39 protein-coding genes and 1 pseudogene (1 of these 40 only partly in view) are annotated in these 41187 nt (G+C 70.0%); 27 read left to right on the forward strand and 13 right to left on the reverse strand.

The genetic code is table 11. The annotated features are described in order from the left end of the window. Positions 1–2146, forward strand: the 3' portion of a protein-coding gene (mgtA, locus tag BM085_RS20930; protein WP_093888682.1) for a magnesium-translocating P-type ATPase. The gene continues 536 nt to the left of window position 1, outside the view; 2146 of the gene's 2682 nt are visible here — the last part of the coding sequence; its start codon lies off the left edge, out of view; the stop codon is at positions 2144–2146. On the opposite strand, the gene BM085_RS20935 is transcribed toward mgtA, so the two are convergent. Together BM085_RS20935 and BM085_RS20940 are read right to left on the reverse strand one after the other, a co-directional pair. Then, positions 2147–4288, reverse strand: a complete 2142-nt coding sequence (locus BM085_RS20935; RefSeq protein ID WP_093888638.1) for a glycoside hydrolase family 65 protein — start codon at positions 4286–4288, stop codon at positions 2147–2149. Beyond that, positions 4263–5021, reverse strand: a complete 759-nt coding sequence (locus BM085_RS20940; protein ID WP_093888639.1) for an HAD family hydrolase — start codon at positions 5019–5021, stop codon at positions 4263–4265. Before BM085_RS20940 ends, BM085_RS20935 begins: the two co-directional genes overlap by 26 nt. Before the next feature lie 194 nt (positions 5022–5215). Between BM085_RS20940 and BM085_RS20945 the strand changes: the two genes are divergently transcribed. Beyond that, complete coding sequence (locus BM085_RS20945; RefSeq protein ID WP_093888640.1) at positions 5216–6064, forward strand: universal stress protein; 849 nt, start codon at positions 5216–5218, stop codon at positions 6062–6064. Between the two features lie 152 nt (positions 6065–6216). On the opposite strand, the gene BM085_RS20950 is transcribed toward BM085_RS20945, so the two are convergent. Beyond that, the gene (locus BM085_RS20950; protein ID WP_093888641.1) at positions 6217–6888 is read right to left on the reverse strand and encodes a pyridoxamine 5'-phosphate oxidase family protein; all 672 of its coding nucleotides are present in this window, start codon (positions 6886–6888) and stop codon (positions 6217–6219) included. Positions 6889–7207: 319 nt separating this feature from the next. Between BM085_RS20950 and BM085_RS20955 the strand changes: the two genes are divergently transcribed. The 9 genes from BM085_RS20955 (at position 7208) to BM085_RS20990 (ending at position 16679) form a co-directional block, all read left to right on the forward strand. After that, a complete protein-coding gene (locus tag BM085_RS20955; RefSeq protein ID WP_093888642.1) occupies positions 7208–8074 on the forward strand; it encodes a universal stress protein in 867 nt (288 codons plus the stop codon). Beyond that, positions 8074–8205, forward strand: a complete 132-nt coding sequence (locus BM085_RS46855) for a hypothetical protein (RefSeq protein WP_281249858.1) — start codon at positions 8074–8076, stop codon at positions 8203–8205. Before BM085_RS20955 ends, BM085_RS46855 begins: the two co-directional genes overlap by 1 nt. Positions 8206–8269: 64 nt before the next feature. Continuing rightward, positions 8270–9091 carry a universal stress protein gene (locus BM085_RS20960; RefSeq protein WP_093888643.1) on the forward strand — a complete coding sequence of 274 codons (822 nt, stop codon included), beginning with the start codon at positions 8270–8272 and terminating at the stop codon, positions 9089–9091. Positions 9092–9298: 207 nt separating this feature from the next. Continuing rightward, complete coding sequence (locus BM085_RS20965) at positions 9299–10198, forward strand: universal stress protein (protein ID WP_093888644.1); 900 nt, start codon at positions 9299–9301, stop codon at positions 10196–10198. 87 nt (positions 10199–10285) lie between these two features. Beyond that, on the forward strand, positions 10286–12574 hold the full coding sequence (locus BM085_RS20970; RefSeq protein ID WP_093888645.1) for a heavy metal translocating P-type ATPase: 2289 nt from the start codon (positions 10286–10288) through the stop codon (positions 12572–12574). Positions 12575–12692: 118 nt separating this feature from the next. Continuing rightward, positions 12693–13352, forward strand: coding sequence for a CBS domain-containing protein (locus BM085_RS20975; RefSeq protein ID WP_093888646.1), 660 nt, complete (start codon positions 12693–12695; stop codon positions 13350–13352). Between the two features lie 107 nt (positions 13353–13459). Then, on the forward strand, positions 13460–14326 hold the full coding sequence (locus tag BM085_RS20980; RefSeq protein ID WP_093888647.1) for a universal stress protein: 867 nt from the start codon (positions 13460–13462) through the stop codon (positions 14324–14326). A 392-nt stretch (positions 14327–14718) separates the two neighbouring features. Then, positions 14719–16254 (forward strand): endonuclease/exonuclease/phosphatase family protein, encoded by a 1536-nt coding sequence (locus BM085_RS20985; protein ID WP_093888648.1) that lies wholly within the window; start codon positions 14719–14721, stop codon positions 16252–16254. 185 nt (positions 16255–16439) lie between these two features. Continuing rightward, positions 16440–16679 carry a hypothetical protein gene (locus BM085_RS20990; RefSeq protein ID WP_093888649.1) on the forward strand — a complete coding sequence of 80 codons (240 nt, stop codon included), beginning with the start codon at positions 16440–16442 and terminating at the stop codon, positions 16677–16679. Here the strand turns inward: BM085_RS20990 and BM085_RS20995 are convergent. Together BM085_RS20995 and BM085_RS21000 are read right to left on the reverse strand one after the other, a co-directional pair. Next, positions 16673–17452 (reverse strand): serine hydrolase domain-containing protein, encoded by a 780-nt coding sequence (locus tag BM085_RS20995; protein WP_245789488.1) that lies wholly within the window; start codon positions 17450–17452, stop codon positions 16673–16675. The two genes, BM085_RS20990 and BM085_RS20995, sit on opposite strands and share 7 nt — an antisense overlap. A gap of 187 nt (positions 17453–17639) precedes the next feature. After that, a complete protein-coding gene (locus tag BM085_RS21000; protein ID WP_093888650.1) occupies positions 17640–18311 on the reverse strand; it encodes a DUF4097 family beta strand repeat-containing protein in 672 nt (223 codons plus the stop codon). A 222-nt stretch (positions 18312–18533) separates the two neighbouring features. Between BM085_RS21000 and BM085_RS21005 the strand changes: the two genes are divergently transcribed. Next, positions 18534–19268 (forward strand): GbsR/MarR family transcriptional regulator, encoded by a 735-nt coding sequence (locus BM085_RS21005; RefSeq protein WP_093888651.1) that lies wholly within the window; start codon positions 18534–18536, stop codon positions 19266–19268. Positions 19269–19415: 147 nt separating this feature from the next. Here the strand turns inward: BM085_RS21005 and BM085_RS21010 are convergent, their stop codons facing one another. After that, entirely contained in the window at positions 19416–19868 is a 453-nt protein-coding gene (locus BM085_RS21010) for a winged helix-turn-helix transcriptional regulator (protein ID WP_093888652.1), read from the reverse strand. A gap of 86 nt (positions 19869–19954) precedes the next feature. Here BM085_RS21010 and BM085_RS21015 point away from each other — a divergent pair, with 86 nt between their 5' ends. Together BM085_RS21015 and BM085_RS21020 are read left to right on the forward strand one after the other, a co-directional pair. Then, positions 19955–21214: an MFS transporter gene (locus BM085_RS21015; protein WP_093888653.1), complete on the forward strand. Its 1260-nt coding sequence runs from the start codon at positions 19955–19957 to the stop codon at positions 21212–21214. A 218-nt stretch (positions 21215–21432) separates the two neighbouring features. After that, positions 21433–21948 carry an NUDIX domain-containing protein gene (locus BM085_RS21020; RefSeq protein WP_093888654.1) on the forward strand — a complete coding sequence of 172 codons (516 nt, stop codon included), beginning with the start codon at positions 21433–21435 and terminating at the stop codon, positions 21946–21948. Between the two features lie 10 nt (positions 21949–21958). On the opposite strand, the gene BM085_RS21025 is transcribed toward BM085_RS21020, so the two are convergent. After that, the gene (locus BM085_RS21025) at positions 21959–22183 is read right to left on the reverse strand and encodes a hypothetical protein (protein ID WP_031170570.1); all 225 of its coding nucleotides are present in this window, start codon (positions 22181–22183) and stop codon (positions 21959–21961) included. A 212-nt stretch (positions 22184–22395) separates the two neighbouring features. Between BM085_RS21025 and BM085_RS44550 the strand changes: the two genes are divergently transcribed. Continuing rightward, on the forward strand, positions 22396–22587 hold the full coding sequence (locus BM085_RS44550) for a hypothetical protein (protein WP_177245191.1): 192 nt from the start codon (positions 22396–22398) through the stop codon (positions 22585–22587). A gap of 128 nt (positions 22588–22715) precedes the next feature. On the opposite strand, the gene BM085_RS21035 is transcribed toward BM085_RS44550, so the two are convergent. Continuing rightward, the gene (locus tag BM085_RS21035) at positions 22716–23672 is read right to left on the reverse strand and encodes an oxidoreductase (protein ID WP_093888655.1); all 957 of its coding nucleotides are present in this window, start codon (positions 23670–23672) and stop codon (positions 22716–22718) included. Between the two features lie 105 nt (positions 23673–23777). Between BM085_RS21035 and BM085_RS21040 the strand changes: the two genes are divergently transcribed. Further along, positions 23778–24398: a TetR/AcrR family transcriptional regulator gene (locus BM085_RS21040; RefSeq protein ID WP_093888656.1), complete on the forward strand. Its 621-nt coding sequence runs from the start codon at positions 23778–23780 to the stop codon at positions 24396–24398. A 453-nt stretch (positions 24399–24851) separates the two neighbouring features. Further along, positions 24852–25403, forward strand: coding sequence for a hypothetical protein (locus BM085_RS21045; RefSeq protein WP_143121002.1), 552 nt, complete (start codon positions 24852–24854; stop codon positions 25401–25403). Positions 25404–25579: 176 nt separating this feature from the next. Here the strand turns inward: BM085_RS21045 and BM085_RS21050 are convergent, their stop codons facing one another. Beyond that, positions 25580–26374: an MOSC domain-containing protein gene (locus BM085_RS21050; RefSeq protein WP_093888658.1), complete on the reverse strand. Its 795-nt coding sequence runs from the start codon at positions 26372–26374 to the stop codon at positions 25580–25582. 405 nt (positions 26375–26779) lie between these two features. Here BM085_RS21050 and BM085_RS21055 point away from each other — a divergent pair, with 405 nt between their 5' ends. Then, positions 26780–28033: an MFS transporter gene (locus tag BM085_RS21055; protein WP_093888659.1), complete on the forward strand. Its 1254-nt coding sequence runs from the start codon at positions 26780–26782 to the stop codon at positions 28031–28033. Continuing rightward, complete coding sequence (locus BM085_RS21060; RefSeq protein WP_093888660.1) at positions 28030–29502, forward strand: amidohydrolase family protein; 1473 nt, start codon at positions 28030–28032, stop codon at positions 29500–29502. The genes BM085_RS21055 and BM085_RS21060 overlap by 4 nt, the downstream gene beginning before the upstream one ends. Before the next feature lie 100 nt (positions 29503–29602). On the opposite strand, the gene map is transcribed toward BM085_RS21060, so the two are convergent. Further along, positions 29603–30427, reverse strand: a complete 825-nt coding sequence (gene map, locus BM085_RS21065; protein WP_093888661.1) for a type I methionyl aminopeptidase — start codon at positions 30425–30427, stop codon at positions 29603–29605. 87 nt (positions 30428–30514) lie between these two features. Between map and BM085_RS45295 the strand changes: the two genes are divergently transcribed. The 5 genes and pseudogenes from BM085_RS45295 to BM085_RS21090 all read left to right on the forward strand — a co-directional run bounded on the left by BM085_RS45295 (position 30515) and on the right by BM085_RS21090 (position 34382). After that, entirely contained in the window at positions 30515–30778 is a 264-nt protein-coding gene (locus BM085_RS45295) for a hypothetical protein (RefSeq protein ID WP_218158780.1), read from the forward strand. Further along, positions 30772–30945: pseudogene (locus tag BM085_RS21075) on the forward strand (DDE-type integrase/transposase/recombinase); the annotation flags it as partial. The gene BM085_RS45295 and the pseudogene BM085_RS21075, both read left to right, overlap by 7 nt. Positions 30946–30985: 40 nt before the next feature. Then, positions 30986–31714, forward strand: a complete 729-nt coding sequence (locus tag BM085_RS21080; protein WP_281249859.1) for a GlxA family transcriptional regulator — start codon at positions 30986–30988, stop codon at positions 31712–31714. Between the two features lie 381 nt (positions 31715–32095). Beyond that, on the forward strand, positions 32096–32701 hold the full coding sequence (locus tag BM085_RS21085) for an acyl-CoA-like ligand-binding transcription factor (protein ID WP_093888683.1): 606 nt from the start codon (positions 32096–32098) through the stop codon (positions 32699–32701). 109 nt (positions 32702–32810) lie between these two features. Then, positions 32811–34382, forward strand: coding sequence for an MDR family MFS transporter (locus tag BM085_RS21090; RefSeq protein WP_093888662.1), 1572 nt, complete (start codon positions 32811–32813; stop codon positions 34380–34382). Between the two features lie 368 nt (positions 34383–34750). Here BM085_RS21090 and BM085_RS21095 read toward each other — a convergent pair whose 3' ends face one another. Further along, on the reverse strand, positions 34751–36181 hold the full coding sequence (locus tag BM085_RS21095; RefSeq protein ID WP_093888663.1) for an alpha/beta hydrolase family protein: 1431 nt from the start codon (positions 36179–36181) through the stop codon (positions 34751–34753). A 205-nt stretch (positions 36182–36386) separates the two neighbouring features. Continuing rightward, positions 36387–36551 (reverse strand): hypothetical protein, encoded by a 165-nt coding sequence (locus BM085_RS44555; RefSeq protein ID WP_177245192.1) that lies wholly within the window; start codon positions 36549–36551, stop codon positions 36387–36389. A 76-nt stretch (positions 36552–36627) separates the two neighbouring features. On the opposite strand from BM085_RS44555, the gene BM085_RS21100 reads away from it, so the two are divergent. From BM085_RS21100 to BM085_RS21115, 3 genes are all read left to right on the forward strand, one after another. Next, the gene (locus BM085_RS21100) at positions 36628–37878 is read left to right on the forward strand and encodes a hypothetical protein (protein ID WP_093888664.1); all 1251 of its coding nucleotides are present in this window, start codon (positions 36628–36630) and stop codon (positions 37876–37878) included. 1232 nt (positions 37879–39110) lie between these two features. After that, a complete protein-coding gene (locus BM085_RS21110) occupies positions 39111–40004 on the forward strand; it encodes an alpha/beta hydrolase (RefSeq protein WP_245789493.1) in 894 nt (297 codons plus the stop codon). 687 nt (positions 40005–40691) lie between these two features. Next, entirely contained in the window at positions 40692–40847 is a 156-nt protein-coding gene (locus BM085_RS21115; RefSeq protein ID WP_177245193.1) for a hypothetical protein, read from the forward strand. A gap of 97 nt (positions 40848–40944) precedes the next feature. On the opposite strand, the gene BM085_RS21120 is transcribed toward BM085_RS21115, so the two are convergent. After that, positions 40945–41187, reverse strand: a 243-nt coding sequence (locus BM085_RS21120) for a zinc ribbon domain-containing protein (RefSeq protein ID WP_143121003.1), incomplete at its 5' end; no start/stop codon positions are given.

Consider the following 41187-nt stretch of genomic DNA (forward strand, 5'->3'; position numbering starts at 1 on the left):
CGGCGAGTCGCTGCCGGTGGACAAGAACGTCGCGCCCGTCCCGTCCGGTGTGGCGGCGGCAGAGCCGGCCTGCTGCGCCCTGATGGGCACGGTCGTGCGGGCGGGGGGCGGTACCGGCGTGGTGGTCGCGACCGGTGGACGCGCGGCCTTCGGCCGCATCGCGCTCGGGCTGGGGCAGCGGCAACCGGAGACCGGCTTCCAGGCCGGGTTGCGGCATTTCTCGGTGCTGCTGCTGCAGATCGCGATCACGCTGACCTCGCTGATCCTGGTGACGAACCTGGTGCTGCACCGCCCGCTGATCGAGTCGTTGTTGTTCTCCCTGGCGATCGCGGTGGGCATCACCCCGCAGTTGCTGCCCGCGGTGGTCAGCACCAGCCTGGCGGCCGGTTCCCGGCGGCTTGCCCGGTGCAAGGTGCTGGTCAAGCGACTGGTCTGCATCGAGGACCTCGGCGACATGGACATCCTGGTCACCGACAAGACCGGCACCCTGACCGAGGGCCGGATCGGTTTCGTCGCCGCTCTGGCTCCTGGCGGAGACGCCGACGACCGGGTGCTGCTTCTCGGCCTGCTGGCGACCGAGTCCGATCTGCCGACCGAGGCCGCCTCCGCGCCAGGGGCCGGCCTGCCGGCCGGCGGCTCGGTCGCGGTGGGCGGAAATCCGCTGGACGCGGCGCTGTGGCAGGCGCCAGGCGCTCCGGCGCACCTGGCCGGCGGCTACACGCGCCTCGGACTGCTGCCTTTCGACCATGAGCGCCGGATGACCACCGCCGTGCTCCGTGCCCCGGACGGCACCCGGGTACTGATCACCAAAGGAGCTCCCGAGGCCGTCCTGAGCCGCTGTCCGGACGTGCCGGCCGGAGCCGCCGGCACGCTGCGGGCTCAGTTCGCCGCGGGCAGCCGGGTCGTGGCCGTCGCCACCCGGCCCGCTGCCGGCCTGACCGTCCCGACGCCGGCCGACGAACGCGACCTGATCCTGGCCGGGTTCCTGGTGTTTCTCGATCGGCCCAAGGAGGCCGCCGCCGCCTCACTGCGCCGCCTTGCCGCGCTCGGCATCACCGTGAAGATCGCCACCGGAGACAATCCGCTGGTCGCGGAGAAAGTCTGCGCCGACCTCGGCCTGACCTCGGGTGGCACCCTGACCGGCACCGACATCGCCGCACTGGGCGACGACGCCCTCGCCGCCGTCGCCGAGACCGCCACGATCTTCGCCCGGGTCTCTCCGGAGCAGAAAGCGCGGCTGATCCGGCTGCTACGCCGCCATGGACGGGACGTGGGATTCCTGGGCGACGGCGTCAACGACGCGCTCGCGCTGCACGCCGCCGACGTCGGGATCTCGGTGGACACCGCGACCGACGTCGCCAAGGACGCCGCCGACGTCGTCCTGCTGGAAAAGGATCTCGGGGTCCTGGCGGACGGGGTCGCCGAGGGCCGGCGCATCTTCGCCAACACCATCAAGTACGTCCTGATGGGCACCTCGAGCAACTTCGGCAACATGTTCAGCGCCGCCTCCGCCTCGGCGGTGCTGAGCTTCCTGCCGATGCTTCCGGGGCAGATCCTGCTGAACAACCTCCTCTATGACACCAGCCAGCTCAGCATCCCCACCGACCACGTCGATCCCGAGCAGCTTCACGCCCCCTCGCATTGGGACATCGGCTTCATCCGGCGGTTCATGTTCTTCTTCGGCCCGATCAGCTCCCTGTTCGACTTCCTCACCTTCGCGATCATGCTCGGCGTTTTCCACGCCGGCCCCGAACTGTTCCGCTCCGGCTGGTTCGTGGAGTCCCTCGCGACCCAGACTCTGATCATCTTCGCGATCCGTACCCGGCGGATCCCGTTCCTGCGGAGCCGGCCCAGCGTCCCGCTGCTGGCCGCCGTCCTCGGTGTCGTCGCCATCGGGGTCGCGCTGCCGCTGTCGCCGCTGTCACACGCGCTGGGGTTCACCGCGCTGCCGCCCGTGTTCTTCCTCGCCCTGACCGCAATGGTCATCGCCTACCTGATCATGGTCGAGTTCGCCAAGAAGGTGTTCTTCGCCGGCCCTGCCGACAGGCCGCGCACCGTCCGCCGCCGCGACCGTGTCCACCACGTGCAGCGCCGCGCCTCCCGGTTCAGCCACCCGGGTCCGCTGCCCGGCCGTACCGGCCGGTGATCACGCTCGCGCCTGTGTCTCGAACAGGCAGACGACCCCGGCCATCGCGCCGAGGTGGATCCCCTCGGCGGTGGTTCCGCCCTGGAGGTCTTTCACGTCGTTGTTCAGCGCCTCCACCAGAAAGGGGTGGGAGGCGCCGGGGTGCAGGCGTGCCAGCACCCCGGCGTGGACGACCGCGCTCAGCGTGGAGCCGTGGCAGGTGCGGGCGAGGTAGTAGTCCACCGTCCGTGCCGCCATCTCGGCGTTCCACTCGTAGCCGAGGCCGGTCAGGATCTCACCGACCCCTTCCTCTCCCAGCAGGTGCAACAGCATGAGCACGTCGGCCTGTTTGGAGACCTTGTACCTGTTCGGCGTGTCCCCTTCGGCCTCCAGGATGCGGTCCAGCCGCCGGATGTCGGTGTATTTCTCCCGGTAGGCGGTCCAGTCCAGTTCCTGCAGCTCCCCATATCCCTCGAACTGGCTGATCACCCCGTCGTGGAAGTCCACCCGCATCCGCCGGGACATGCCGGTGAAGAGGTCGATCTCCTGTCGGCTGACCCCTTCGGCGCCGACCAGGTCGATCATGTCCAGGACCCGGCGCATCAGCCATGCGGTCATGGTGTTGGTGTAGGCGTTGTTGTCCAGGCCCGGCTCGGTACGGCCCGGGTAGCCGTCGTGGTATTCGTCTGGGCCCATCACGCCGCGGATCGTGTAACGCCCCTGCTCGCAGGTCGCGATCGAGGCGAAGAACCGGGCCACCTCCAGCAGCAGCTCCCCGCCGAAGCCCGCCAGGAAAGCGGTGTCCTTGGTCGCCCGGTAGTGCTGCCACACGTTGTAGGCGACGGCCAGGCCGACGTGGCGCTGCAGGTGCGAGCGGTCGGGCAGCCAGCGGCCGGAGCGGGGGTTGAGGTGCAGGCGGGGCGTCTCCTCCCGGCCGTCGCTGCCGCTCTGCCAGGGGAACATCGCTCCGGTGTGCCCGGCGGCGCGGGCGGCCCAGCGTGCCTCGGGCAGGCGACGCCACCGGTATCTGAGCAAAGCCTGGGTGATGTCCGGAAAGCGGGGTGCGAGGAAGGGGAAGGCGAACAGGTCGTCCCAGAAAACGTGGCCCCGGTAGGCCTCGCCGTGCAGGCCGCGGGCGGGTAGCCCGGCGTCGAGTTCCGCGACGTGCGGGGAGGCCGTCTGCAGCAGGTGGAAGAGGTACAGGTTGAGGATCTGCTGCACCTCGGCGTCCTCGGCGGTGACATGCGCCCGCTGCCACAGCCGGTCCCAGGCCCGGACATGCCGCTTGAGCAGGGAGGAGAAGCCGCCCGCGCGCACGACCGCGGTTCTGGCCGCGGCCGTGCTCCCGGCGACGGCCCGGTCCCGGGAGGTGTACAGGGCCACGACCTTCTCCACGGTGACCCCCTCGCCCGCTTTCACCTCGACGGCCCGCTCATCGCTCACCCACCCCTCTCGAACGGCCTGGTCATCACCGGAGGCGCTCTCCTCGACGCCGGTACGGCAGCGCCCGCCGGCCACCGTGGTGCGGGCGGCGAGCGCGATCTCCACGCGGGAGGTCGCGGTGCGTGTCAGCAGTTCGATCACACTGTGGGCGGCGTGCCCGCGGATCGGGACGAGATGCCGATCCGCCAGCCCGCGGTAACGGGCGACCCCGGCGTTGGTGACACGCCCGTCGAGCGACGAGCGGATCTCCAGCGACCCGCTCCAGTTCTCCGGGACGATCGTCATGGTCAGAGCGGCCAGGTGCGGGTCGTCCATCGAGACCAGGCGGTGCTGCTCCAGCCGGGTGATCCGGCCGCGGGAGTCGCGTGTCCGCAGGAGCCGGGTGAGCACCCCCTGGCGCATGTCGAGCGTGCGGCGGTCGGCCAGGATCTCGGCGCTGCCGGGGGCGAACCAGTCGCCGCGGTCGGCGCGGAAGGTCAGGGGCAGCCAGTTCGGCGCGTTGACGAGGTCCTCGTTCTCCACCGAGTGGCCCGCGACCCGGGAGATGAGCCGGTCGTAGCAGCCCGCGACGTAGGTGCCGGGATAGTGCACCTCATCGGCGCGTGACTCCGGCGCGGCGCCCCGGGTGGCGAAGTAGCCGTTGCCGAGCGTGGTCAGAGCCTCCCGCAGCCCCTCCTGGGCGGGGTCGAAGCCGTCATAGGTGAGGAGCCAGGGGTTCACGTCTTCTCCCGTGGAGTCGCAGTTGCGCCAGGTCGGTGACGACGAGGTCGGCTCCGGCGGCCCGCAGGGACTCCCCGTTCCCGTGCCGGTCGACGCCGACGACGACGCCGAAGCGACCCGCCCCGGCCGCTCGCACACCCGCCAGGGAGTCCTCCACCACTACCGCCTCGCCCGGCGGCACGCCAAGCTGCCTGGCCGCCTGCAGGAACAGTGCCGGGTCGGGCTTTCCCGCCAGTCCCAGCCGGGCGGCGTCCGTGCCGTCGACCCGCACGTCGAACAGATCGGTGACTCCGGCAGCGCGGAGCACCTCCGCGCAGTTGCGGCTCGCCGAGACGGCGGCCGTGCGCACCCCGCGGCGGTGCAGCTCGCGCACCAGCTCGACGGTCGACGGGAAGGGGGCCACGCCGTGCTCGTGGATCTCCGCCAGGAAGGAGGCGTCCTTACGCGCGGCGAGCTCGGCCACCGTGTCCGGGTCCGGCGCGATGCCGCGGGAGTCGAGGAAGCCGCGGACACCGTCGGCCCTGGACTTCCCGTCGACGTGACGCAGGTAGTCCTCGTCCGGGTCGAACGGCCGGAACCGCTCGCCGGACCGCTCGGCGCGCTCGCGCAGGAAGGCGTCGAAGACCCGCTTCCACGCGGCGGCGTGCCCCCTGGCCGTGTCGGTGATGACCCCATCGGTGTCGAAGACCACCGCGGCGGTCCGTTCAAGGTTCACGACTGCGGAAGGCGCCATCGCGAATCTCCCTTCCCCCTGCACGGTACGGCGCTGCTCACCACCGCCGGCAGGGCTGATCGGCCCTACCGGCCAGGGACCTTCGTCGGTAGATCAGGTCCAACATCCGGTAGAGGGCGAAGGTCCTCATGCCTCGGGACGATCGCCCCTGGGGAAACCGCCCGTGCCGCGATCCGATGGAGAGCGGGGGAGTCATGACCGAATCGATCGCCGTCGGAACGGACGGCTCAGCCGCCGCGACCGCGGCCCTGGAATGGGCGGTCGACGACGCCGCCCGCAGAGGGCTGTCCTTGCGGATCGTGCACGCCGTGGACCGATGGCCGTACGACGTCGCTGAACTTCCCGCGCCGGGTGGGCCCGACCACTTGTCGCGCCTGGGTGAACAGATGCTCGCCGAAGCGGTCGCGGCATCCGCCGAACGGGGGCCGGACGTCTGCGTGACCACCGAGTTGATCGAAGGGACGCCGGTCGAGGTCCTGGGCGAGCAGGCCGAGACGGCCGTCGAATTGGTGGTCGGCAGCCGTGGCCTGGGGGGTTTCGCCGGATCGCTGCTCGGCTCGGTCCCCATCCGCGTGGCGGGTCACGTGCGCGGCGCGGTGGTGGTCGTGAGACCGGGCGCCGGAGAGCCACACGGTGAGGTGGTCGTGGGCATCGACGGTTCCGCCGAGTGCGAGCCCGCTCTGGGCTTCGCCTTCGAACAGGCTCGACTGCGAGGGTGCCCGTTGCGGGCGGTCCACGCCTGGCAAGCACCGGTTCACGCGTTCATGTCCGAGGCCGGCCGCGACCTGGACGAGGTCCGGCAGGGACAGCGCCGGATGGCTGCGGACCGGCTCGCCGGCTGGCAGGAGAGATTCCCCGCGGTCGACGTCGTGCAAGACGTGACGTGTGCGCATCCGGTGCCGACTCTCGTGGCCGCCTCGGCACGAGCCGGCCTGCTCGTCGTGGGGTCCCGCGGCCTCGGCGCCGTCGGCTCGGTCCTTCTGGGTTCGGTCAGCCGCGGGGTGCTCCACCACGCTCACTGCCCCGTCGCGGTCGTCAGATGAACCAGAGTCGTCAGATGAACCAGATCAGCCTGCCCGGGGCCGTGTGGCGGGCTTCTCGCCGTGCCGGCGGGGGCGCTGACGACCACCGCGGATCCCGGATCCGCAAGAAGACGCCGGCCCGGTGTCTGCGCCGGCGTCCACCTCTCCGAGGATCATGAAACGTGCCGGATGCGGCGGCCGGTGATCTCTGCCGGGACGATCCTGAGGTACAGTTCCCGCTCGCCGCCCGCCCAAGGCTGGACTCCCGAGGCGGCGGCCGCGGCCTGCTCGTCGGCGGAGACGTGATGGGCCCCGCCCCGGATGAGCACGCTCCAGCCCTCGCTGGCGGCGTCGTCGATCCGGTCGACCTCGAATGCGATCTTGAACTCTGCCCCCTGGACGCCGGTGCGCAGGTTGTCGTCGAGCGGGCCGCCGACGGCGGTGCGGACGATCACTGAGTTGTCGCGTAGCACGTAGTTGACCGGCAGGACCGCCGGTCCTCCGAGCTCGTTGAAGGCCACCCTGCCGACGCCGCCAGGAGCGATCAGCCGCAGGCACTCCTCGGCCTCCAGCCTCTCCAGACGAGGGTGGGGAGCCGGACGGCCGCGCCCAGGTGGCAGGTCCATCGTTCCACCGAGCAGTTCGTCGACGTTGGTGTTCAGGGCGGTGGCCAGTTTACGCACGGTGTCGAGCGTCGGAGAGGCGGCCGTCTCCTCCAGGTAATCGAGGTATCCGGGATCGATCCCGGCCCGGCCGGCCAGCTGTTCGCGGCTCAGGCGCAGCTCCTTGCGCCGCCAGGCCACCCGACGCCCCAGATCGCCGGGGGCTGTCACACGTTCGGTCATCGGAATCTCCTAACGGGAAAACAAAAACGATCACGGGTTGGGGGCCGTCGAATGCCGCGTGTCCTCAACCGGACCGCGTGCGGACCTTTCCGCATCGCTCTCTTCCCATCCGCGGGGAAACAGCGCTCAGCAGGTCAAGAGCGCCGCCGTGTGCCGGCCCGCCTTCGCGGAGAGGCGGTTCCCATGTCCTTCATTCCACTACGGACGACGTCCGGTGACAGGGGTCGGAAGTCCCTGACGGCCGGGTCCTTCGACCGCTGTGGAAAACGCCGGGAGAAGGTCGGATGGAAATGGAAGGGGAAAGCCAGAGGAGGACGACATGACAGCGCATGTAGCGGTGGGCGTCGACGGCTCACCTTCCTCGCGGGCCGCGGTCGAGTGGGCCGCCGACGACGCCGTACGGCGCGGGTGCGCCCTGCGGATCGTCCATGTGTGCGAGCAATGGATATATGACATTCCACTGCAGACCCCACCGGGTTTTCGCGACTCGATGAGCGAGTCCTGCCAGGGCGTGCTGGCGGAGGCCGCGGCCCTGGCGCGTGAGCACGTCCCGGGAATCGAGGGCGACACCGTGCTGGAGACGGGCCACCCGGTCGAGATCCTGCGGCGTGAGGCCGAGGACGCCGAGCAGATCATACTGGGCAGCCGGGGCCGCGGCGGATTCACCGGGCTGCTGCTCGGCTCGGTCTCCCTGGCCCTGGCCGGGCACGTGACCGTTCCGGTCGTGGTCGTGCGAGGGGACCAGAAGCGGACCCACGGTGTGGTCGTGGTCGGGTTCGACGGCTCGGCCCACGCGGCGGCGGCCCTGGAGTACGCCTTCGAGGAGGCCGCCCGGCGCGGCGCCCGGCTGCACGCGATCCACACCTGGCAGATGCCCGTCGTGGGGCAGGGGGCCACTGTTTACCCGCCGCTGTTCGAGGAGCTCTCCGCCGCCGGGCGGCGCGTCGCGGCGGACGCGCTCACCCCCTGGCGGGAGAAGTACCCGCAAGTGGAGGTCGAGGAGACGGCCGTCTGCGGGCACCCCGTCGCCGTCATCTGCGAGGCCGCGGAGGCCGCGGACCTGGCCGTCGTCGGCTCGCGGGGACAGGGCCGGGTCGGCTCGGCCGTACTGGGGTCGGTCAGCCATGGAGTCCTGCACCATGCCCGCTGCCCCGTCGCGGTCGTGCGCGCCCGGGAGGAGGCGTGATGGACGTACGCGAGCTCACGGTGGCGCGGGTGACGAGCAGGACGCCGGTCGCCGTCGAACCCGACGAGTCCCCCCTGACGACAGGGAGGTTCCGCCTGGTCCCGGTCCTGCCCCAGGTCCCACAGGAGTGACGCCGAGCCGTCACTCTCTTCCCGATCGTCGAACGACGTGACGTCACCACCGGAGGGGGCGCTGATGAGGCGAGAGATCGTCGTCGGGTTCGACGGATCGCCGCAGAGCCGTACCGCTGTCGAATGGGCGGCGCGGGAGTGCAGGACACGCCGGACGGAGCTGACCGTCTGCCATGTCTGGGACGGTCCCCACGCCGAGCGTGAGGCGGCGATCACCGGGCAGGTGCGCCGGCTGGCGGGCCGGACCCTGATCGAGGGGGTGGAACTGGCGGAGAGACTGCTGCCCGGCCGGTCCGTGCGGTCGATCATGGCCCGTGGGAATCCGGGGCCGGAACTGGCCTCGCTCAGCCGGGCGGCGGAGATGCTGGTCGTCGGCTGCCGGGGGCTCGGCGGAGTCGCCGGGCTGCTGCTCGGCTCGGTGAGCGCCCACGTCGCCACCCACGCCCTCTGCCCCGTGCTGGCCGTACGGCCGGCCGATCCGGCATCGCCGCCGTCTCCGGGGAACATCGTGGTGGGGGTGGACGGATCCGCCTGCTCGGCGGCGGCTCTGAGGTTCGCACTGGGGCATGCCCGGCTTCACCGGCTGCCGGTACACGTGATCCACGCGCGAAAGGACACCTGGCCGCAGCCCGGATGGGAGGTCGAGCGCTGGCTCGCCGAGGCCGTGGCCTCGCTGTCCGGCGACCATTCCGGCGTGGCCGTCACGGCCGGCGCGGTCAGCCAGCTGCCGCTTCCCGCCCTGCTGGCCCGTAGCCGTCAGGCGCGGCTGCTGGTGGTCGGGTCCCGGGGACTGGGCCGCGTCCGGGCACGGGTTCTCGGCTCGGTGAGCCAGGAGCTGCTCCACCGAGCCTCATGCCCGGTGGCCGTCGTCAAACAGCACGATTGACAGCGAAGGCTACGTGAAATTACCGCGTCCGCAGCGCGTACCCGCAGCCTGCTCACTCCATCCATGGACCTGACGGGTAGCTCGCTCACAAGCACCTGTCAGGAAACAGGTCGAAAGTCCCTACGCAGGTAGTCCAGCGCCTCTGGGACTTCCCGATGCCCACGTCCGACGCTTGAACGGACAGGAACCCTACGTGGGGAGAAGAACATGTCCTCCAACGACACCAGTCAGCCGGTCGGTCCGGACGCGCACGAGGGCTCCTCGCCGATCGTCGTCGCGGTGGACGGCTCGGCCGATGCGGACAGAGCGGTGAGATGGGCCGCCGACGACGCCTTGCGCAGGCGGTCGCCGCTGCGGATCGTGCACATCGTGGAGCGCGGCCCCTATGACATCCACCGGTTCGCCGCCCCCGAGTGGCCCGACACGATGATCATGAACGGGCGGAAGGTATTGGCCGAGGCCGAGCAGACGGCGCGAAGGCGCCAGCCGTCCGTCGAGGTGAGCACCGAACTGGTCGAGGGAAACCTGACCAGGGCCCTGTGCGACCAGGCTGCGGGCGCCACCGCGATCGTGCTCGGCAGCAGAGGCCTGGGCGGCTTCGCCGGAGCACTGCTCGGGTCGGTGAGCACACATGTGGCCGGTCATGCCCACGGCCCGGTGGTCGTCGTCCGCCCCGGCGGCGAGGAAGTGCACCGGGAGGTCGTCGTCGGCGTCGACGACTCCCCGCAGTGCGAGCCCGCCCTGGCCTATGCCTTCGAGCAGGCCAGGCTGCGCGGCTGCGCCCTGCGTGCCGTCCATGCCTGGCAGTTGCCGGTGCACGCCTTCGCACCCGAGGTCTCCTACGACATGGACGAGATCCGCCAGGCGCAGCACCGGGTGGTCCAGGAGCGGCTCGCGGCCTGGCAGGAGAAGTTCCCCGAGGTGGAAGTGGTCGAGGATGTCCACAGCGCGCACCCCGTCGACGCTCTCACCAACGCCTCCACCAGAGCCGACCTGGTCGTCGTGGGGTCACGGGGGAGGGGCGCGGTCAGCTCGATATTGCTGGGCTCCGTCAGCCGGGGCGTGCTGCACCACGCCCACGGCCCGGTGGCGGTCGTCCGATCCTGAGCGCCGAGTCGTCCATGGGCCGGATGTCCTGATCGGAGCAGACCTCTGTTTCCGGGACGACTCAGCCCGCCGCAGGAGGCCGAGAACATGAGACGGTTCGCCACCATCGCCCTTCTCGGGGTCACCGCGACCGGATTACTGGCCGGGCTCATACTTCACCTGGCCGGTGCGGAGGCGGCCGGTGACATCGTGTGGGCCGCGGTTACCGGCGTGGCCCTGGTGCCCGCGACCGGATGGGTGATCTCGGCGCTGCGCAGCGGCCGGCTGGGCGTGGACGCCATCGCCGTACTCGCCTTGGCCGGAGCGCTCGCCGTACGGGAGTACCTCGCCGGCGCGCTGATCGGCGTGATGCTCGCGACCGGCCGGGCGCTGGAGGACTACGCCCTGCGCCGGGCCAGGCATGACCTGAACGCCCTGTACGAACGCGCGCCGCATTCGGCCCGGCGCTATGAGGACGGGATGCCTCGCCTCGTGCCGGTCGATCAGGTGTGTCCCGGCGACCTGCTGTCGATCCCCAGTGGGGAGATCGTCCCCGTCGACGGGCTGGTGGCGGGCGATCTCGCGTTGCTGGACGAGTCGGCGCTGACGGGGGAGTCGATACCGGTGGAGCACACCGCGGGCGAGGCCGTGCGCAGCGGTGTGGTGAACGCCGGTGCCGCCTTCGACCTGCGGGCCACCCGGACCGCGGCGGACAGCACCTATGCGGGAGTGGTGGCGCTGGCGCGGCAGACCGAAACCGACAGCGCCCCCGTCGTACGGCTCGCCGACCGGTTCGCCGCCTGGTTCCTGCCGGCCACGCTCCTGCTGGCGGCCGCCGCCTGGTCGCTGTCCGGCGAGCCGGTACGGGCCGTCGCCGTGCTGGTCGTCGCCACCCCCTGCCCGCTGCTGCTCGCCGCCCCCGCGGCCATCGCCTCCGGGCTGTCCCGTACGGCGCGACACGGGGTGGTGGTGAAAGGCGGCGGAGCCCTGGAGAGGCTGGGCCAGGCCCGCACGCTCATCCTGGACAAGACCGGTACGCTGACCGCCGGACGGCCCCAGGTGGTCGACGTCGTGGCCGCCCCCGGCGCCCGCGCCGATGACGTGCTGCGCCTGGCCGCCGCGGTGGACCAGATGTCCTCACATGTGCTCGCCGCCGCGATCGTCGACGCCGCCCGCACGCACCGGGCCGCGCTGCCGCAGCCGGCCGAGGTCCGGGAGAAGCCGGGCACCGGGACCACGGGGGTGGTGGAGGGGCACCGGATAGAGGTCGGCAAGGCCGTGGCCTCCTCCTGTCTGGAATGGGAGCGGGCCCAGCGGGCGCGGGCCGCACTGGACGGCGCCATGACCGTCTGGGTGACGGTGGACGGCCAGGCCACCGGAGTCATCCTGCTCCGCGACGCCATACGGGCCGACGCCGCGCGGACTCTGCGGCGGCTGCGCAGCGCCGGGATCGAGCGGATGGTCATGCTCACCGGGGACCGGGCCGAGGTCGCCGAGAGCGTGGGCATCGTCCTCGGGGTCGACCAGGTGCTGGCCGAGCAGACCCCCGCCGCCAAGGTCCGGGCGGTGCGGCAGGAGGCGGCCAGGGCGGTGACCGTGATGGTGGGCGACGGGATCAACGACGCCCCGGCCCTGGCGGCGGCCGATGTCGGAGTGGCGATGGGCGCCCGAGGTTCAGCCGCCTCCGCCCAGGCCGCCGACGTGGTGCTCACCACCGACCGCCTGGACCGGCTCGCCGACGCCATGGACGTCGCCCGCCGCTCCCGCCGCATCGCCGTGCAGAGCGCCGCCACGGGAATGGTGCTGTCGCTGCTGGCCATGGCGGCCGCCGCGGCCGGAGCGCTGGCGCCCGCGGCCGGCGCCCTCCTGCAGGAAGCCATCGACATAACGGTGATCGTCAACGCGCTACGGGCGCTGCGCCCCGTGCGGGGAACCCGGGCGGTGGTCGACCCCGCCACCGAGGCCCTGCTGCGCCGATTCGAGACGGAGCACTCCACACTGCGACCGCCGCTGGAGCTGATCCGCGAGACAGCCGACGAACTGGGCGAAACCCCCTCTGCGGCGTCCTTGGACCGGCTGCGGGAGGTCCACGGCTTCCTCACCGAACGTCTGCTGCCCCATGAGCGGGCCGAGGAGCAGCGGCTGTATCCGGCGATGGGGCAGGTGCTGGGCAGCCCCGAGGCCACCGTGACCATGAGCAGGGCACACGCCGAGATCGAACGCCTCGTGCGGCGTCTGGGAAATCACCTCGCCCTCGCCGAGGCCGACGGGGTGCGCGCGGAGCAACTCGACGACCTGCGTGCCTGCCTCTACGGTCTGCACGCCGTCCTCCTCCTCCACTTCGACCAGGAGGAGGAGGCCTACTTCTCCCTGACTGTCGGCTCGTCGGCAGAATGAAACACGGCTATGAGGGTGAAAGCAGACGTAAGTCCTCAGTGAGGGGGACTTTCGCCGCTGACGCTCTCGACATCACTGCGGGATCGTCGTGATTGAGGGATCTTTGAGGAGGTCAATCATGAAGGTCTCAGATGTCATGGGCACCAGAGCGGTCGCGGTGCGACCGGAGGCGCCCTTCCCCGAGATCGTCGAGGCCATGCGGCGTTTCAAGGTCGGCGCGCTCACCGTCATCGACGCCGATGAACACCCCATCGGCGTGGTCTCCGACGATGACCTGCTGCTCAAGGAGACCGACTCCGCGTCTGCGGGCAGTGCCTTCGACAGCCATCGCAGACGCGAGGAGCACCACAAAGCCGCAGGCATCACGGCTCGGGAGATGATGACCAGCCCCGCGATCACGGTCACGAAGGACACCGCCGTCCGGGACGCGGCGCGGCTGATGCACCGCTACCGGATCAAGCAGCTTCCCGTGATCGAGCCGGCCACCGGACGTCTCGTCGGAACCGTGCAGCAGAGCGATCTGCTGAAGGTCTTCACCCGTCCGGCCGAGGAGATCGATCGCGAGATCGCCGGGATCTGCAATCGCCTCTACATCGACCGGGAGCACTTGACGGTCGACGTGGAGGCGGGTGTGGTCACGCTGACGGGTCACGTCGGTTTCCGCTCGCAGATCTCCCGCCTGGTCGCGGCCGTCCAGGGGGTCGACGGTGTCCTCGACGTGGAGAACCGCCTGGACTACCGGTCCGACGACCTGACCCCCACCCCGCCCCTTCTGTGACGGGGGTGAGGTCCTGACATCCTCCCCACGGCTGAAGCCGGGGGATTCCCGCCCTCGGCGAGGCCATGCCGTCCGTGATGTGATGAGAGCAAGAAAGGGAGAACGTCATGATCCTGGTGGGAGTCGACGGCTCGTCGGCCGCGCTTGAGGCCGTGAGCTGGGCGGTAGGAGAAGCCCGGCTCCGCGGGGCCGGGCTGCGCCTCGTGCACGTCATGCCGGGCTGGCCGCTGGAGATGTCCGAGGACGCCCCGTACGCCGACGCGGGCCGGTGGATGCGCGACGGGGCCGCCTCCATGCTGACGGACGCGGTGGAGCGGGCCCGCGCGGAGGACGGCCGGGTCGATGTGGAGTCGCAGTTGCTCCCGGGCGACCCCCGGCTCGTCCTGATCGAGGCGACCAAGGAAGCGGACCTCCTGGTGGTCGGCAGTCATGGGCTGGGCGGCTTCTCCGGCATGCTGCTGGGATCGGTCGCGCTGGACGTGGCCGGACACACCTCCTGCCCGGTCGCCGTCGTCCGGAATCTGCCCGCGCAGGCACGCGGCGAGGTGGTCGTCGGCGTCGACGGCTCCCCGGCCGGCACGGCCGCCGTCGGGTTCGCCTTCGCCGAGGCGTCCCTGCGCGGCGCCGACCTGCGGGCGGTTCACGCCTGGAGCCGGCCTGTCGCCGGCTGCGGCCCCTTCGCCCTGGAGTCCGCGCAGGAGACGGCCGGAGGCGAGCGGCGGCTGCTGGCCGAGGCGCTGGCGGGCTGGAGCGAGCGCTATCCGGATGTCAAGGTCACCGAGCAGGTGGAGCACATGCACCCGGTGGAGGCCCTGAAGAACGCCTCAGCGCACGCCGACCTGCTGGTCGTGGGATCACGCGGACGCGGCGGCCTCGCCGGGCTGCTGCTGGGCTCGGTCAGCCACGCGCTGCTGCACCACGCCGCCTGCCCGCTGATCGTGGCACCCGCTCCGGCGACGCCCCGGCACACCTGAGCAGAAAGATCACCTTGCCGGTGATCGTACGGATGGGCGGTCGGGTTCGCTTGTGCTGATCATGTCGGAGACCATCGGGGTGTCGATGGTGCCGGGGCAGCCGGCGTCTACTTCGGCGAGGACGACATCGAGCGCCTTCAAGACGACTACGGCCGCGATTTCGGTGTTTGATGCTTTTATCGTGTCGCAGCTTGACGGACTGCCCGGCTTGGCCGCCGCCCGTGGCTGTTCCGTTGGCCCTCGCCCCGGAGAGCCACGGGTGAACCCGCGTCGTCGCGGAGCCCTGCGATCACGCGTTCCCAAAAAGATCGCTTCTGGTCAGTTCGCGGCAATCTTGCGGCCTCTTGTGCATTAGATCCTTCTTTCGACCGATTGGCGAATAAGGATCATCAATGTCCCGTTTTTTGGCCTTGACCATCGGGCTGCTGGCCGCCGTGGCCCTGCCCGCCATCCCGGCCCACGCCGGCACCCCTGACGGCACGCTCTCGCTCCGGACGGCGAGCGTGAAGGCGGGTGACCCCCTGGAGCTGTCCTACTCCACCTCGCGCCCCGACCCCAAGAACTGGATCGGCCTCTACGCCGACCCGGGCAACGGGCCCGTCGACCAGAAATACGTCGGTCCCTCGCTGAAGTGGGTGTACATCCCCTCCGGCTCGGGCACGGCCACCCTGCCCACCGACGGGCTCGAACCGGGCGACTACCTCACCTACGCCCTGGCCAAGGACGGCTACGAGTGGCTGGCGGCACCCGCGAAGGTGAAGATCGCGAGCAGCGAGCCGCTCCACTTCGTGACCCGTGCGTTCACCCTGCGCAACGCCCGCGCCAAGTCCCCGTACACGGCCACCGTCAAGGGTACAGTCCGCGGCGAGGCGAGCTTCCGGAAAACGGACGGCCCGGCCTGGGTGCGGGTCGGCCAGGACGGCACGGTGACCGGCACGCCGCCGGCGTCGGCGTCGGCGAAGACGGCCACCTTCACGGTGGAGGCGCGCAACCAGGCGGGCGAGAGCGCCACCGCCACGGTCGGCGTCCGCGTACGGCCTCCGGGCGGGCCGCTGGTGCCCGAGCTCACGACCATGTCCTGGAACCTGTGGCACGGCGGCAGCCAGGTCAAGGGCGGCAGGGAGAAGCAGCTGAAGTTCCTGCTCGACCGCGACGTCGACGTGGTCGGCATGCAGGAGACGTCGTCCACGTCCGCCAAGGAGCTGGCCGAGGCGCTCGGCTGGGACTACTACCAGGCGGGCGCTGACCTGGGCATCGTCAGCCGGTACCCGATCGTCTCGCGCGGGCCGCTGCCCTCCGAGTCGGGCCTGGCGGGGATCAACGCGAAGATCAGGCTGGACGACCGGCACGAGGTGGCCGTCTGGAACGTGCACCTCGGCTACACCCCCTACGGCCCGTACGATGCGTGCTTCGGAAAGTGGAGCGTCGAGCGGCTGATGGCCAGGGAGGCCGAGTCGAAGCGCACGCGCCAGATCCAGGAGATCATGTCGGCCATGTCCGGCGACCTCGCGGAGGCGAGCCGTACACCCGTCCTGCTGACCGGCGACTTCAACGCACCCTCGCACCTCGACTGGACCGCGGAGACCAGGAAGTGCGGGTACGGCTCCGTGTCCTGGCCCACCTCGGTCGCTCCTGAGCAGTCCGGGATGAAGGACTCCTATCGCGTGGCCCACCCCGATCCGGTCGCCGCCCCCGGCACCACCTGGTCGCCGATCTACACCACGTTCACCGGCGGGTACGATCACGACGGCCACAAGGGTGAGCCCGAGCCGCAGGATCGCATCGACTTCGTCCACTACAAGGGCGATCTCAAGGTGAAGTCGTCCGACGCGGTCGTCGAGGGCACCCCGGCGCCGATTCCGAACCACAGAGACAACGCCTGGACCTCCGACCACGCCGCCGTGCTGACCACGTTCGCCGTCCGTTGACCGGGCTCCGCGTTCACGTCCCCAGCGCCGGCGCGCTCGCGGGTTCGCGCCCGCCGGAGGCGATGATCAGATGACGCGCGCTGCCGGGCTGTTCTCGGCCACCGAGGACGGCCCGGCACCACGCGGGCACGTTGGTGGGAGACGACTCCCGAGTTCGTTGAGCGGTTGGGGGCCGGCGTCGCACCGTGCCGAGCGTCATCGGCGATCGCATCGCCCCGCTCACTGATCGGCGCCGCTCAGCCGACTCCGTCCCCGACGGGACCGCCGGCCGGTTCCGCCTGCTCGGCCCGGCGTCCGCGCCTGTGGACCGGCCGGCCGGGCTCGGCGAGCTCGGCCTGGCCCGGTTCGCGCTCCACCCGACGCCCGCCCGGAAGGAGTCCGCCCGCACGGCGTACGGGTCCACGGTGCTCAGCCCTGTCTACTGAGCCGGCTCGGCCCCGTCGGCCGACCCGGCCTGCCCGCCGCAGAAGACCTCCTTGACGAGCCTCTGCGTCGCCTTCTGGAACGCCGCACCCAGGGACAGCGCGGCGTCGTCCACGTAGTTCAGCGAGGCGGTCAGGGTCCTACCGCCGTCGGGCGTGCTGTACATCAGCGCCGCGTGGCCCGCCATGCCTCCGTTGTGGGTGATGACGGTGCCGCCGCAGCCCGTGTCCTGCACGAACACCCCCAGGCCGTAGCCGACCTTGGGATGCGGCGTGCACATCTCGGCCAGCAGCGGCGCCGGCAGCAGCTTGCCGCCCACCAGCGCGGAGATGAACGTGTGCAGGTCCTGGGTGGTCGAGATCATGTCACCGCCGCTGGAGATCCAGGAGGGGTTCTGGCGGGTGACGTCGACCGTCTTCTGCAGGCCCGCGTCCTCGTACCGGTAGTAGGCGTGGGCGTGCGGCTCGGGGATCTCGGACTGGACGGTCGGCGCCACGGTGCCCGACAGCCCGAGCGGCCCCAGGATCAGCCGCTGCATCTCCTCGGCGACCGAGCGGCCGCTGACCTTCTCGATCAGCAGCCTGGCCAGCACGTAGTTGGTGTTGGCATAGCTCCAGTCCGTCCCCGGCTCGAAGCGCGCCGGCTTGGACAACGCCAGCCGTACCAGATCCTCCGGCAGATAGGTCTTGAACCGGTTGTCCACCCACTCCTGGCCCGCGGTCGTGGCGGGGATCCCCGGCGCGAACGTCCCGTCGTCGTAGTACTCGCGACCCACTCGCCCCGCTCATCGTGCACGCGCAGCGTCACCCCGGTGAAGCCGGAGTCGACCATCTCCTCGATGGCCTTCTGCAGCTCCGGGCGGTCCTGGTCGGTAAGGGTGATGGACATGGTGGTGTGCTCCTTTGGGACTGTTACGAAGTTCAACGGAACGGACAGGGTCGCCGTGCTGAGGGGTGTCCCTCTTACAGGCTGCGGGCGGTGATGTCGCCGTAGGCGGTGGTCGCGTGGATGGTCAGGGCGGCGTCGGCGCCGTCGGTGTTCTTGAGCGCGTTGTGGATCCGGCCGTAGGAGGTGCCGGCGTCCAGGGAGGCCGAGACTCCGCGGGCGGCGCCGACGGAGATCCCGCCGGACTCGGTGCGCAGCGTGACCGTGCCGCGCACGGCCTCGGCGATGTGGAGGTCGCCCTTCTGGGTGCTGATCTCCGCGGGGCCGCCCAGGCGGCCGACCGAGAGGTCGCCGGCGAGGAGGGTGAGGCGGGCGCTCGCGGCCTCGTCGAGCTTGACCGAGCCCTGCGCGCTCTCGAAGGCGACGTCGCCGAGCCGTCCGACGCCCCGGAGCTCGGCGCTGGCCGCCTTCGCCTCGACGCGGGAGCCGGCGGGCAGCTGGACCGTGACTTCGATGGATCCGGAAGCGCCGAGGATCTGGTTCTTCGCCTCCGGGGCCTTGATCCGCAGGACTCCGTCGCCGTATGCGACCGTGGTCTGCTCCGCCGCCTTCACGTCGCGGCTCTTGGAGGCGTCCGCGGGCAGGACCTCGACCGTGGTGTCGGCCCGGTCGGCGGCGATGAACCGGATGCGGCCGGCGGGGATGTCGAGGAAGGCGGCGATCGGGGCGGGGGTGTCGAACTTCTGCATCGTGCTCTCCTGCGGCCCGTTGTTTCTGATACTGGAAACGCTACGTTGCATTTTGAGATATGGCAACTGATTCGTTGCGTGTAATCGTCATAACCGCAGGTAGAACTCGATAATTCGTTGCAATGTTTTTGAATTTAATGCAACCGTCACCGCTCTGATCGTTGCAATGGATTGAGAGTGAACGCTATACTGGAGACACCACAGACCGCGAAGGAGACCGCGATGCCGGGAGGCAGACTCACCCAGCAGGAACGCCAGCAGATCGCGCTGGGACTGGCCGACAGCCTCGCCTACGCGGAGATCGCCAGACGCCTCGACCGTCCGACGTCGACGATCACGCGTGAGGTGATGCGCAACGGCGGCCCCACCGCCTACCGCGCAGACCTGGCCCACCGCGCCACCGAACGCCGCACCCACCGCCGCAGGCGCGCCGCGCCTCGGGACCCCAACACGCCCCCGCAGGCCTACGGACGCGACGCCGAGGCCGTGCGCGAGTACGAGGAGGCGTTCGCCACCGTCTTCATGCAATCGGGCCTGCCCAAGATGACGGCCCTGGTGCTGGCCGGCCTCTACACCACCGACGCCGGCAGCCTCACCGCCTCCGAACTCGCCGGGCGCCTCCAGGTCAGCCCGGCGTCCGTCTCCAAAGCGATCACGTTCCTCGAAAGCCAGGGCCTCATCCGCCGGGAACGCGACGAACGCCGCCGCGAGCGCTACGTCGTCGACGACGACGTCCTGTACCAGTCAACGATGGCCAGCGCCCGCGCCACCGCCCACCTCGGCGAGGTCGCCCGGCAGGGCGTCGGCATCCTCGGCCCCGACACCCCGGCCGCCGCCCGCCTGGAGAACATCGCCCGCTTCGTCGACTTCGTCTCCGAGAGCATCGCCCGCGCCGCGGACCAGGCCCGCGAGATCCTCCACACGAAACCCGAAACGACCTCGGACGGCACTGCCTGAGCCACGTTCGGATCGCGGGCAGGCGGCCTCGGCGAGCACCGCCGGGACACCGGCGGGGCAGCGGCGATGCGGATGATGACGTCGGCGGTATCGGAGGTCGTCTGCCCGAGCGGATCCCCGATGGGAGGGGTTCCGGCGCGGCTGGGCTCAGGCGGTTCTCCGAACGTGCGACGCCTCGGCGGAGAGCGGCGTGCCGTCTTGGCCGAGCGGGTGGAGTTCGGGGAGCTCCCGCCCCTGGTCGTCGACGAGAATGGAGTGCGGCTCGTCCGGGGCGAAGGCGTGGCGCTCGCCCCATTGGCGGAGGGCGACCACGGCCGTGAACAGGTCCTGCCCGGCTCCGGTGAGCCGGTAGGTGTGTCGTCTGCCGTCGGTGGCGGCGCTCTTGTCGAGGATGCCGTGCTCGACGAGTTTGCGGAGCCGGTCGGTGAGGATGTTGCGGGCGATCCCCAGCCGCTGATGGAACTCGGTGAAGCTCGTCGCCCCGTCCATCGCGTCGCGGATGATCAGCAGGCTCCACCGGTCGCCTATCAGGTCGACGGTCCGTGCGACCGGGCAGGCAGGGTCGGTCCAAGCGCTTCCTGCGGCGAGTGTGACGTCCACCGGCCCCCTCCGTAATGAGTTGCAATCTGAAACCAGTATGCCCTAACCTCGAATAGGTTGCATTTTGCAACTTATTGGAGGGTGATATGTCGTCAGGATTGACCGGGAGGCAGCGGGCCGTGCTCGCGCTGGTGTGCGCGGTGGCGGTGTCGGCCGTCTACGGCATCCAGCCGGTTCTCGAGGCCGCGGGCGAGGACCTCGGGCTGAGGGAAGGAGCACTGGGGTGGCTGGTCGCCGCCGGCCAGATCGGCTATCTCGCGGGGCTGGTGCTGCTGGTCCCGCTCGGTGACCTGTTCGACCGCCGCAGACTCATCACGGTGCACTTGCTGCTCACAGCGGTAGGTGCGGGGGTGGCCGCCGCCGCCCCCAGCGGTGGCATCGCGATCGCGGGCCTGGCCCTGGCCGGACTGTTCGCCGTGGTCGTCCAGATCACGGTGGCCTACGTCGCGGCCGTCTCACCGATCGGCGAGCGCGGCCGCAACATCGGAGCGGTCACCTCGGGTGTGGTCGTCGGGATCCTCGGAGTGTGGGTGGTCGCGGGCACACTGGGCGAGCTGACCGACTGGCGCATGGTCTACCTCGTAATCGCCGGGCTTTGCGCGATGCTCGCGTTCGCCGCCCGATTCACCCTCGAGGCCGACATCCGCCGCCCCCGAGCCCGGTACGGGCAGCTGCTGTCATCGCTGGGCCGTCTGGTCGTCGGCGACCGGCTCTTCCTCAGTCGCGGACTGGTCGCGTTCTTCCTGTTCGCCTCCTTCGGCACGCTGTGGAGCGGACTGGCGCTCCCGCTCGGCGACGCGCCGTGGCACTTCGGCACTACCGAGATCGGATTGTTCGGACTCGCCGGTCTCACCGGGGCGCTGGGCGCGGCCCGGGCCGGCCGATGGGCCGACCGGGGCCTGGCGTCCTCGGTCACCGGCTGGTCGCTGGCCCTGCTCACAGCCTCGTGGCTGCTGATCGCTCAAGCGGGGTCATCGCTGTGGCTGTTGATCGTCGGCGTCATCGTCCTGGACTTCGCCGTGCAAGCCGTTCACGTCAGCAGCCAGCACCTGCTCACCACCGCCCGCCCCGACCAGAGCAGCAGCGTCATCGGCGCCTACATGGCCTTCTACTCCCTCGGCTCCGCGCTCGGTGCGATCACCACCACCTGGGCCTACAGCGCCACGGGATGGTCGGCCGCCAGCCTGCTCGGCGCGGCCTACGCCGCACTCGGACTCCTCGTCGCCGCCTCGACCCGACGTTTCACCGCCCTACCGCGGGCCCCGTTGCCCGGCTCCTGGGAGGCTCTCGCGAGCGCAAACCGGGAGAGCGCCGTGAACGAGACCTCCGTCAAGGGCGATCGCTGAGAAGCCGCAGTAGTCGGCCACTTTCAGTCGATAGAAGCGACAACGCCACTTGGGTGTGTCGCCTCTCCTCCGTGCTGGGACGGCAACCAGTGACCGGTCCGTGTTCGGCCGAACGGTGGACTGTCCGGGGCTCGCGCGGGACCGGTACCTGGCCGCGGCACTGGATGATCGACTCCAGGGGATCGTTCAGGCCGGAGGGGGACGGATAGCATACGCGGATGTCCTCGGTGCATCTGCGTCGTTCGGTCCGCGCGGTCGTGCTCGACGAAGACGACCGCATCCTGCTGTGTCGGCTCGTCATTCCTCAGCCGACCGGGACGATCGTCGTATGGGCGGCGCCCGGTGGAGGCGTTGAGCGTGACGAAGCCGTCCTTGTCGCCCTACGCCGGGAACTGCACGAGGAGGTAGGACTCGCCATCGACGCCGACCCACCGCATGTCTGGCACCAAGAGGTCATCGAGCCTGGACACGCGGTGGGCTATGACGGAGTGGTCAACGACTACTTCCTTGTCCGCGTCGCATCGTTCCACCCCCGCGGCGCGATGTCCGATGACGAGCTCGCCGCCGAAAACGTCGTCGGCTTCCGCTGGTGGCGGCTGTCAGACATCGCAGACTACTGCGGTCCCGACGTATTCTCACCGCGCGACCTGGCCACGCCGTTAGCGGAGCTGATCGCCGTCGGGGTTCCGGCCAGACCTGTGCCGCTCGGCCTGTTACGACTACTGAACCCTTAGAATCGATCATCTAGAGAATGTCGAGCCCGATGCCGCCGATGCCGATCAGGCCCCCCACCCCGACACCGTGGCCGACCCCGCTGCCCGAGCTCTCGTAGTAGCCACCGCCGTAGTAGCCACCGCCGAACAGGTCACTGAGAGGGTCCGCCGCTGCGTGGGCTGGGCCGGCAGCTACAGGCGAGGCCAGAACTGCGCCGACGCTGATCAGCGCGGCGACGATCGTGGTGCGGTTCACGCGGTTCTCCTTCGAGCAGGGGTGTGCCGCCTACTGCGGACACCCTCTCCGGTTACTGCACGCCCCATACGACTACCCGGAGTGAGCGAGTCCAAGTTTGCCGACATTCGGGCGTGTCCGCCCGAGTCGGACAGTGAGAGGGCGTCCAGCCCTGGTGGGGGCGTCGTTATGGCTGCCTGCGGACGATCGTCTTGGGGCGCGAGCATGGCGGCATGGATGATGTGGTCGCGCTGCGCGCCCGCTATGACCGCGTCGAAGGTGCCGTCGTCGATCAGGAACGCGTAGTGGCCGGGCTGGGGCCGGTGGCGGTCGTCGAAGTCGAGGGTGAGGTCGTCGTTGACGCTGACCGCGCGATGGCAGCGGGCATCCTTGTCGCCGTTCGTCTGCCGGCACATCAACGTTGATCGGCACCTACTCCTTCGCCCAGCCCGACCTCGGACCCCGCCGGTATCCGCCGGCTCCGCAACCTCGACGAGCCGGACTGACGAGAGGACATCCTGTAGACGGGGTCGGCGTCGTACCCCGAAGATCGCTAGGGCAGTCGTGTCGCTGTGGCGGCTGGTAGGGCGTAGGTGACGCCGGTAAGCCGTTCGGACAGCTGCCAGAGGCGAGTGGCTGTGGCGGTGTCGTGGACGGCGCGCTCGTGAGTACGACGAGTCGGCTCGCCACGAAGCTGAAGCACGCCGTCGGGAACGATGTAGCTGCCGCCGGGCAGGTCCGGCACGGTCGCTGCGTACAGGGAGGTCTTCGCCCCTTCAAGGGTGGGCCGGAAGGCCGCGCGCACCAGCAGGCGCGTGAGGGTCGCATACAGCCGTCCCCTGCTGCCGTTGGCACCGCCGGTGAGCACGTTCGTGCGGGTGAGTCCAGGGGCGACGGCCATGCTGCGCAGCTTCAGCCCGGCGGCGTCGGCCAGGCGCTGCAGTTCCATCGCGAAGTAGAGGTTGGCCCGCTTGGATTGCACGTAGGCGAAGGCTGTACGGTAGCCGCGCTCGGCGTTGAGGTTTTCCAGGTCGAAGCGGGCGAAGCGCTGGCCCTCGCTGCTGACGGTGACCACCCGTGGGTCGGGTGCGGCGAGCAGGTGCGGCAGGAGCAGACCGGTCAGGGCGAAGGTGCCCAGGTGGTTGATGCCGAACTGCGATTCGAAGCCATCGGCGGTCCGGGCGTAGGGGACCATCGCCACCCCGGCGTTGTTGACCAGCAGATCGAGCCGGCCGTGGTCCCACCCGGCGGCGAACTCCCGGATGGAGGCCAGGTTTCCCAGGTCCAGCCGTCGCAGATCCAGGTGAGCGCCGGGCAGCTCGTCCTGCATGCGGGCGAGGGCGGCCTGGCCGCGTCCGGGGTCGCGGCAGGCCAGCACGACATGCGCGCCACGGCGGGCGAGCTCACGGGCGGTGACGTTGCCGATGCCGCTGTTGGCTCCGGTCACCACCGCGATCCGTCCGCTCTGGTCGGGGATGGCGTGGGAGGTCCAGGGGAGAGAGTTGCGCATGATGATGTGCCACCTCAAGGGGACGCAAGCGAATGTATCGCAACTTTGAGTTGCGATACACTTATCTTGTCACGCGCCTCGCGAATATCGCAACTTGGAGTTGCAATGTGTTCTGATCAACCTTCCGCCCAGCCGGTCGGCCGCGGCGCCAAAGTACGCGCCGCCGTCCACGCCGCCACGCTCGCCGAGCTCGTGAACAAGGGCTACGCCGCGTTGAGTGTCGAGCACGTCGCCCAACGCGCGGGAGTTCACAAGACGACGGTGTACCGCCGCTGGAAAGATCGAGAGAGCCTGCTCGCCGACGCCCTGGCCGAGCACATGGCGATGGACATCCCCGTTCCCGACACCGGAGCGATCGAGAGCGACTTGCGGGCATTGGCACGTTCGATCGTCCATACGTTCACCAGCCCGAACGGGCAAGCCCTCCTCGCCGCCATGTTCACCGGAGCGGCCCATCTTCCGGAGATCGCCACAGCCCGGCGCCACGTGTTCGATGACCGCCTCGCCAGAGCCGAACCCGTGGTCACGCGCGCCATCCAGCGCGGTGAACTTCCCGGAGGAACCGATCCCGCCGAGCTGTTGAAGACCCTGGCCGCGCCGATCTACCTGCGCCTGCTCATCACCGCCGATCCAGTCGACGAGACGACGGCCGACCAGGCGGTGCGCGTCACGCTGACCGCCGCGCGCGCCGGCGTCCTGCGGACCGACTCGCAACCTCCGTTGTAGGTGTGGTTCCTCTGGAGGGACGGCCTCAGGGGCGCATGTCCGCGATCCTGCCATGCCTCGCGCGCCAGCAGTGACTCGTCCCATGCCGTGATGATCCCGGTGTGGGGCGAGGTGATCTCTCAGATGTAACCTCTGGTCCCGCCGCGGCGGGGCCGTACTTTTGCCGTCACGGGGTCATGCCTGGCCAAACAGCGCCGGAAATCCCGGCCATCTACCGCCGGAACTTACAGGTGTGCTCTTGGAGCGAGACGTCCGCTCCGGCCGCCACCGGTTCTCGGGCGCCCTCCACCTGCATGGACGTCGACTCGACAAAGATCTCGCCCCGAGGCCCCGTCAGATTGTCCAAAGGGCATGCCCCGGTCCTCCCGCCCGTTGCCGATCCCCCTTGCGGGGGAGCCGGTTGGTCCCTCTGGGGGAGGGTTCCGGACCTGGGGCTGCGCCATGCTCAGCAGCATGACCTCGATGAAGCCCCTCAAGGCCATGTGGCTCGGAATCGCCGCGCTGGCTCCCTACATCCTGATGAAGACCTACTGGGCGTTCGGCGGGAACGCCGGCCGGCCGGCCGGGGATCTCGGCGCCGGGATGCGCGCCAACGGCGCGCCCGAGGCGCTGGTGTGGATGGAGCAGCACGGGATCGACTTCACCGTGCTGGGCGCCCTCGGCGGGATGTTGCTGCTGGCGGCGCTGGCCCGGCCCTGGGGCGAGCGGCTGCCGCGCTGGGCGCTGCTCGTCCCGGGCTGGGCGGGCGCGCTGGTCCTCGCCCCCTACGGTTTCGCCACCTTGATCGCCTCGGCCGTCGGCTTCACGGTCGGCGACGCCGAAGGCTGGTCCTCTTGGGTCGGCTACGTGGGCGGACTCGCCTTCGCCGGCCTGGGCCTCTCACTCGCCCTCTGCGCCCGCTCCTACCAGCGCCGTACCCGCCCCTCGGCCGTCCTCGCCCACTCCCGAGCATCTTCGCTCAGTCCGTCCACGGAGGGAGCTCCCGCGAGCCGCCGTCCGGCGTAGACGTCAATGCGGTCCTGGAGGTTGCTCTCGTCAAAACGATCCAGAACGCTACTCCGCCACGTGACGTCGGTGTTCGCGCGCGGCGCCCGCGGTGCGCCCCGTCTCAACTCGCGCCCGCCGTACCGGCGGACCGCCGACCCCGCGGTGGTGAAGGCGGCCCTGAAACGCCTGACCGGCTAGCCTGGCCGGACTTCGTCGCCGACTCTCAGCTCGCCGAGGTTCCTGGGCACCAGGCGGATGCCGAACCAGGTCTCTCCGTCCCAGCGGCGGCGTTTGGCCAGGGTTCTCAGGGGTTCCTTGCCACGCTCCTGAGTGGCCGGGTCCCAGATGGTGGCGGCGCAGCGGTCGCACAACCCCGAGACACGGAAATCGATCTCGCCGATGCGGACCGACGTCCAGGCGTCCTCCGCGAAGGGTTCCGCGCCGTCGATGACGGCGTTGGGCCGGAGGCGGGCGACGTCGAGGGGGGCCGGGGGGTGCTCCTGGCGTTCCATGGCACCTTCGGCGATCCAGTCGTCCAGGCGCTGGAGTGAACTCCTGGAGACGAGCATGAGGGGTCCGTCCCAGAGGCCGCCCTGTTTCTCGGTGATGGTCCGGCGTCTGGGGTCGTCCAGCCAGACGAGGCGGGCGGGCCTGCCGAGCAGGCGGGTGAACCATTCATGGGCGTCGGCGTGGGCGAGCACGGCCCGGTCGAGGTTGGAGCAACCTAGCGGGATCGTGTCACCGGTGGCCGGGGGGATCTTGAGTTCGCCCATGGCCCTCGCCGACAGGCGGAGGCCGCCTTCGGGGGTTTCGGCGGCCGAAACCGAAAGAAGCCGGGGGTGTTCGCCTACCCAGATCAGTTCTCCCAGCGGGTCCACCACGGCCCAGCGGCGGTCGCCTTCCAGCCCCCAGGGGAGGACCTGGGCGGATGGGCGGGAGATGCCTCTGGTGGATTTGATGAGGTAGGTGCGGATCTCCGCAAGTTCCATTGCGCAAGGATAGGAGAAAGCGCTCTCTCGGGGTATGGGAGCGTTTCCATGGGGCGTCCGGAGCGAAGTGTCGGGCTCCCTCTGGAATGCGGGTTTCGCATGCTCTTCGACGAGGCGGCCGGGTCCGTTCGTCGGAAGCCCTGTAGCGGCTTCTGGTGAAACATTCATCCCAGCCGGGCGCGGGCGGGAAGGTTCGCGGGGTCACCGGTCCCGGCTCGTCGGCGCAGATGACCGTGGTCTAGCCCCGGGTGGAGCAACCATCGAGGCGTTTCACTACCGGCGGGCAGATCTTGGTGCAATCGCACCGCCGACGGCCCCCGACTTCATGTTCCTGCACGAAGCACTCCCGGGTGAGGTGATGGAGGGTTGCTGGAACATTGATTTGAAAGCTCTGGAGGCCTGTGAATGGGACTCGCCGAAGGCACCTCCACCCTGGCGCCGGCGCAGATACGTAAAACGGCGACCGTCACCGTCGGCCTGCTCATGGGCGTCTGGGTGATCGACTACGTCGATCGGGTGATGATGGCCGTCGCGTTGCCGTTCATCGGCGAGGAGTTCGCGCTCACCAAGACCGAGCAAGGCTGGCTGATCACCGCATTCTCCCTGGTCTATCTGCTGTGCCAGGTGCCGGGTGGCATCCTCGCCGACAAGTTCGGCGCCCGCCGCCAACTCATGGTCTCTCTGCTGCTCTGGTCGGTCTTCACCGCCCTCACCGGTATCGCCTGGGGTCTGGCATCCCTCCTCGTCATCCGTGCTCTCTTCGGCGTCGGCCAGGGCCTCTTTCCCGGCGCATCCTTCAAGGCCATCGCGGAACGCACCACCCCCGCCGTCCGTGCCACCGCCGCCGGTGCCATGCTCGCCTCCAACCAGCTCGGTGCCGGCGTCGCCCCGCTCATCGTCGCGCCGCTCATCCTCACCCTCGGCTGGCGCCACACCTTCTGGGTCACCGCCGCCGCCGGCGTCGCCATCGGCGTTCTACTCTGGAAGCTGCTGCCCAAGGCGCTGCCAGCCCACCTCAACGGCTCCGACGTCGTTCAGGACAAGGGGACCGGCCTCGGCGCCGTTATGCGCTCGCCATCGGTCTGGAAGTTCGCCGCCCTCTTCTGCACCACCAACATGCTCGGCTACGGCTTGATCACGTGGGTGCCCAGCTACCTGCTGGAGGAGCGCGGCATCTCCCTCATCAACACCGGTGTCATGGCCGCCATCCCCGGCCTGGTCGCGTGCGCGACCGCCTTCCTCGGCGGCTGGCTGTTCGACCGCTTCTTCCACGACAGAGCCCGGCTCTACGTCATCCCCCTGCTCCTGGTCACCGCCGTGCTCCTGGTGCTCATGCTGATGGCCGACTCCGCTGTCGGGTTCACCGTCTACCAGACCCTCGCCATGGGCGTGGCGGGCCTTTCCACGATGGGCATCCTCGGCATGCCCGTGCGCGCCCTGCCGCCCGCCGTCATCGGATCGGGCATGGGCGTCGTCAACGTCGGCGGTCAGATCGCCGGTGTCCTCGCCCCCGTCCTCATGGGCTTCCTGGTCGACAAGTTCTCCTACACCGCCGCTTTCGGCCTGCTCATCGCCACCACCGTCCTCGGCGCGCTGATCGCGTTGATCGTGCCCCAGCGCCCTGAGCAGTTCAGCCTCGGCACGAAGGAGCTCGCGTGACGACATACGATCTGGTCCTCGCCCACGGCCGGGTCATCGACCCCGAGACCGGTCTGGACGCCGTACGCGACGTCGGCGTCAACGGCGGGGTCATCCAAGCCGTCTCCGACCAGCCGCTCGACGGCGTCACCACCGTCGACGCGACCGGCCTGGTCGTCAGTCCGGGCTTCATCGACCTGCACAGCCACAGCATGGACGTCGCCGGCCACCGCCTGCAGGCGCTCGACGGCGTCACCACCGTCCTGGAACTCGAAGCCGGCGCCTACCCGGTCGCCGCCGCCTACCGCAGGGCCGAGATCGAGGGCAGGCCCCTCAACTACGGCTTCGCCACCTCCTGGGCCGTGGCCCGTATGGCCGTCCTTCTCGGCCTCGACACCAGCGGTGACCTGAGAGATGACTTCCTCGCCAACATCGGCCGCGAGGAATGGCAGCGCGCCGCTCCGCGAAACGTCGTCGACCGCATCGTCGGCATGCTGGAGCGCGACCTCGGCGACGGCGCGCTCGGCATCGGCATCCTCGTCGGCTACGCGCCCCGCGTCGATCCCTCCGAGTACCTCGCCGTAGCCGCCCTCGCCGCCCGCGTCGGGCTGCCCACCTACACCCACGCCCGCGAACTTGTCGAGATGGACCCCGCCACTCCCATCGACGGCGCCGAGGAGATCGTCCGCGCCGCCGCCGAGACCGGCGCGCATATGCACTACTGCCACGTCAACAGCACCTCCATCCGCCATGTCGACCGCGTGCTCGGCCTGGTGGAGAAGGTTCGCGCCGAAGGCTCGCGCGTCACCACCGAGGCCTACCCTTACGGCGCGGGCATGACCGGCGTCGGCGCGGCCTTTCTCGCCCCGGAACTCCTCCACCGGCGCGGGCTGACCCCGCACTCCATCGGCCTGCTCGGTGCCGAGGGGCGTATCCCCGACGCCGACACCCTGCGTCGGGTCCGCGAGAGCGAACCCGGCTCGGCGGCTTTCGTCCACCTGCTCGACGAGGATGACCCCGCCCAGTTCGACTACATCCAGCGGGCCCTCACCTTCACCGATGCCGCTGTCGCCACCGACGCCGTACCCCTCCTGTGGCGCTCGGAGGCGCCCGACCCGTTCTCCTGGCCGCTCGGGCCCGACGCCGTCACCCACCCCCGTACGGCCGGCACCTACGGCCGGACGCTGCGCAGGCTCGTCCGGCAGAACGGCGTCCTGTCGCTGCCCGAGGCTGTGCGCCGGTGCACGCTCATCCCCGCCGACGTGGTGGGCTCGGGTGTCCCGGCGATGCGGCGCAAAGGCCGTGTTCAGGCGGGCTGCGACGCCGACCTGACTGTCTTCGACCCCGAGACCGTCAGCGACCGTGCCACCTACACCGAGACGGTCAGGCATTCCACCGGTTTCGTCCACGTCCTTGTCGGCGGCCAGTTCGTGGTCCGCGACGAGTATCTGTTGCCGACCGCCCTGCCGGGGCGCGCGGTCAGAGCCTGATGCCTGGTCCGGGTCATCTGGCTGACGGCCCCGACCGCCGTTTCGGGGCCGGGGGGAGGAGGACGCCGATACCGCACTGATGGACGTTGAACAGGGCGACTTAGGCGTCCTTTGCGGATGGCCGACTGGTGGGATCAGCCCCCGCTACGGGGTCCTCCGCTTCACGCCGGGTGAGCACCAAAGGGGCGTCCTCGGTGATGGCGACCGTGTGCTCGGAGTGGGCCGTGCGTGAGCCGTCGGCCGACCGGATGGTCCAGCCGTCGGCGTCGTAGACGATCCGGTCGGTCGTGCGGGCGAACCAGGGTTCGAGCGCGAGGGTCAGCCCCGGCCGGAGCACAAGGCCGCGTCCTGCCCGGCCCTTGTTGGAAACATGGGGCCCCTCGTGCATGGTGCGGCCGATGCCGTGGCCACCGAACTCGTCGTTGACCGGATAGCCGTAGTCGCGGGCCACCGCCCAGATGGCCGCCGAGATGTCACCCAGGCGGTTGCCCGGACGTGCCACCTCGATCGCCGCCTTCAACGCTTCCTCGGTGGCGCGGATGATCCGCAGGTCGTCGTCGGCGGCAGTGCCGACGACGACCGTGCGCGCCGAGTCGGCCACCCAGCCATCGATACTGACTGCGAGATCCGCGCTGAGCACGTCCCCGTCGCGCAGTGTGTAGTTGTGGGGCAGGCCGTGCAGGACGGCGTCGTTGACGGACAGGCAGATGACGTTGCGGAACGGGCCGCGTCCGAAGGACGGCGCGTAGTCCCAGTAGCACGACTCCGCCCCGCGTCGTTTGATCATGCCGCGCACGTGGCGCTCCAGGTCCAACAGGTTGACGCCCACGTCAGCGAGCCGGCCGACCTCGGAGAGCGCCTCGGCGACGAAACGCCCGGCCACATGCATGCGTTGGATCTCCGCAGGCGTCTTCAGCTCGATCACGAATACCTCGCATCACAGAGTGTCGGTATAGTTATACCGGCACCCTAACACTTACCGGTATAATAATACCAGTCCTCTCCTGGGGGCATGGTCCGCCAACCGCTCGCACCTGGGCAGATCGAAGCCGGCAGGCGTCTCGGCGCCCTGCTGCGTCACGCGCGAGCGGGACGCGACCTGGCGGAAGTCGCGCACGCGGCCGGTATCCCGCCGGAAACCCTGCGCAAGCCTGAACGACGTGATGATCGGCGCGTCACGCTCCTGGCGCAGGAAGGCAAGAGCCCGCTGAAGGGTGTGCTCGGCGATCCCCGTCATGGCGTCGCGGCCGGGGAAGTCGCCGTCGAGGAGCCGTAGCGCCCGACAGCCGCTACGTGGGCGACATCACATGTCTGCCCGTTGGCGGCGGCACGTTCCTCTACCTGGCCACGGTCGTGGATCCGTACTCGCGTCGTCTGGTGGGCTGGTCGATCGCCGAGCACATGCGCACCGAACTCGTCGTCGACGCGCTGCAGGCCGCCGCGCACCCGGGGCGGCCGGATCGGTCCGCAGGCTGTCCGGCTTGTGCCTTCAGCCGCCATCTTCCGCGTACCGGGCTGGCGCGGGCCCGTCCGGATGCCGGACGCCGGGACCTTCGCCCGGTTGCGCGACCATCATGCGGCCGGCGGCACGCTCGCCGGGGTATGCGCGGGCGCTGACGCGCTGGGCAGGGCCGGGCTGCTCGATGGCCGCCGCTGCACAACGCACCATACGGTCCAGGATGAATTGGCGCGCCTGTACCCCAGGGCGCACGTGGTCCGGGACGCACTGTATGTCGTGGACGAGCGGGTGGTCACCTCGGCGGGAGTGGCCAGCGGCATTGATGTGGCGCTGCACCTGCTCAGCGTGCGCCACGGCCCGCACGCCGCAGGACAGGTGGCCCGCACCATGGTGGTCCACGCTCACCGCGACGGCGCGGCCCGGCAGATCAGCATGATGTTCCGGCACCGTTCACATGTCGATGAGACCGTGCACCGCGTCCAGGATCTGATCGACACACAGTTCACCGAACGTCTCCCGCTCAACCTGCTCGCCCGGACGGCATGTTGCAGTGAGCGGACCGTGACCCGGCTGTTCCGCGACGCGACCGGCTTGACGCCGCTGGCATACCAGACTGCGCTACGGCTGGAGCGGGCCGAGCATCTCATCGCCCAAGGGGCCACGACCGAGACGGCGGCACGCGACGTCGGCTATGAGGACGCCCGCATGCTACGCCGCCTGCGCGCCCGCACCGGGGTGCGGGCGACCAGGTGACCGGGTGGTTGCGGTACTACGGCTGTGGCCGCGTAGGTGAGAACGGGAGAACGTGCCGTCACGGTCCCGGATGAGACACCTGAAGGTGCCGGCGCGTTCACCCAGGTCCATCGGCAGGTTCCGGGCCTGCCGGGTGGTTGGTGCGCCGGCCGGGTCGGAGGTGTCGCCCAGCATGCGCGCGGCGGATCTCGATCTCCATGGCGAACGAGACACGCAGGCGCTCGAGGAGCACGGCGTCGATGTGGTCGATCGGCGCCCGCCGGCCTTTCGCCTGGTTTGCTGGTTCCGCTTGCACGCTTCCGTATGTGATCTTCCGCACTTCAGATACTGAAACATTGCAGATACTGAAAATTCCCCGCTACCCTCGAGACTGTGACCACCATGGACAGCGCTGACGAGCTCGGCCGGAGGGACCGTAAGAAGCTCGAGACCCGTGCGGCGCTGGAGCATGCCGCCCTGAAGCTGGTGGCCGCGCGCGGCCTGGCGGGGGTCACGGTGGAAGACATCGCCGAGGCCGTGGACGTCTCCTCCCGCACGTTCTTCAACTACTTCCCGTCCAAAGAGGACGCGCTCATCGGCCCGAGCCCGGCCTCCACAGCCGAACTGCGCGAGAGGCTGGAGGCGCTGCCCGCGGACGTGCCGGTCCTGGAGGCGCTGCGGCTGATGTCGCGGGTCGAGGCTGAGCGTGTCCAGGAACAGCGCGAGCAATGGCTGCTGCGGCTGAAGGTGTTCGAGCAGAACCCATCGCTGCTCCCACGGCTGGTCGCCAGCGGCAGCGAGACCGAACGCGCCGTGACAGCCGCCGTCGCCCGCCGGTCCGGTATCGAGCTGGGCACGAGCGGCTACCCCGAGCTTGCGACCGCGGTGGCCATGGCGGCCTTCCGGGTGGCGATGATCCGCTGGAGCGCCGCGGGCGGCCGCCCGGAGCTGGCCGACCTGGTCGACGAGGCCTTCGCCCAGCTCGCCGGCGGCCTGCCCAATCCGTGACCGCTCCGATCGCCATCTCTTTTCGACCGTCCCCGTGCACGTTTCCGTCGAGCCGGCGCCCGCAGGAGTCCTGGGGAGCGCCGGTCCCCACCTGAGAAATTGAGGAAAGATGACAACCGCCAGCACACAGCCCGAGGCTGTGGCGCCCACGTCCAGAAGGAAGGTCCTGCAGGCGCTGTCGGGGCTGATGGTGGGCATGTTCGTGTCCATCCTGGCCTCGACCGTCGTGGCCAACGCCCTGCCGCGCATCATCACCGACCTGCAGGGTACGCAGACCGTCTACACCTGGATCGTCACCGCGGAACTGCTGGCCATGACGGCCACCGTGCCGCTCTGGGGCAAGATGGCCGACCTGTACAACAAGAAGCTGCTGATCCAGCTCTCGCTGGGACTGTTCGTGGTGGGCTCGCTGATCGCGGGCTTCACTCCGAACGTGGAGATCCTCATCGTCAGCCGTGTCGTCCAGGGCGTCGGCGCCGGTGGCATGACCGCGCTGGCCATGGTCGTGATGGCCGCCATGATCCCACCGCGTGAGCTCGGCCGTTACGCCGGCATCTTCGGCGCCGTGTTCGGCGTCGGTACCGTGGCGGGCCCGCTTATCGGCGGCGTGCTCGTGGACACTTCCTGGCTCGGCTGGCGCTGGTGTTTCCTCATCGGTGTGCCGTTCACGATCTTGGCCATCGTCCTGCTGCAGCGCACTCTCGACCTGCCGGTGGTACGCAAGGACGTCAAGGTCGACTATTTGGGCGCCCTGCTCATCACGGTGGGGGTGTCCACCCTGCTGATCTGGTCGTCGCTGGCGGGCAACCAGTTCGAGTGGGGCTCCTGGCAGACCGCCGCGCTCGTCGGCGGTGGCGTGCTCATCCTTGCGGTGGCCGTCTGGGTGGAGTCGCGGGCCGCCGAGCCGATCATCCCCCTGTCCATCTTCAGGAACCGCACCGTCGCTCTGGCCACCGTGGCCAGCGTGCTGGTCGGCGTGGCCATGTTCGGTGGCACGGTCTTCCTGTCGCAGTACTTCCAGGTGGCGCTCGGCAAGTCGCCGACGGTCGCTGGACTGATGAGCCTGCCGATGGTGTTCGGCCTGCTGATCTCCTCCACCGTGGCGGGTCAGCTCATCACCAAATGGGGCCGCTGGAAGGGCTTCCTGGTGGCCGGTGGTGTCGTCATGCTCGGCGGGATGGGCCTGCTCAGCACCATTGACGGCCAGACCGGCACGGTGCTGCTCGGCGTCTACATGGCGGTGCTCGGCATCGGCGTGGGCATGCTCATGCAGAACCTGGTCCTCGCGGCCCAGAACGATGTGCCCGCCCACGATCTTGGCGCCACCACCTCGATGCTGACCTTCTTCCGCAGCATGGGCGGCGCGGTCGGCGTCAGTGCGCTGGGCGCGGTGCTGGCCAACCGGATCACTACGCTCATGACGGAGAAGCTCGGCCCGATGGCCGCCGCCGGCGGGGGTGGGGACAGCCACGCCGTACCCGACATCTCCAAACTGCCCGCTCCCGTCGTCCGCGTCATCCAGGATGTGTACGCCACCGCCACCGCTGACCTGTTCCTCATCGGGGTGCCGCTCACCGCGCTCGCGTTGGTGGCTGTCCTGTTCATCAAGGAGAAGCCGCTCAACACGCTGTCGGGTGAGGAACGCCTGGCCCAGGAACGCGCCACGGCCGCTGGTCACTGAACGGCTCCCAACCGCAACTACGCGCAGCTCGTCGACGGCGTCCATGTGAGCAGAGCCGACCTGTCCCAGGCGACGGTCATCTGCGACACCGACGTCGTCGACCGCGTGTGCCCGCGGCCGCCGAGGCGGCCGGCCCGCCAAGCTCTCCCCGGAGCAGATCAGGATGGACCGGGCCCAGTACGAGGTACCTGGTGCCACCGTGGCTGAGATCGCCAAGGCGCCGGGTGTCGGCCGCGGCGCCGTCTACCGGGCGCTCCAGCAGACGCCCTGACCATCCTCTGGGCGAAGTACCTGAGCCCTGAGTGGGCCCCCGATGGCACACTTCTGCTGCGGCTGGGGGTCATATCCGCGTCCGGACAGCCCCTCTCCTATAGGACGGTCAGGTGGCCGTACCTGGACAGGGCTGCGGTCAGGCCGCCGGATCTGCCGCGGAGTGTGGCGTCCAGGAAGGCGACGGTGGCCGCCGCGGTGATGCGCGGCCCGGCAGTCCGGCCGAGGGAGCCGATGAGCGCGGGCAGGGGCGGCAAGAAGAGCGGGGCGTCGGTGAAGGTGAGGTGCGCCGCGCCGGGGACGGTGAGCCGGTAGCCCGTCGCCGTACTGAGCTGGAGCACCCGCGTGAGGCGCGGGATGTAGTCCGGCTCCTCGCCCGGTTTGACGTCGTGGGTGAGCGCGAGCACGGGCTGGCGGAACGGGCGCGTTGCGGGGTCGCGGGGGAAGCCGTCCAGGTCGATGACGGCTGCGAACCGGGGGTCCTGGCGGGCGGCCTGGAGGGCGGCGGCGCCTCCGAGGGAGTGGCCGGTCGCTGCGGTGCGGCGGGTGTCGAGCCGCCCGGTCAGGAGGCCCGGGATCTCGTCGCGGTCCAGGCGGCCGAGCTGGGTGAGTACGAAGCTGAGGTCGGCGGCCCTGACCGCCGTCCACCCAGCCGCGCGCCTGTCGTCCTCCGCCTGGTCGCCGGTGGCCGCAACCTGGGTGCGGATCGTCCGGCCGTCGGTGAGGGTGACAACGGCCGAGTCGTATGGGTGGTCGAGGGCGGCCACGACGTACCCGCGGCTGGCCAGTTCCTCGGCCCAGGCGGTGTTCTGGGTGCGCACGCCTCCGAGCCCGGGTGAGAACAGCACCACGGGGAACCGGTCGCCTCCGCCGGCCACTGGGGCATCGGGCACCGAGCGCGTGCGGGCGCGGGCCGGCTCGTCGAGAATGAAGCGTGGAAGGCCGAGGTAGTCGGCCTCGCCGCGGGCGACGCGCTGTGCTTCCTGCGCCGTGCGGCCGAGATACCACGCCCGCTGGGCTGCCGGGGGACCGCCCTGCGCGGGATACCAGAGCTGGACGACGACCGTCCGCTTGTCATCGGTCCGGGACGTGGCGATTTCCGGGCGATCAGGGTCGGTCCACTGCATGATGGTGGTGCCAACGGCGTAGGCGCCCGATGGCTTGGGGAACACGGGCAGGGGCAGCGCCCACGCCGCCGCCGCGCCCGCGAGGATCAGGGCCAGGCATGCCGCCGATCCCGGCAGAGCCATCCACCATCGAGCCCGCCGCGCGGGCCGCCCGGCACGCCACCTCAACATGGAGGGAGCAGCGAACGCCAGCGCGATGGCCCCACCGGCGAGGACGGGTAGGAGCTGCCAGCGGATCCCGAGTACGGCCAGCGCAATCGCGGACACCGCGAGGGCCGCCGCGCCGGCCAGCGTCGAGGGGCGGCGCGCCCCGGGCGGCAGCCAGCGGGCCAGCACCAGCACGACGGCGGCCGCCAAGGTCAAGAGCTCTGCGAGGGACAGGCCGAATACGGTCACATTCATGTGATCACCGTGGCGGAATGACCTCAGCCGGACATCGGCCCAATGTCGAGAGTTGTCCGCGACCCCGGTATGACCTCTCGCGACCCGTCTGCGACCGGGGGCGTAGGGGCCCGTAGTCCTGGCACCTCCCGGACGAACGCTCGACCGGCCTGCTCCGGGAGCTCGGGGCGCGTCCGGGAGAAGGACACCGCTGGGGTACGGCTCTCTACCGGGAGTCGTCCTCGTCGAAGACTTCGTCGCCCTCGTCCCGGGCGTTGGGGTCGCGGAGTTGCCGGGTGGCGGTGGCGCCTTTGCCGGGGCCGGCGGGGCCTACGGGCGTGAACGAGTGTTTCCCGTGGACGACGCGGATGCCGGCGCGACGTACGTGCACGTCGCCTCGGATTGTCAGTGCGGTTGGCCATACTCCGCCTAGCCAGGATGATCACCAACGAGGCGAAGGCGTTGACATGGCACAGTTGCTGCGGAGGCTCGACGACGAAGTTTACGTCGAGTACAACACGTTCGGGCTGGACGGCACCGACCTGCCGGGGTGGGGCTCTCCCACCGACGAGATCTACCACTTCGTCGCGGCCGTGCGCCTGGAGTCCTGGGACGCCGAGCCGGGGGCCGCGGACGCCTCGTGGACGCCGGTCAGTTCCGCGACGTTCGTCGCGGAGAGCGGTGTGGTCGCGATCGTGGCGATGATGGACGGCAGGGGGCATGACTTCCTGATCGGGCCGCCGCGTTTCGAGTACGGCGTGGACATGTACCTGCGTGAACCCGAGCCAGGCGACGGGCATACCACAGGTGAGTGCGAGGAGGCGTGGCTGCTGAGGTTCTGGCCGATCCGGGATGTCTTCGACCCGATCACTCACGCGGCGCCGTTCTCCTACATCGCGCGCGGGGTTCTGTACTACTCGATCGACCTCGAGCCCGAGCAGCTCGTGCAACCTCCGGCGCGGCGGGAGGTGCCGGTGCCGGTCTCGGCGGTGGCGGACTGGGCGTCGCTGCGCGCGGACCCGGACCTGGACACCTTCGACGGCTGGCTGCGCATGTTGCGCCGCAAGGCGGAGGGCAGGGGCGTCACCGTTCACGAGTTGCTGCGCACGGCCGGGGTCGACATCGAGGATGGTGTGGACCTCACCCCTGCCTCCTGCACCCCGCCGCAGATGCGTGCGGGGCGGTTCAAGGATCCGCTGATCGACCGTTACTACGCCGAGCAGGCGCGGCGGGGCTCGTTGTCCGGGCGCGACCTGGGCGAGGATCGGCTGCGTGAGTACGCCGACGGCGAGCGCATCGCCAAGGAGTTGTGCCGCGGCGGCACGCAGACGTTCTCGGTGCCCGTCGAAGGCCGTGGCGCCCTCTATGTACCGGCGGGTGTCAGCCGCCGCGTGTGGCGGTGGGAGGACGACATGCTCGGCGGCGAGCTCATGGACGAGGGACTGACGGTGGATCGGCAGATTCTGGCCAGGAATGCGTGGACCAGGCAAATCCTCGTCTCCGGCATCGTGACGGTCCTGCGCCGCGACCACGACAGGCCCGGCTGTGGCGACACCGTCTGGTACGTGGTGCGCGACGCCGAACCGCACGAGGCGGCCAGGGTCTTGTGCGCGGAGGCCACCTGGGAGGAGGACCAGGATCTGCGCCGGGCCTTGGACGGGGTGGCCAGAGAGAAGCTGATCGACCTGCGGGCCACCTACAGGAGCCGGGAGAGGTGAGGGCGTGCGGCCAGGTCGGAGGTGGCTTAGTAGGACGTGGGCACCTCGGGTAGGAGACGGTATGTCACCTGCTGTGGGGGTCAGGGAAAGTGGCCCGAGGACGCCGAGCTCTGGCACGCCGACCCCGCCGCCCCCGGACCCACCGCGCGGCTTCGACACCCATGCCTGGTGGCGCCGGCAACATGACAGCGCCAATCCAGACGAGCAGCCACCTCTATGCGTGATCACTTCCGATCTGGCGTTGACGGCCGCGGCGTACAGGCTCCAGCCCAAGTCGGTGTCGAGGTCGGCGACGATGATCTCCGACCAGCCCGACACCTCGACGGTCTCGGTGTCCAACAGCGAAGCCAGGCGGGTCTTCCATGCCTGGGCGAACTCGGCCGGTCCTCGATGCTTGCTGTCTTGCTCGGCGAGCGTCTGCTGGTAGGCCTCGCGGACGATGGCCTGCATCGCTCCCCGCCGTACCCGCCGCTCCATGTCGTCGTCCCGTACGGCGGCCGCGTTCTGCGCCCAGGCGATCAGTCCGCGCAGCCCACCCGGACGCCTGCGCGCTTCCGCTGGCCACGTCGCGGGCAGAGGATCCCACAGTATCCGCACCACGTAGGAAGTGTCCGCGATCGGAGCGGAATCCGGAAGGCCGGGGGCAGGCTCGCTGTCCGATGACCCCGGCGCACTGAACTGAGGACGCGTCAGCCTGAACCTTGGCCCAGTGCGGCCTGCGCGGTCGGCGATGCGGACGTGGCAGGGTCGCCGCGCTCAGCGGCACCGCGCCCGGCCGGCTGATGCTCGGAGCGGCCCTCGCCGACTGGGTCGATCGGGTTCCTGGTGACCAGGAGGACTTCTCGGCCCTTGAGCAGCAACCGAACGGCCAGTGACGTTGGCGAGCCGTCGGGGCTGGGCCATCGCTACTGCCGGTTCGGATGCGGGTGGTCGCGGCCCTGATCTGGCAGGGGAACGAGAAGTGATGCTGGGGAACTTGGGCGGGCCGCATCGTGGAAGTTGCTGATCCGGCAACAGGATTTAAGCGACTGACCAGGTCAGCGGGATGATCGGTGGCAGCGCCCGCGGAGCGAAAGGGGACGTGGAGCGGGGAGAAGAGTACTGCCGCTGGCAGAAGCGGGCACGCCATCTGGAGGAGACCCATGTCGCAGCACGTCGCAGAGATCACGCATCGTTCGGTGTCCGTGCCGGGCGGCCGGATTTATACCGCGGAGCAAGGGAGGGGGCCGCTGGTGTTGCTCGTCCACGGCTTCCCCGAGTCCTGGTATTCCTGGCGCCGTCAGCTCCCGGCGCTCGCGCAGGCCGGTTACCGGGTGGTCGCGCTCGACGTCCGCGGCTACGGCCGATCCTCCAAGCCGGCCGCGGAGGACAGCTACCGGATGCTCGATCTGGTGGAGGACAACGTCGCGCTGGTGCGGGCCCTGGGCGAGGAGTCCGCAGTGATCATCGGCCACGACTGGGGCTCGAACATCGCGGCCACGTCTGCCCTGCTGCACCCTGAGGTCTTCCGCGCGGTGGGGCTGCTGAGTGTGCCCTACGCGCCGCCCGGTGGCCCCCGTCCCACCGGCATCTTCGCTCAGATGGGCGGTGAGCAGGAGTTCTACGTCTCCTATTTCCAGGAGCCGGGCCGTGCCGAGGCCGAGATGGAACCCGACGTGCGGGGCTGGCTCGCGGGCTTTTACGCGGCGTTGTCCGCCGAGACCATGCCGGGCCCCGACGCCCCCGACCCGCACTTCGTCAGCCCCGGCGCAACGCTGCGCGACCGGTTCCCCAGCGGCCGGCTGCCTTCCTGGCTCGCCGAGGACGACCTGGAGGTATACACCGGGGAGTTCGAACGCACCGGCATGACGGGCGCGCTCAACCGCTACCGCAACATGGACCGCGACTGGAAGGACCTCGCCGACTTCAACGGCGCCCCCATCAAGCAGCCCTCCCTGTTCATCGGCGGCAGCCTGGACGCCTCCACGACCTGGATGGCCGACGCGATCAACGCTTACCCGGCCACCCTTCCCGGGCTGGTCTCCTCCCACCTCCTGGACGGCTGCGGCCACTGGATCCAGCAGGAACGTCCCGAGGAGGTCAACCAGCTCCTGACCGAATGGCTCACGGCCCTGCCCATCGCATAAAGGCCCCTCTGCCGCGTCCGCCCAGGCTCCCTGGCGCGACTTCTCCTTTGCTGCCACATCAAGGCCGTCGCCGCGGGGCGGACTACGGGGCCTCGGTGTCTGTGAGGGTTTGTGGACGACGCCGACGGAGGGTGGCCGTCGGCTACGTGGGCGCGGCCGGTGAGATGGACCGGCTGAGATGATGGTGCTTGGCCGGCGTCACCAGCGGCCCGTAGGCGGGGAAGGCAGCCGCGCTGGAGAAGAAGCCATGTGGCCTGAGCGGCTTCCTCACCGACTATGTCGGAGCCCGGCCGACCCCGTTCGGCGATGACGCGCTCGAGGAATGGGGTGTTGGCGATATCGACGGCCTTGCCTGCTTTTCCAGCTGCGGCAGGCCCAAGCTGGCTCAAGGGGACCGTGACCGGGAGGACGATGTCGTTTCAGCGCGCCGAAGCCCCCAAGCACCGACGGCTACGCCGTACTGCTGTCCCGGACGCCGACGGTGCCCGCTGGAGCCAGATCACTGCCGACGTGAGCCCCACGACCCCGCGCAGCTACGTACGGCCCTGCCCTCGATCGCGGTCTTGGCCGGGGCGGCCGGTCTACGCGCGGTGCTGGGAATCGCCATCCAAGGACTGTCCCGCCGGCTGGGCCCGCGGATCGCCCGGGAGGCGGCGCCGGGTTCTTCTGGTCGCCCATGACGCGGTCGTGCTGATGCTCCGCCGCCTGATCGAGGGCTTGTCCTGGCAGGAGCTGGGCGACGTCGTACAGGCCGGTCCGGTCGCCAACGCCTCCGTGACACGCTGGCGGCAGACCGAGGGGCGGCTACAGCTCATCGATTACAACCGGACCGATCATCTGTGAACCGAAGCCGAGGATGATGTGAACAGTCAACTTCTCGGCCGTAAACGACCGAGCTTGCAGCTCCTCGCCGTCGATGACTTCGACGGTCCGGTCCGCGTCAGGCAGCGTGACTCACTGCCCAGCCCGCTACACCGCGCGCGGCGATGTTACGGGCTGCGTTGACGTCGGCATGCTCAGCGAAACCGCACGACGTACAGGAAAAGACGGCCTGCTCCGGCCGGTTGGCCCGATCGGTATGCCCGCAGGCCGAGCATTGCCGGCTGGTGTAGGCCGGATCGACATGGATAACGGCGATCCCGGCCCGTCGGGCCTTGTAGGCGATGAAGCCGCCCAGTTGGGC

The organism is Streptosporangium canum (genome assembly GCF_900113865.1).
GTDB lineage: Bacteria > Actinomycetota > Actinomycetes > Streptosporangiales > Streptosporangiaceae > Streptosporangium > Streptosporangium canum.

Excerpts from the sequence above, each read along its gene's own strand:
- BM085_RS21050 (WP_093888658.1), bottom strand. The coding sequence starts at position 26,374 with ATGGAACTTGCGGAGATCCGCACCTACCTCATCAAATCCACCAGAGGC.
- BM085_RS21100 (WP_093888664.1), top strand. The coding sequence starts at position 36,628 with ATGGCACAGTTGCTGCGGAGGCTCGACGACGAAGTTTACGTCGAGTAC.
- BM085_RS20960 (WP_093888643.1), top strand. The coding sequence starts at position 8,270 with ATGAGGCGAGAGATCGTCGTCGGGTTCGACGGATCGCCGCAGAGCCGT.
- BM085_RS20940 (WP_093888639.1), bottom strand. The coding sequence starts at position 5,021 with ATGGCGCCTTCCGCAGTCGTGAACCTTGAACGGACCGCCGCGGTGGTC.
- BM085_RS20980 (WP_093888647.1), top strand. The coding sequence starts at position 13,460 with ATGATCCTGGTGGGAGTCGACGGCTCGTCGGCCGCGCTTGAGGCCGTG.
- BM085_RS20970 (WP_093888645.1), top strand. The coding sequence starts at position 10,286 with ATGAGACGGTTCGCCACCATCGCCCTTCTCGGGGTCACCGCGACCGGA.
- BM085_RS20965 (WP_093888644.1), top strand. The coding sequence starts at position 9,299 with ATGTCCTCCAACGACACCAGTCAGCCGGTCGGTCCGGACGCGCACGAG.
- BM085_RS20955 (WP_093888642.1), top strand. The coding sequence starts at position 7,208 with ATGACAGCGCATGTAGCGGTGGGCGTCGACGGCTCACCTTCCTCGCGG.
- BM085_RS44550 (WP_177245191.1), top strand. The coding sequence starts at position 22,396 with ATGGATGATGTGGTCGCGCTGCGCGCCCGCTATGACCGCGTCGAAGGT.
- BM085_RS20975 (WP_093888646.1), top strand. The coding sequence starts at position 12,693 with ATGAAGGTCTCAGATGTCATGGGCACCAGAGCGGTCGCGGTGCGACCG.
- BM085_RS45295 (WP_218158780.1), top strand. The coding sequence starts at position 30,515 with ATGGTCCGCCAACCGCTCGCACCTGGGCAGATCGAAGCCGGCAGGCGT.
- BM085_RS21020 (WP_093888654.1), top strand. The coding sequence starts at position 21,433 with ATGTCCTCGGTGCATCTGCGTCGTTCGGTCCGCGCGGTCGTGCTCGAC.
- BM085_RS21055 (WP_093888659.1), top strand. The coding sequence starts at position 26,780 with ATGGGACTCGCCGAAGGCACCTCCACCCTGGCGCCGGCGCAGATACGT.
- BM085_RS21045 (WP_143121002.1), top strand. The coding sequence starts at position 24,852 with ATGACCTCGATGAAGCCCCTCAAGGCCATGTGGCTCGGAATCGCCGCG.
- BM085_RS21090 (WP_093888662.1), top strand. The coding sequence starts at position 32,811 with ATGACAACCGCCAGCACACAGCCCGAGGCTGTGGCGCCCACGTCCAGA.
- BM085_RS20945 (WP_093888640.1), top strand. The coding sequence starts at position 5,216 with ATGACCGAATCGATCGCCGTCGGAACGGACGGCTCAGCCGCCGCGACC.
- BM085_RS21085 (WP_093888683.1), top strand. The coding sequence starts at position 32,096 with ATGGACAGCGCTGACGAGCTCGGCCGGAGGGACCGTAAGAAGCTCGAG.
- BM085_RS21015 (WP_093888653.1), top strand. The coding sequence starts at position 19,955 with ATGTCGTCAGGATTGACCGGGAGGCAGCGGGCCGTGCTCGCGCTGGTG.
- BM085_RS20950 (WP_093888641.1), bottom strand. The coding sequence starts at position 6,888 with ATGACCGAACGTGTGACAGCCCCCGGCGATCTGGGGCGTCGGGTGGCC.
- BM085_RS20985 (WP_093888648.1), top strand. The coding sequence starts at position 14,719 with ATGTCCCGTTTTTTGGCCTTGACCATCGGGCTGCTGGCCGCCGTGGCC.
- BM085_RS21005 (WP_093888651.1), top strand. The coding sequence starts at position 18,534 with ATGCCGGGAGGCAGACTCACCCAGCAGGAACGCCAGCAGATCGCGCTG.
- BM085_RS46855 (WP_281249858.1), top strand. The coding sequence starts at position 8,074 with ATGGACGTACGCGAGCTCACGGTGGCGCGGGTGACGAGCAGGACGCCG.
- BM085_RS21095 (WP_093888663.1), bottom strand. The coding sequence starts at position 36,181 with ATGAATGTGACCGTATTCGGCCTGTCCCTCGCAGAGCTCTTGACCTTG.
- BM085_RS21040 (WP_093888656.1), top strand. The coding sequence starts at position 23,778 with ATGTGTTCTGATCAACCTTCCGCCCAGCCGGTCGGCCGCGGCGCCAAA.
- BM085_RS21035 (WP_093888655.1), bottom strand. The coding sequence starts at position 23,672 with ATGCGCAACTCTCTCCCCTGGACCTCCCACGCCATCCCCGACCAGAGC.
- BM085_RS21000 (WP_093888650.1), bottom strand. The coding sequence starts at position 18,311 with ATGCAGAAGTTCGACACCCCCGCCCCGATCGCCGCCTTCCTCGACATC.